The 57,671-nt window shown below is 35.3% G+C and carries 60 protein-coding genes, 1 tRNA gene and 1 riboswitch (2 of these 62 cut by a window edge); of the genes, 41 read left to right on the top strand and 20 right to left on the bottom strand.

Annotation, left to right across the window (positions count from 1 at the left end):
• The 4 genes in view from hisH to hisIE are tightly spaced (at most 22 nt apart) and all read left to right on the top strand, a layout consistent with a single transcriptional unit that may run on beyond the window.
• Positions 1-80, top strand: partial view of an imidazole glycerol phosphate synthase subunit HisH gene (gene hisH, locus BVF91_RS04950; RefSeq protein ID WP_085112361.1) — the 3' portion only. The gene continues 523 nt to the left of window position 1, outside the view; 80 of the gene's 603 nt are visible here — the last part of the coding sequence; its start codon lies beyond the left edge, outside the window; it ends in the stop codon at positions 78-80.
• Positions 81-102: 22 nt separating this feature from the next.
• Positions 103-813: a 1-(5-phosphoribosyl)-5-[(5-phosphoribosylamino)methylideneamino]imidazole-4-carboxamide isomerase gene (gene hisA / locus BVF91_RS04945; protein WP_085112360.1), complete on the top strand. Its 711-nt coding sequence runs from the start codon at positions 103-105 to the stop codon at positions 811-813.
• Entirely contained in the window at positions 810-1,574 is a 765-nt protein-coding gene (hisF, locus tag BVF91_RS04940; RefSeq protein ID WP_085112359.1) for an imidazole glycerol phosphate synthase subunit HisF, read from the top strand. Before hisA ends, hisF begins: the two co-directional genes overlap by 4 nt.
• Complete coding sequence (gene hisIE, locus BVF91_RS04935) at positions 1,574-2,254, top strand: bifunctional phosphoribosyl-AMP cyclohydrolase/phosphoribosyl-ATP diphosphatase HisIE (RefSeq protein WP_240495812.1); 681 nt, start codon at positions 1,574-1,576, stop codon at positions 2,252-2,254. The genes hisF and hisIE overlap by 1 nt, the downstream gene beginning before the upstream one ends.
• Positions 2,255-2,274: 20 nt before the next feature.
• On the opposite strand, the gene BVF91_RS04930 is transcribed toward hisIE, so the two are convergent.
• Positions 2,275-3,699 carry a PIG-L deacetylase family protein gene (locus BVF91_RS04930; RefSeq protein WP_085112358.1) on the bottom strand — a complete coding sequence of 475 codons (1,425 nt, stop codon included), beginning with the start codon at positions 3,697-3,699 and terminating at the stop codon, positions 2,275-2,277.
• Between the two features lie 148 nt (positions 3,700-3,847).
• Between BVF91_RS04930 and BVF91_RS04925 the strand changes: the two genes are divergently transcribed.
• Together BVF91_RS04925 and glyA are read left to right on the top strand one after the other, a co-directional pair.
• Positions 3,848-4,783, top strand: a complete 936-nt coding sequence (locus tag BVF91_RS04925; RefSeq protein WP_085112357.1) for a dipeptidase — start codon at positions 3,848-3,850, stop codon at positions 4,781-4,783.
• A gap of 273 nt (positions 4,784-5,056) precedes the next feature.
• The gene (gene glyA, locus BVF91_RS04920; RefSeq protein WP_085112356.1) at positions 5,057-6,289 is read left to right on the top strand and encodes a serine hydroxymethyltransferase; all 1,233 of its coding nucleotides are present in this window, start codon (positions 5,057-5,059) and stop codon (positions 6,287-6,289) included.
• Between the two features lie 14 nt (positions 6,290-6,303).
• Here glyA and BVF91_RS04915 read toward each other — a convergent pair whose 3' ends face one another.
• Positions 6,304-7,398, bottom strand: a complete 1,095-nt coding sequence (locus BVF91_RS04915) for a GerAB/ArcD/ProY family transporter (RefSeq protein WP_085112355.1) — start codon at positions 7,396-7,398, stop codon at positions 6,304-6,306.
• Positions 7,399-7,459: 61 nt separating this feature from the next.
• Complete coding sequence (locus BVF91_RS04910; protein WP_085112354.1) at positions 7,460-8,392, bottom strand: Na/Pi cotransporter family protein; 933 nt, start codon at positions 8,390-8,392, stop codon at positions 7,460-7,462.
• 129 nt (positions 8,393-8,521) lie between these two features.
• Between BVF91_RS04910 and BVF91_RS04905 the strand changes: the two genes are divergently transcribed.
• From BVF91_RS04905 to BVF91_RS04845, 13 genes are all read left to right on the top strand, one after another.
• Complete coding sequence (locus BVF91_RS04905) at positions 8,522-10,867, top strand: sugar phosphate nucleotidyltransferase (protein ID WP_085112353.1); 2,346 nt, start codon at positions 8,522-8,524, stop codon at positions 10,865-10,867.
• 105 nt (positions 10,868-10,972) lie between these two features.
• On the top strand, positions 10,973-11,242 hold the full coding sequence (locus tag BVF91_RS04900) for a hypothetical protein (RefSeq protein WP_085112352.1): 270 nt from the start codon (positions 10,973-10,975) through the stop codon (positions 11,240-11,242).
• Positions 11,239-11,811 (top strand): CRISPR-associated protein Cas4, encoded by a 573-nt coding sequence (gene cas4, locus BVF91_RS04895; RefSeq protein ID WP_206199024.1) that lies wholly within the window; start codon positions 11,239-11,241, stop codon positions 11,809-11,811. The genes BVF91_RS04900 and cas4 overlap by 4 nt, the downstream gene beginning before the upstream one ends.
• Before the next feature lie 66 nt (positions 11,812-11,877).
• Positions 11,878-12,843 carry a delta-lactam-biosynthetic de-N-acetylase gene (pdaA, locus tag BVF91_RS04890; protein ID WP_085112351.1) on the top strand — a complete coding sequence of 322 codons (966 nt, stop codon included), beginning with the start codon at positions 11,878-11,880 and terminating at the stop codon, positions 12,841-12,843.
• Between the two features lie 15 nt (positions 12,844-12,858).
• Entirely contained in the window at positions 12,859-13,893 is a 1,035-nt protein-coding gene (locus BVF91_RS04885; RefSeq protein ID WP_240495811.1) for a lysylphosphatidylglycerol synthase transmembrane domain-containing protein, read from the top strand.
• A gap of 85 nt (positions 13,894-13,978) precedes the next feature.
• A complete protein-coding gene (locus BVF91_RS04880) occupies positions 13,979-14,263 on the top strand; it encodes an ArsR/SmtB family transcription factor (protein ID WP_085112350.1) in 285 nt (94 codons plus the stop codon).
• Between the two features lie 125 nt (positions 14,264-14,388).
• Positions 14,389-15,486, top strand: a complete 1,098-nt coding sequence (locus tag BVF91_RS04875) for a TDT family transporter (protein ID WP_085112349.1) — start codon at positions 14,389-14,391, stop codon at positions 15,484-15,486.
• Between the two features lie 142 nt (positions 15,487-15,628).
• The gene (locus BVF91_RS04870) at positions 15,629-15,946 is read left to right on the top strand and encodes a NifB/NifX family molybdenum-iron cluster-binding protein (RefSeq protein ID WP_085112348.1); all 318 of its coding nucleotides are present in this window, start codon (positions 15,629-15,631) and stop codon (positions 15,944-15,946) included.
• A 22-nt stretch (positions 15,947-15,968) separates the two neighbouring features.
• Positions 15,969-16,175 carry a 4Fe-4S dicluster domain-containing protein gene (locus BVF91_RS04865; RefSeq protein ID WP_014758088.1) on the top strand — a complete coding sequence of 69 codons (207 nt, stop codon included), beginning with the start codon at positions 15,969-15,971 and terminating at the stop codon, positions 16,173-16,175.
• A gap of 65 nt (positions 16,176-16,240) precedes the next feature.
• Entirely contained in the window at positions 16,241-16,597 is a 357-nt protein-coding gene (locus tag BVF91_RS04860) for a heterodisulfide reductase subunit A-like protein (protein WP_085112347.1), read from the top strand.
• A 148-nt stretch (positions 16,598-16,745) separates the two neighbouring features.
• Positions 16,746-17,660, top strand: a complete 915-nt coding sequence (locus tag BVF91_RS04855) for a cation diffusion facilitator family transporter (RefSeq protein ID WP_085112346.1) — start codon at positions 16,746-16,748, stop codon at positions 17,658-17,660.
• Between the two features lie 42 nt (positions 17,661-17,702).
• Positions 17,703-18,788, top strand: coding sequence for a glycosyltransferase family 2 protein (locus BVF91_RS04850; protein ID WP_085112345.1), 1,086 nt, complete (start codon positions 17,703-17,705; stop codon positions 18,786-18,788).
• An 18-nt stretch (positions 18,789-18,806) separates the two neighbouring features.
• Entirely contained in the window at positions 18,807-19,436 is a 630-nt protein-coding gene (locus BVF91_RS04845) for a glycerol-3-phosphate acyltransferase (protein ID WP_464852089.1), read from the top strand.
• Between the two features lie 53 nt (positions 19,437-19,489).
• Here the strand turns inward: BVF91_RS04845 and BVF91_RS04840 are convergent, their stop codons facing one another.
• From BVF91_RS04840 to BVF91_RS04830, 3 genes are read right to left on the bottom strand one after another with little or no spacing between them, the layout of a single operon-like run.
• Complete coding sequence (locus BVF91_RS04840) at positions 19,490-19,900, bottom strand: arsenate reductase ArsC (RefSeq protein ID WP_085112343.1); 411 nt, start codon at positions 19,898-19,900, stop codon at positions 19,490-19,492.
• 16 nt (positions 19,901-19,916) lie between these two features.
• Positions 19,917-20,993, bottom strand: coding sequence for an ACR3 family arsenite efflux transporter (gene arsB / locus BVF91_RS04835; RefSeq protein WP_085112342.1), 1,077 nt, complete (start codon positions 20,991-20,993; stop codon positions 19,917-19,919).
• A gap of 2 nt (positions 20,994-20,995) precedes the next feature.
• Complete coding sequence (locus tag BVF91_RS04830) at positions 20,996-21,355, bottom strand: ArsR/SmtB family transcription factor (protein WP_085112341.1); 360 nt, start codon at positions 21,353-21,355, stop codon at positions 20,996-20,998.
• Positions 21,356-21,559: 204 nt separating this feature from the next.
• Between BVF91_RS04830 and BVF91_RS04825 the strand changes: the two genes are divergently transcribed.
• The 16 genes from BVF91_RS04825 (at position 21,560) to BVF91_RS04750 (ending at position 40,082) form a co-directional block, all read left to right on the top strand.
• The gene (locus BVF91_RS04825; protein WP_085112340.1) at positions 21,560-22,129 is read left to right on the top strand and encodes a glycerol-3-phosphate responsive antiterminator; all 570 of its coding nucleotides are present in this window, start codon (positions 21,560-21,562) and stop codon (positions 22,127-22,129) included.
• Between the two features lie 74 nt (positions 22,130-22,203).
• Positions 22,204-22,938 carry an MIP/aquaporin family protein gene (locus tag BVF91_RS04820; RefSeq protein WP_085112339.1) on the top strand — a complete coding sequence of 245 codons (735 nt, stop codon included), beginning with the start codon at positions 22,204-22,206 and terminating at the stop codon, positions 22,936-22,938.
• Positions 22,939-22,980: 42 nt separating this feature from the next.
• On the top strand, positions 22,981-24,471 hold the full coding sequence (gene glpK, locus BVF91_RS04815) for a glycerol kinase GlpK (protein WP_085112338.1): 1,491 nt from the start codon (positions 22,981-22,983) through the stop codon (positions 24,469-24,471).
• Between the two features lie 145 nt (positions 24,472-24,616).
• Positions 24,617-26,098 (top strand): NAD(P)/FAD-dependent oxidoreductase, encoded by a 1,482-nt coding sequence (locus tag BVF91_RS04810; protein WP_085112337.1) that lies wholly within the window; start codon positions 24,617-24,619, stop codon positions 26,096-26,098.
• 3 nt (positions 26,099-26,101) lie between these two features.
• Positions 26,102-27,370 (top strand): NAD(P)/FAD-dependent oxidoreductase, encoded by a 1,269-nt coding sequence (locus BVF91_RS04805; protein ID WP_085112380.1) that lies wholly within the window; start codon positions 26,102-26,104, stop codon positions 27,368-27,370.
• Between the two features lies 1 nt (position 27,371).
• Positions 27,372-27,737: a DUF1667 domain-containing protein gene (locus BVF91_RS04800; protein ID WP_085112336.1), complete on the top strand. Its 366-nt coding sequence runs from the start codon at positions 27,372-27,374 to the stop codon at positions 27,735-27,737.
• Positions 27,738-27,790: 53 nt separating this feature from the next.
• Positions 27,791-29,422 (top strand): sigma 54-interacting transcriptional regulator, encoded by a 1,632-nt coding sequence (locus tag BVF91_RS04795; RefSeq protein WP_085112379.1) that lies wholly within the window; start codon positions 27,791-27,793, stop codon positions 29,420-29,422.
• A 162-nt stretch (positions 29,423-29,584) separates the two neighbouring features.
• A complete protein-coding gene (gene dhaK / locus BVF91_RS04790; protein WP_085112335.1) occupies positions 29,585-30,583 on the top strand; it encodes a dihydroxyacetone kinase subunit DhaK in 999 nt (332 codons plus the stop codon).
• Positions 30,584-30,609: 26 nt separating this feature from the next.
• Positions 30,610-31,251, top strand: a complete 642-nt coding sequence (gene dhaL, locus BVF91_RS04785) for a dihydroxyacetone kinase subunit DhaL (protein WP_085112334.1) — start codon at positions 30,610-30,612, stop codon at positions 31,249-31,251.
• Between the two features lie 17 nt (positions 31,252-31,268).
• Positions 31,269-31,661, top strand: coding sequence for a dihydroxyacetone kinase phosphoryl donor subunit DhaM (gene dhaM / locus BVF91_RS04780; protein ID WP_085112333.1), 393 nt, complete (start codon positions 31,269-31,271; stop codon positions 31,659-31,661).
• Positions 31,662-31,741: 80 nt separating this feature from the next.
• Positions 31,742-33,685, top strand: a complete 1,944-nt coding sequence (locus tag BVF91_RS04775; RefSeq protein WP_085112332.1) for an MBL fold metallo-hydrolase — start codon at positions 31,742-31,744, stop codon at positions 33,683-33,685.
• Positions 33,686-33,728: 43 nt separating this feature from the next.
• Positions 33,729-35,348, top strand: a complete 1,620-nt coding sequence (locus tag BVF91_RS04770; protein ID WP_085112331.1) for an Hsp70 family protein — start codon at positions 33,729-33,731, stop codon at positions 35,346-35,348.
• Positions 35,335-36,915, top strand: coding sequence for a HEAT repeat domain-containing protein (locus BVF91_RS04765; protein ID WP_085112330.1), 1,581 nt, complete (start codon positions 35,335-35,337; stop codon positions 36,913-36,915). The genes BVF91_RS04770 and BVF91_RS04765 overlap by 14 nt, the downstream gene beginning before the upstream one ends.
• Positions 36,916-36,929: 14 nt before the next feature.
• Positions 36,930-37,892, top strand: coding sequence for a hypothetical protein (locus BVF91_RS04760; protein WP_240495810.1), 963 nt, complete (start codon positions 36,930-36,932; stop codon positions 37,890-37,892).
• Positions 37,893-37,907: 15 nt separating this feature from the next.
• Positions 37,908-39,398 (top strand): hypothetical protein, encoded by a 1,491-nt coding sequence (locus tag BVF91_RS04755; RefSeq protein WP_085112328.1) that lies wholly within the window; start codon positions 37,908-37,910, stop codon positions 39,396-39,398.
• Between the two features lie 3 nt (positions 39,399-39,401).
• Positions 39,402-40,082 carry a TIGR01906 family membrane protein gene (locus tag BVF91_RS04750; RefSeq protein WP_085112327.1) on the top strand — a complete coding sequence of 227 codons (681 nt, stop codon included), beginning with the start codon at positions 39,402-39,404 and terminating at the stop codon, positions 40,080-40,082.
• Positions 40,083-40,094: 12 nt separating this feature from the next.
• Here BVF91_RS04750 and BVF91_RS04745 read toward each other — a convergent pair whose 3' ends face one another.
• Positions 40,095-41,507 carry an ATP-dependent metallopeptidase FtsH/Yme1/Tma family protein gene (locus tag BVF91_RS04745; protein ID WP_502688652.1) on the bottom strand — a complete coding sequence of 471 codons (1,413 nt, stop codon included), beginning with the start codon at positions 41,505-41,507 and terminating at the stop codon, positions 40,095-40,097.
• A gap of 237 nt (positions 41,508-41,744) precedes the next feature.
• On the opposite strand from BVF91_RS04745, the gene BVF91_RS04740 reads away from it, so the two are divergent.
• A complete protein-coding gene (locus BVF91_RS04740) occupies positions 41,745-42,731 on the top strand; it encodes an acyl-CoA dehydratase activase (RefSeq protein ID WP_085112326.1) in 987 nt (328 codons plus the stop codon).
• 39 nt (positions 42,732-42,770) lie between these two features.
• Here BVF91_RS04740 and BVF91_RS04735 read toward each other — a convergent pair whose 3' ends face one another.
• The 7 genes from BVF91_RS04735 to BVF91_RS04705 form a co-directional block, all read right to left on the bottom strand.
• Complete coding sequence (locus BVF91_RS04735) at positions 42,771-44,525, bottom strand: cell division FtsA domain-containing protein (RefSeq protein WP_085112325.1); 1,755 nt, start codon at positions 44,523-44,525, stop codon at positions 42,771-42,773.
• Between the two features lie 173 nt (positions 44,526-44,698).
• Positions 44,699-45,592 (bottom strand): DUF4340 domain-containing protein, encoded by an 894-nt coding sequence (locus BVF91_RS04730; protein ID WP_085112324.1) that lies wholly within the window; start codon positions 45,590-45,592, stop codon positions 44,699-44,701.
• Positions 45,589-46,971, bottom strand: coding sequence for a GldG family protein (locus BVF91_RS04725; RefSeq protein WP_085112323.1), 1,383 nt, complete (start codon positions 46,969-46,971; stop codon positions 45,589-45,591). The genes BVF91_RS04730 and BVF91_RS04725 overlap by 4 nt, the downstream gene beginning before the upstream one ends.
• A gap of 12 nt (positions 46,972-46,983) precedes the next feature.
• Positions 46,984-47,691: an ABC transporter permease gene (locus tag BVF91_RS04720; RefSeq protein WP_085112322.1), complete on the bottom strand. Its 708-nt coding sequence runs from the start codon at positions 47,689-47,691 to the stop codon at positions 46,984-46,986.
• Positions 47,657-48,640, bottom strand: a complete 984-nt coding sequence (locus BVF91_RS04715) for an ABC transporter ATP-binding protein (protein ID WP_085112321.1) — start codon at positions 48,638-48,640, stop codon at positions 47,657-47,659. The genes BVF91_RS04720 and BVF91_RS04715 overlap by 35 nt, the downstream gene beginning before the upstream one ends.
• A 118-nt stretch (positions 48,641-48,758) precedes the next feature.
• Positions 48,759-49,115, bottom strand: coding sequence for a hypothetical protein (locus tag BVF91_RS04710; protein WP_085112320.1), 357 nt, complete (start codon positions 49,113-49,115; stop codon positions 48,759-48,761).
• Positions 49,116-49,212: 97 nt separating this feature from the next.
• Complete coding sequence (locus tag BVF91_RS04705; protein WP_085112319.1) at positions 49,213-49,602, bottom strand: YmaF family protein; 390 nt, start codon at positions 49,600-49,602, stop codon at positions 49,213-49,215.
• A 198-nt stretch (positions 49,603-49,800) separates the two neighbouring features.
• Between BVF91_RS04705 and BVF91_RS04700 the strand changes: the two genes are divergently transcribed.
• Complete coding sequence (locus BVF91_RS04700) at positions 49,801-49,983, top strand: type II toxin-antitoxin system HicA family toxin (protein WP_085112318.1); 183 nt, start codon at positions 49,801-49,803, stop codon at positions 49,981-49,983.
• A gap of 58 nt (positions 49,984-50,041) precedes the next feature.
• Positions 50,042-50,458 (top strand): type II toxin-antitoxin system HicB family antitoxin, encoded by a 417-nt coding sequence (locus tag BVF91_RS04695; protein ID WP_085112317.1) that lies wholly within the window; start codon positions 50,042-50,044, stop codon positions 50,456-50,458.
• Between the two features lie 143 nt (positions 50,459-50,601).
• Here the strand turns inward: BVF91_RS04695 and BVF91_RS04690 are convergent.
• Positions 50,602-50,677: transfer RNA gene (locus BVF91_RS04690), tRNA-Arg, on the bottom strand.
• 138 nt (positions 50,678-50,815) lie between these two features.
• Between BVF91_RS04690 and BVF91_RS04685 the strand changes: the two genes are divergently transcribed.
• The gene (locus tag BVF91_RS04685) at positions 50,816-51,412 is read left to right on the top strand and encodes a 50S ribosomal protein L25/general stress protein Ctc (RefSeq protein WP_085112316.1); all 597 of its coding nucleotides are present in this window, start codon (positions 50,816-50,818) and stop codon (positions 51,410-51,412) included.
• A 38-nt stretch (positions 51,413-51,450) separates the two neighbouring features.
• On the opposite strand, the gene lysA is transcribed toward BVF91_RS04685, so the two are convergent.
• Positions 51,451-52,773 carry a diaminopimelate decarboxylase gene (lysA, locus tag BVF91_RS04680; protein ID WP_206199025.1) on the bottom strand — a complete coding sequence of 441 codons (1,323 nt, stop codon included), beginning with the start codon at positions 52,771-52,773 and terminating at the stop codon, positions 51,451-51,453.
• A gap of 131 nt (positions 52,774-52,904) precedes the next feature.
• A riboswitch (Lysine riboswitch) is annotated at positions 52,905-53,097 on the bottom strand.
• Positions 53,098-53,221: 124 nt separating this feature from the next.
• Between lysA and BVF91_RS04675 the strand changes: the two genes are divergently transcribed.
• Both BVF91_RS04675 and BVF91_RS04670 read left to right on the top strand, forming a co-directional pair.
• Positions 53,222-53,677, top strand: coding sequence for a CBO0543 family protein (locus BVF91_RS04675; RefSeq protein ID WP_085112314.1), 456 nt, complete (start codon positions 53,222-53,224; stop codon positions 53,675-53,677).
• 227 nt (positions 53,678-53,904) lie between these two features.
• On the top strand, positions 53,905-55,020 hold the full coding sequence (locus BVF91_RS04670; RefSeq protein ID WP_013787311.1) for an ABC transporter ATP-binding protein: 1,116 nt from the start codon (positions 53,905-53,907) through the stop codon (positions 55,018-55,020).
• A gap of 45 nt (positions 55,021-55,065) precedes the next feature.
• Here BVF91_RS04670 and BVF91_RS04665 read toward each other — a convergent pair whose 3' ends face one another.
• The 4 genes from BVF91_RS04665 to BVF91_RS04650 all read right to left on the bottom strand — a co-directional run.
• Complete coding sequence (locus tag BVF91_RS04665) at positions 55,066-55,797, bottom strand: GltB/FmdC/FwdC-like GXGXG domain-containing protein (protein ID WP_045409159.1); 732 nt, start codon at positions 55,795-55,797, stop codon at positions 55,066-55,068.
• 1 nt (position 55,798) lies between these two features.
• A complete protein-coding gene (locus BVF91_RS04660; protein ID WP_085112313.1) occupies positions 55,799-57,064 on the bottom strand; it encodes an NAD(P)/FAD-dependent oxidoreductase in 1,266 nt (421 codons plus the stop codon).
• A complete protein-coding gene (locus tag BVF91_RS04655) occupies positions 57,065-57,505 on the bottom strand; it encodes a 4Fe-4S dicluster domain-containing protein (protein ID WP_085112312.1) in 441 nt (146 codons plus the stop codon).
• A 63-nt stretch (positions 57,506-57,568) separates the two neighbouring features.
• On the bottom strand, positions 57,569-57,671 hold the end of the coding sequence (locus BVF91_RS04650) for a glutamate synthase-related protein (RefSeq protein WP_013787315.1). Its footprint extends 1,403 nt past the window's final position; only the last 103 of its 1,506 coding nucleotides appear in the window; its start codon lies off the right edge, out of view; its stop codon occupies positions 57,569-57,571.

The raw sequence follows: 57,671 nt of genomic DNA, 5'->3' as shown, positions 1-57,671 counted from the left end.
TATTTTCCTGCCAATTTCATCCTGAAAAAAGCGGTGATGTTGGGCTTAAAATATTAAGGAATTTTGCAGAGATGATATGATTTTGGTTTTTGGAGGGATTTGATGCTTATTATACCTGCTATAGATATAATAGATGGTAAATGTGTAAGGCTTACAATGGGCGATTATGAGACAAGCACAGTGTACTATGAAAAACCTGATGATGCGGCGAAGGCTTGGAGAGATCATGGCGCTAAAAGAATTCACATTGTCGATTTAGAAGGAGCAAAAGAAGGACGCCTTGTGAATTTGCGTTCTATTGAAAAAATAAGAAAAGCATTTGACAAAGAGATAGAAGTCGGTGGCGGAATAAGAAACATTGAAACTGTTTCAGAGCTTTTTAATTTAGGTGTTGATTACATTATTTTAGGCAGTGTAGCAGTACACGATAGGCGACTATTATTAGAGATCACTGAAAAATATAAAGATAAAATTATCGTGGGAATTGATGCAAAAGACGGATATGTCGCTACGAAAGGATGGCTTGAAAAAAGCCACATAAAAGATGATGTACTTGCAAAAGAGATTAAAGGTATAGGTCTTAGTACGGTCATATACACAGACATTAAAAAGGATGGAATGATGGAAGGCCCTAATTTTGACGCAATAAAAAATATCGTTAATAGTCAGTTGAATGTCATTGCTTCTGGAGGAATTGCCACATTGGATGACATACGGAGATTAAAAGACATTGGAGCATTTGGAGCTATAATAGGCAAAGCTCTTTACACAGGCAGAATAAGTTTAAAAGACGCATTGGAGGTCGTACAATGATTTCAAAGAGGATTATACCTTGTCTTGATGTAAAAGATGGACGAGTTGTAAAAGGTGTGAATTTTGTAAATTTGAAAGATGCCGGAGATCCTGTAGACATAGCAGAGGAATACAATAAGGCTGGTGCTGATGAGATAGTCTTTTTAGATATTACAGCGTCTTATGAAAAACGGGATATAATGATAGATGTTGTTAGGAGAACGTCAGAGAAAGTATTCATACCCCTTACTGTAGGTGGAGGAATAAGGACTGTAGATGATTTCAGGCGGATACTGAAGGCAGGCGCTGATAAAATATCAATCAATTCCGAAGCAGTTAAGAATCCAGATCTTATAAAAGATGCCGCAAAGAAGTTTGGCAGCCAATGCGTCGTTGTTGCAATAGATGCCAAAAGAAGGAATGATGGAAAAGGCTTTGATGTGTATATAAATGGAGGTCGTGTAAATACAGGATACGATGTATTAGAATGGGCAAAAAAGGTAGAAAACTTAGGCGCTGGTGAGATTTTGCTTACAAGCATGGATGCAGATGGGACGAAAAATGGATATGATATTGAATTGACGCGAATGGTGGCTGAAAATGTAAGAATACCTGTTATAGCATCAGGCGGTGCAGGCTGCAAAGAACACTTTAAAGAGGTTTTTTTGGAGGCAAAAGCAGATGCAGCATTGGCAGCTTCCCTATTTCACTATGGAGAGCTTGAGATAATTAAGCTTAAAAATTATCTTAAAGATAACAATATACCAGTCAGGATGATTTGATGGAAAGGATCATGTTTATGTACATTGATGAATTGAAATTTGATGAAAACGGGTTGATACCTGCTATTGTTCAAGATTACAAGACAAAGGAAGTCCTTATGATGGCTTACATGAACAGAGAAAGCCTTGAGAAAAGTTTAGAAACTAAGGAGACGTATTTTTTCTCAAGAAGCAGGCAGTGCTTATGGCATAAAGGCGAGACATCTGGCAACATTCAACACATTAAATCTATCAAATACGACTGCGATGGTGATACGATCCTTATAGAGGTTGAAGCGGATGGACCTGCTTGTCATACAGGCAATAGAAGCTGCTTTTACAGAAGCATTTTGAATCTTTCGGATGATGAAAGTGAATCGATTTTAGATAATCTCTACAGAAGGATCGAAGGTAGAAAAGAAAATCCTGTAGAAGGGTCTTACACAAATTACCTTTTTTCAAAAGGATTGAATAAAATTTTGAAAAAGATAGGGGAAGAAAACACTGAAATATTGATCGCATCAAAAGAAGGTGACAAGGAAGAAATAATATATGAAATAGCTGATTATATTTATCACTTGTTGGTTTTGATGGTAGAAAAAGAAATAGGTCTTAAAGATGTGTATGATGAACTTTCAAGAAGGTATTACAAAACAAATGAATTTAAAGAACAACACAAAATGAGAAAAGAGACAAAATAAAGATGCATCGCAAACTTCCATTAAGTAGTTTGCGATGCATCTTTATTTTCGATTTTGTAGACGTTCCAAGGAATCTTGTCTATCAATTTGTTTTTGTATATTGAATCAGCTCCCATAAATATATAATTCAAATTTTGCGTATTTGGAATGTCAATCTTAATCCAGACTACATTTTTGTTAAAGACTGGATTTGAAATTGGGACATTGTAGATGGAGTTTTTAGCCTTTCTGTACTCGTAAAGTTTTCCGCCTATCAATCCTATATCTATTCTTTTTATATCACCGTTGTAAAATAGCCTCATTTCCAAATGATAAGCTACTTTTTTTGATATAGGTGCCAATGACTTCATTCCTACGTAAAGCTCATTTCCTTTGTAGCAAAATGATGCCATCTCAGTGAGGTCTGCGCTTCTGTATATCTCTTGATTTAATACGCCTCCTGCAGGAACTTTAAACAATGTGTACGGCATTTTCGGCTGATTTAAGTTTGGCAGCGTGCTGACATCCTTTATATCTATTACAGGTTTCGTGCCAAAAAGCTCGTTTTGCCTTACAAATCCCATTAAAAATGGTTCCATCACAGCGATTTGAGATTTGTATTTCTTAAGTGCAACTTCCTTCTTATGGATTTCGCTCGGCGTCAATTTAAACACCTGCCATTTTGTATTGCTGTCAGCCATATCAACAGGTGGAAGAAGCGGTCTGTTTGGCTCTAAAAGCCATGGGACAGGCCATTGTGGATGATGAATCAAAAACATATGCTCTCGTACATTTAAGTTCATGGCTACGATGGCATATCTTACAAAATTGCTTACAGCCCAATGATCAGGGTGTACGTCATCTGCCATTGGATAATAAATATCTGTAGGATTGAAAGATTTTATGATTTCTTGTATACAATTTTCAAGATTGTTTCCTGTATATGCTATGCCAGGTTTATACACATTTTTATAGGGGGAAAATGCGGATTTTGTTCCGCCACTGATTCTGGGAATGTTATTGTCCCAAAAATCGCTCCATAAAAAACGAGTGCTACCATCAGCAAAACCCAAAAATACTACATCATTTTTTGGAAGGCCAAGTTCTGCCATTGCAGCTATGCTTTCACTCTGTCTTTGAAGGCCAAGCTTATAAAAATCTGATGGCGTAGGATTTACATGACCGGTAAGTACGGCAGCAGCCTTTTTGTAGCTATCTCCATTTGTAACTATGACTACTTTTACCGGAATGTTTTGGCTTATTGCTCGCTGTATGACTCCCGCCATCCCTAAAGATTCATCGTCAGGGTGTGGTACAATAACAAGTATCCGTTGCCCAGGATTTTTAAATTCCGGCTCCGGCTTTTTTTCCGTAAGATTTGCGAAGGTGGTCTTTAAATTCATAACATATGATACCAATAGCAATAATACAATTATAGTAATTATTAAATATTTCTTCACCTTCATCGTCTCACACCTCCAATTATGTCATAATTGTAGCATATATTTATTAATAATTTGTTAAAAAATTGAGATTTTATGTGAAAAATTTTTTGTAATGTATAACCATAAGCGTAAAATATTATTTGAAAGAAAATTTTTAGGAGGCATTGGCATGATAGTCGATTTTCATTGTGATACGCTGTACTTGGCTGAAAAATACGGAAGAGATATGACGATAAAAAATACTGATGGGCATGTTGACTTAGTCAGATTAGAAGAAGGATTGGTACATCTTCAAGTATTTGCCACTTTTGTTGAACCAGAATTTATGAAAAAAGATGCTGCAGCAAAAACGTTAAAGATGATCGATAAACTGTATCAAGCCATAGAAAAAAGCGACAGAATCAAATTGATTTTAAGTGGTGATGATATTGACGAAGCAAAAAATAAAAACAAATTAGGCGCATTATTGTCAATAGAAGGCGGTGAAGCAATAGAAGGCGATTTGTCTCTCTTAAGAATGTTTTATAGACTGGGTGTGAGAGCTATGACGCTTACTTGGAGCCTAAGAAATGACATAGGTGATGGCGTATTAGGATGCAAAGATTGCGGCATTACGCAATTCGGTAAAAGTGTCGTAAAAGAAATGAACAGGTTAGGCATGATTGTGGACGTATCACATCTAAATGAAAGAGGATTTTGGGATGTTGTAGATTTGTGTGATAAGCCATTTATAGCGTCCCATTCTGATTGTAAAGCTCTTTGCAATCATCCGAGAAATCTAAGTGATAACCAGATAAAGGCTATTGCTGATAAAAATGGCGTCATAGGAATTAATTTGTGCCCTGATTTTTTGAAAGAAGATGGCAATGCTACAATAGAAGACGTACTTGATCATGTGGAATATATTGCGGAATTAATAGGTGCAGAGTATGTTGGATTTGGCTCAGACTTTGATGGCATAGAAAAAACACCTGTTGGGCTTCATGATGTATCGTGCTTTCCCAAGGTACTTGAAGGACTCAAAAAAAGAGGCTTTAACGATGACGAAATAGATTTAATATCACACGGCAATTTCGAAAGAATAATAAAAGAAATCTTACATTGATTATTTTTACAATAAAAAATAGCCCCGATGATTTAATTGGGGCTTGCATATGTTAAAGGGGGAGTCATTGTTTTGACCAAGAATACATTATACATATAATTCAAATAAAAATCAAGAGGTTATTAAAAAATTATTTGATAAATAAATTTTCAGAAGATTATATTTTAGTGTCAACTTTTATACTTTTTTGTTGAACAATTTAGCTTCAGTAATTATAATAAAAATATAGCACTTTATTGCTGTATAGTGAAAATAAAAATTGGAGGTAAGACAATGAATATCGATATTATAAGAGAAGTAGATCCTGAAGTGGCTGATGCAATTTCTAATGAGATCAAAAGGCAGAAAAATAAAATTGAACTGATCGCATCGGAGAATTTTGTAAGCCCTGCAGTCATGGAAGCGATGGGTTCACCGCTTACAAACAAGTATGCTGAGGGGTATCCTGGAAAGCGGTATTACGGAGGTTGCGAGTACGTCGATGTAGTTGAGGAGCTGGCAAGAGAGAGGCTTAAAAAGCTTTTTGGAGCAGAGCATGCAAATGTACAGCCTCATTCTGGCGCTCAAGCCAACATGGCAGCTTATTTTGCATTGATAAATCCAGGTGATACAGTATTAGGCATGAATTTGGCACATGGCGGACATTTAACACATGGCAGCAAAGTAAATTTTTCTGGCAAGTTGTACAACATCATACCTTATGGAGTAAGGGAAGACACAGGCTATATAGACTACGATGAGGTAGAAAGGTTAGCAAAAGAGTACAAGCCAAAGCTTATTGTAGCTGGTGCAAGCGCGTATCCCAGGATAATAGATTTCAAGAGATTTAGAGAAATTGCAGATTCAGTTGGAGCATATTTAATGGTAGACATGGCACACATTGCAGGACTTGTAGCGGCGGGACTTCATCCTAATCCTGTAGAGTATTCAGACGTTGTAACATCTACAACACATAAGACTTTAAGAGGTCCAAGAGGCGGCATAATCTTATCCAAAGAGATTCACGCAAAGGCCATCGATAAATCTGTTTTTCCAGGAGTACAGGGTGGTCCACTGATGCACGTAATCGCTGCAAAAGCGGTATGCTTTAATGAAGCATTAAAGCCAGAATTTAAAGAATATCAAAAGAAGATCGTGAGAAATGCAAAAGCCTTGGCAGATAGCCTTATGGACAGAAAAGTGAACTTAGTTTCAGGTGGTACAGACAATCATTTGATGTTATTGGACTTAAGAGGGACTGGCGTCACAGGCAAGGAATTAGAAAAAAGGCTTGACTATGTAGGAATAACGGCAAATAAAAATGCCATACCAAACGATCCATTAGGTCCTAATGTCACTTCTGGTCTAAGGCTTGGCACACCGGCGGTTACTACGAGAGGCATGAATGAAAGTGACATGGATGTGATTGCTGATATAATCTATAATGTTTTAAAAGATGAAAATTACGTTGATGTAGCTAAAAAGAGAGTAAGTGAACTTCTTGACAAATATCCACTTTATGAATAAGCCTGCAGTTAGGCTTATTTATTTTTACGTGTTTTAGGATTTCTTATGAATGATAGTATCAATGCTATAAGCGGTATGATTATTTGCAGCGGCACATGAATATAAAGCGTCGTCAATTTAAGGCCAATCAGAATGTGAAGTGGGTATGAATCAGCTATTAATATAGATAAGGCGTATACGATAGTGCCCACAGGTATTAGCAAAAATTTATACTCTTTTAAGTTGAAGATCGTCTGTATTGTCTTTATGGCTGCATATGTAAAGACAGTTATTTTTATGACACCTCCTATAACAGTTACTATTGCATAAAATGGGTCAAGATTTCTAAAAGTTCCAAATTTCATTATAAGTGCAAGCTCATAAAATGGGAAATTTGCCCTTGTGGCTTCTGCAACTCCAAGGACTGAAAATATTTCCACTGTGTTTAATGCAAGCCAAAGACCTGTTACTATAACCAATGTAAAGCAGTATTTAGTCAATTTATTTGTGTTAAACTTGAATTCTGGGAACACCATCATAAATGTGATAAGTTCCCCGTATGGAAATGTAAGTATATTTGGGAAAGCAGCTTTTACAACAGGCATAAATCCATTTCCTAAAATGGGGAATATTTTTTTTATAGTTACACAATTTACGCTGAATACGCCAATGAATTGAAAAAATGCCATGATGATAAAAGTAGGCAAAAGGGCGTGTGACGATTTTATCATAACGCTTATGTCGAACATAAGGTAGTAGATGACTACAACTAAAATTGCAATTGAAAAGGCCGATACAGGTGCTTGCTTGTATATGGTGCCTATATTAAGCTCGGCAAAATCTCTTGTGACGCGGGCAGCTATGTACAAGAAGTAAAAGGCGTAAATGGCAGAAAGAACTTTGCCAAATGCCTTTCCAAATGCGGCTTCCAAAATTTGAGGAAGATTTCCATCGTGCATTTTATAAAGGGTTACGTATAAGTAGACCAGTGGCAGTGCAGCGACAGTTGCCAGCAATATGGATATCCATGCGTCTTGCTTTGCAGATGCGCCTAATACAAATAATACAGCACTTCCTAATTCAAATACCAGCATTGCAGAAAAAAGTTCCTTGTACGTTATTTTATTCATTAGTTTCACATCCTAATCTGATATTCTTGCTATTATGTTGTGAACAATTTTGTATTTTTACTCACTTAGTACCATTTTCAAACATAATTTCTATAAAATAAAACAGGTATTTTATTATAGGTATTACCAGCAATGTTGAAACAATGTTAAAAAACATATGGCTATTTGAAATTTGCAAAGATACATTGCCTGGAGTAATAAATTTCAAAAATTTATAGTAATAGTGTGTCAAAGGGAGAAACACGATTGTTCCTATTAGATTAAAAAGCACGTTAAAAATAGCTATTTTCTTTCCTTCTTTGTTTGTGGCTATGCTCATCAATAAAGCTTCAGAACACGTACCTATATTAAGTCCATACACGATGTAGATGGCATTGTACACAGGCATTATTTTAACATTTGCAAGAACTTGAAGCATTGCGATGCAAAATGTGCTGGACTGCATGATAAGTGCCATGATAATTCCAGTTATTATGCCATAAAATGGGTTTTCTGTCATGGCGACAAAATTCTTTATGGCAGAAAAATTTCTAAGTGGTGAAACGGCTATATCGATTATTTTTAGCCCTGCAAAGATAATTCCAAAGCCTAAAAGTATATTGCCTATGAACTTAAGGGTCTTTTGTTTTTGAAATCTGAAAATGGAGCCTAAAAATATCAAGTAAGGTACAGCACTATAAAGGTCAAATGCGTAAAGTTGAACGGCAATCGTTGTTCCAATATTTGCCCCCATTATTATGCCTGCTGCGCTGTACAAGTTTAAAAGTCCCGCATCAGCCATACTGACAGATACTATTGTAATCATGCTGCTGCTTTGCATCATTATAGCCAGAATGAATCCAATAAATATTGATACATATATATTCCCTGTGTATTTTTCAATAAGTGTCTTAACTCTGTGCCTTGAAATGATTTTTAACGATGAAGTTAAGAATAAAAGTCCAAGGAGAAAAACTGCGATGCCTAAAGCTATAAGAAAGATCGTGCTTATCATTTTAACCTCCAGCATTTTTTTAATACATATTTACTTTGATTTTGAAATATTACTACTAAATATGACTTTGTATAAAATGAATTTTTTTCTGGATACTAATTAGTAGTAATAATCATAGAAGGTGATGATATGAAAGCGATAATCATGGCTGGTGGTGAGGGTAGCAGGTTAAGGCCATTGACATGTGGAATTCCTAAGCCTATGGTACCTATGGCTGGGAAGCCAGCTATTTGGCATATTATAAACCATGTTCAAAAGCATGGCATAAATGATGTGGGTGTAACCCTTTTTTATTTGCCTCACAAGATAAAAGATTATTTGTATGAACAATACGGTGACTTGATAAAGTACTATATAGAAGATAAACCTCTTGGGACAGCAGGCAGCGTAAAAAATGCTGCTGAATTTCTTGATGATACATTTGTGGTAATAAGCGGCGATGTGATAACAGATATAGATCTAAAAAAAGCTTATGAATTTCACAAAAACAAGGGTTCGAAAGTGACATTGGTGCTTACAAAAGTAGATATTCCATTGGAATATGGCGTTGTAATAACAGATAATGAGGGAAAGATCGTGAAGTTTTTAGAAAAACCATCATGGGGAGAGGTGTTTAGCGATACTGTAAATACAGGTATTTACATCATAGAGCCTGAGATACTAAATTTCATACCTGAAAACAAGCAATTTGACTTTAGCAAGGATTTGTTTCCAATGCTGCTTGAAAAAAATGTTCCTGTGTACGGATACATCAGCAACGATTACTGGTGCGACATAGGGAATGGGGTTCAATACCTTAAAAGCCACCTTGATCTCCTAAGTGGGAATATCGATCTTGGATTTAAAGATAAGATAATCAAAGATGGGATGATTTTTGGTAAAAATGTGTTTGTATCTCAGAGTGCCAAGCTTGTTCCACCTTTAATAATAGGCGACAGTGTTATTATAGATGATGGTGCAGTAATTGGGCCAAATGTAATAATTGGAAGTGGAAGCTATGTAGGACCTATGTCAACATTAAAAAACAGCGTACTTTGGGACAATGTAAAGATTGGCAGAAACAACGAAATCAGAGGAACTGTATTTTGCAGTGGAGCAATTACCGAAAATAACGTCAGGACTTTTGATAATTCAATAATAGGTGAAAAATCTAAGCTTCAATCGTTTTGTGAGATTAAACCAAACACGAAAATATGGCCCAATAGAATTATATCAACAGGGAATATAGTGGAAAGAGATGTTGTGTGGGGAAATAATGATGAAGCATCATTGTTTGGAGATAGAGGGATAAAGGGGAACTTGTATGATAATCTTGTGCCTGACAATTTGGTAAGATTAGGTGAAGTAATAGGCAGCGTATTTGATGGAGATATACTTGTGGGATGTGTGGATGATTCTTATGCAAGATTGGCTTTAAATCTTTTAAAAGATGGGATAATATCAGCGGGAAGAAAGGTGTACAATGCTCATTCTACCATATTGCCTGCCATGAGGTATTCTATCAAAAAAAATGGATATAAAGCAGGCGTATTTGTAAAAAAATTAGATGAAAAAGCGGTAAATATTATTTTAATAGATGAGAATGGGTGTGATGTTGACAGAAATGTAGAAAAAAAGGTATTGAATAAATACAAGATTAACGATTATAGTATAGCCCATGTTATAAATGACGAAGTTATAGTAGATGTAAACAAGGAGTACGCTGAAAGTTTATCTTTAAATGGCGATTCATTTGAAAATTTAAATGTAAATTTTATTGGTCAGGCCACAAAAAGTTTATTAAGTGTGTTGAATCAAAATCGCAGTTATGAAAAAGCTGTGGCAAATTACGATATAGGCATTAAGATTTCAGATGATGGGGAAAATGTTGAAATTTATGATGATGAAGGATATTTGCTTGATGAAGATGAATTGGATTATTTGAGGATACTTGTCGGTAAGGAAAATGGGAAAAGTAAGTTTATAATACCATTCAATAGCTCTCAGTTTTTAAGTGAAATGTCGAAAGAGCTTGGCATCGAGACGAAGTTTAGTAAAATCTCTCAGAGCGAAAAGATGAAAAGAATGTTTGAGATTGAAAGCAATAATAGTGATGAGAATTCTCAGTTTAACCTTAGTTTTGACGGCATAAATTTTACATTGAGATTAGTTGAATATTTAAGCAAAAACAAGCTTAAATTGTCTGATTTAAAGAAGTCTATACCACAGAGGGTGAAACTAAATAAAGTGATAAACTGCGATTGGAAGGACAAGGGCTTGATAATAAGAAAGTTTTACGAAAAAAAGGATGAAAAATCGATGTTTTTAGATGGGATAAGATTTAATTATGGCGATGCTTGGGTTTTGTTAGTTCCAGATTCAGAGCTGCCTGCATGCAGAATATATTCAGAGGCTCCCACAAAGGAAAAAGCAGAGTCACTTTTAAACAAGTATGTGGAATGTGTGAATGAAATAATAAAGTCTAAAGACAGTTAATAAAAAATTAATGTCTAAAACATTGCAGATGAACCTAAAAATTGATATAGTTAATATTGTGGAATGATCTGCAATGTTTTTATTTTTGCTTAGAATGGTGATAATATGTCAAACAAATACATATCTGCTTCTGAGATAAATCAATACTTGTATTGCCCATATCAGTGGTACTATGAGAAAAAGTACGGACATAAATATATAAATGAATTGAGAGAAAAAAACGGCATAAGGTATGAAGATAGCAACTTTAAAAAAGGCATTGAGTATCATGAGAAATACTATAGAGATATTGTAAGGTTAAAATACAAGAAAATAGCCATTGCCATATTGATTCTCTTGGCTTTGGTAGCTATTGTAATAGGGTTTTTGAAATGATAGTGTTAAATTTTGTTTTTACACTTTTAATACTTTACGTCATCTTGAAGGAGATTGCAGAAAAAAGACCTCCTTATAAGGAGATGAAAAGGACAATCGGTTTCAAAAGAGGAAAGCTTATATACATAGATAAGCAGGAAGAGGTAAAAAAGGACGGCGTTATGTACAGCAAGCTTTTAAAATCTCCCAAATATGGCATAAGTGGAAAGCCAGATTATATTTACGATGTTGGGAATGAATTGATACCGTTGGAGCTAAAAAGTTCAAAAGCCGAAGGACATTCCCCGTTTTTGAAAGATGTGATGCAATTGACTGCTTATTTTTTGATAATAGAAGAAGAATTTGGTAAAAAAGTAAGACGGGGTAGAATCGTCTATCAAAATACGATGTTTGAAGTATATAATACTAAAGATCTTAGAAGAGAACTTATTAAAATTATAAAAGAGATGAGACTTTTAGAAGAAGAAAAGTTTTTCCCTGATGTGGAAGGGGATTTTCTAAAGTGCAGATTTTGCCCATGTAGAGGCACTGTGTGCGAGATATATAAAGGAAGCAAAGTAAAAATCTGATAAGAATACAAAACATCTGAATGCAAAAAATACGTAAGAAGATATTTTTGAAATGAGGATGATAAAATGTTAAAAAAGTTAGGTGTTTTATTTTTTGTCATAGTAGTGGCTTTATCGACAGCGTCTTGCAGCTTTTTAAAAACCAAGAATCCAACAAACGTGGAAAAGAAGTCTGTTCAAAAGCCAAGTGTGAATGTGAAGACAAATAGCAGTGTGGCAAGCAATAATGGGAAAGAAAATTCAGTTAAAAATACTTCTAACGATGTTAGTAATGCTAAGACTGCGGAAAACAACACCGTGAATAACGATGTGTACAGTAATTCTTTGATAAATACACAAGGCCTTGATAATACATTGTACGGATGGGGTATGAGGGTGTTACCTGATCACAAGACGCCTGAGATTACATCGAAAGCTATGAGTCTTATAAAAAAATACGATGGAATATTTACAGGAGACACAACAAAAAAATACGTGTACTTGACATTTGACGAAGGATATGAAAACGGATATACACCAAAAATTCTTGATATATTAAAGGCAAATAATGTAAAAGCGGCTTTTTTTGTAACGGGTCCGTATATTAAAGAGCATGGTGATCTTGTAAAGAGAATGGTGGCTGAGGGACATATAGTAGGCAATCATACGGTAAATCACCCCAGTCTTCCTAAGCTTTCAGATGAAAAAGTTAAAACCGAGATAACTGGTCTTGCTGAAATGTTTAAAGAGCTTACGGGAAAAGATATGCATTATTTGAGGCCACCTATGGGTGAGTACAGCGAAAGGACATTGTATATAGCAAAGTCTTTAGGGTATAAGACGGTGTTTTGGAGTCTTGCTCTTGCTGATTGGCAGCCACTGCCAGGAGGTCCTGATGAAAGCTACAATACCGTTATGGCCAGAATTCATCCAGGAGCAGTAATACTGCTTCATGCTGTCTCAAAAGATGATACGATGGCTCTTGATAGGATATTAAAAGATATAAAAGCGCAGGGATATGTATTTAAGACTTTAGATGATATAAGCGAATAAAGCGAGGGGATAATTTTGAATCATATATTAGAGAGGAAGAATTTTTACATGATGGCTGTTGCGTTCATTTTAAGCTTTGGCGCTATAGCCATCATAATGAAATTTTCGGGGTATCAGGGCTTAAAAGATGTTATGAATATAAATCCTATATACATTGGCATCATGCTGCTTTTTATTTTTTTAAGCTTGATGGTTGATACTTATAGGATAAGGGACTTACTTTTGGCGTTAGGAGAAGATCTAAGCGTTGGATATCTATTTAAGTTCAATTTGGCTACTTTTTTCTTCAGTTATATAACTCCATTTGGTTCAGGTGCACTTCCAATAACTATTTACCTTTTAAACAAAAAAAAGATACCACCAAATAAAAGTCTTATGATTTTTACAGCCAAGATTTTGTTTTCAGGTATTTTTTTCGGCACGATACCTCCTATTCTGCTGATTTTCTTTAGAAAGCAGTTGGAGCTTACGCATGCTTTGTCTATATTTGCTATATTGGTTTCATTTATACTTTTGCTTTTATTGATAGCTCTTGTCTATATAATATTGAGGCCAGCTTTTTTGATCTCTGTAGTGAATTTGATTGCTGGCATAAGGTTTTTCTCAGGTGAAAGGTATAAAAAGTTTTTTGAAAATACAAAAACTGAAATTATTGAGTACAATCACAGATTTAATGAACTTTTCATGGTAAGTTCGGGAGGAAAGCTTTTAATATCACAGCTTTTGTACGCTATGCTTTTTTGGACTTTGTTTTACAGCATTGCACCAATTTTGATGATAGCGATGAACATAAAATTCAACATTTTAGCTGTCATATCAAGGCAAATTATATTTTACGATATTCTTGCTTATAATGTGATACCAAGTGGGGCAGGATTTGTTGAAGTTGGCTTTGCCAGCATATTTTCAAATATTGTACCGCACCATTTGTTAGGAGTATTCATAGGCATATGGAGGTTTTTCACATACTATGTATACTTGATTGCGTCAGGAATAGGATTTTTCTTGATGATGAGAAAAGATAAAGACAAGCCGTTAGGCGCTGAATGATTATTTTAAGTCATTGCGCCTTAAAAAATCTTTTTGTTGACTTTATTCGAAAAAACGAATATAATTAGTTGGGAAGGGTGATAACATGGTAACAATTGATTTGTACGATAAGACGGCTGAGTACTTTAAAGCACTGTCACATCCGACAAGAATTAAGATAATAGAGCTTCTAAGCAGAAATGAGATGTGCGTCTGTGAAATGATGGCTGTTTTGAATCTTGACCAATCTCATATTTCAAGACATCTTATGGTGTTAAGAGCAAATGGGATAGTAAAAGATTCAAGAGAAGGGACTAAGATTTATTATACTCTTAAAAACAAGGACATCGTTAAAATTATAGATGAAGTTAAGAAAATAGTTGGGGAGTAAGCATTTGCTTATCTTATATATTCGAATAACCGAATAAAGAAATAAAAATTCAATAAATATATTGACATATGACCAAAACTAAGATATACTATTATTGGTTTAGAAAAGCTTATAGGAGGTCTGAAATGAAAGAAAAGATTAGCTTCAATGATGTTGTAAGGCACTTTTCCCCTGCTTGGTATGCATCGGTCATGGGGACAGGAGGCTTAGCAAATGTTTTGTATATGCTAAGCGGTAAAATGGTGTTTTTAAAGCCGCTTTCTGTAGTAGTTTTTTGGTTAAATATTCTTCTGTTTATACTGTTAATTGGGCCTTGGACAGCGAGATGGTTTTTGCACTTTGACAAATTAAAAGATGACTTAAGGCATCCAGTAATGTCAAACTTTTTTGTCACAATGCCTGTTGGAGGACTCATCTTAGGTACTAATTTCTTTATCATAGGAAAAGATTTCTTCAATATGAGTTTTGTAGTTCTTCTTGGGACTCTACTGTGGGCTTATGGTGTTTTATTAGCTTTAATTTTTGGGGTTTTTGTAACATACAATATGATGTTAATGGATGAAGTAAGTCCAGAACTAACTAATAATTCATGGTATATAACACCTGTGGCAAGTATAGTAATACCGCTTCTTGGAAATCAGCTTGTGAAAGCTTATGTAAAGAAAAGCATTGGTGTAGCACAGATTGTAAATCTTACTGACATTATATTTTTTGGAATAGGTTTATTTCTATTCATAATACTTAGCAGTATAATATTAAACAGGTTTATAAATCATAAGATGCCTCATGCTATGGCGACACCTACATTTTGGATAATTTTAGGACCAATAGGCGTAGGGACGTTAAGCTTAATGGGGATTGCTGATGCGTCGAAATTAGTTGGCCTTATTACAACCACTGATTCTCTAAAAGTGTTATCTCTTATCTTGTGGGGATTTGGAATATGGGCTTTTGTTCTCACAATTGCTATAACTGTCAAATATTTAAGAGAAGGTGGAATTCCTTTTTCACTCTCGTGGTGGGCTTTCATATTCCCGCTTTCAGCATATACGCTTTCTTCATTTAATGTATATATGTATGTGAAGCTTCAAATAGTGTACTGGTATACGCTTTTATTGGCTGCATTATTGATTGTCTTATGGATAAGCACTTTTATAAAGTCTTTAGTTGGGACATTTAATGGAAAGCTTTTGGTTCCTCAGGTGCCTAAAAATAAGAAGTAGGTATTATGTGTAATATGGTTGAAAAGCCATATTACACATCTAAAATATAATTATAGTTAAGAACTATTTTTTAGAGCAAATAGTTATTTTTTTGGCTATTTGATTCGAAAAACCGAATAAAAAGATAAAAGGAGGTGTGATGATGATCATAGCTTTTGCATCAAAAAATCATTTAGGACTTAATAGTGATATTGGAAGTGATATTGTAAATTCTGAATACATCACAGTTGCAGAGATAGAAGATGGCAAATTAAAAAAAGTAAAAAATGTAGAAAACATATTTTACAATGATCAAAAATTAAATGCCAAAGATTTTGTGGACTTTATTTCAAAGACAAATGCAGAGATTTTTGTTGTGATGAATATAAGTGAAGAAATAAAAACAGAACTTTTAAAAAATAACATATCAGTAAAGCTTGTAACATTAGGGAGAATAGCTGATATATTAAAAGGATTTTAAATGTTGAGAGGAGGTGAAAAGCATGGCTAAAAATTGGTATCCAATCATTGACCACGATAAATGCATACAGTGCTATCAGTGTGTTAATTTCTGCAAACACGATGTTTACACAATAGGTGATGATGGTTTTCCGCTTGTAATAAATCCTGACAACTGTGTAGAATTTTGCAGAGGTTGCCAGAAGATATGCGATAACGATGCTATATCTTATTTTGGCGACAATAAATAAGCTTAATTTACAATCTCGCTTAAAGATTTTAAAAAATTATAAATTTAATTGGAGGGAATAATAAAATGAGTAAAAAGGGATTGCTTTTATGTGTATGCCAAGGCACATGTCCTTCATTTCAGGATATGGACACATTCGAAGTTTTAAACACATTGAGAAGAGAAAATATATTTGAATGGGTAGGATTGCACCCACAGCTTTGCGCAGAGGATGGTGACAGGTATTTACGTGAACTTTTGAAAGGTGCAGATATAGATGAGTTATACGTCGCTGCATGTGATCCAGTAATGCAGAGAAAAATGTACAGGGATGCTTTTGACGCAGTAGGATTCGACAGAGAAAAGCATATCGGCATAGAAATAAGAAATATGAACACAGAGCAAGTAATCAATGAGATTAAAAAGACTGTTAAAGAAAAATGAGTTGTAAAAAATAAGTTATATGTAAAAAAGTGCTGCAGGATTTTTAGATGCAGCATTTTATTTTTTAAGATAATGTAAAGTGAAAGTAGTATGCTATAATATAAAACAAAGATTTTAATATAGTTTAAAAAATTGGGAGGTTGTTAAAATGGCTCATCATCATGAACATGAAGTTAAAACTAAGAAAAGCTTAATAACAACGATGTTTTTGAATTTTTCAATAACAGCAGCAGAAATTATTGGAGGGTTATTTTCAGGAAGTTTGTCCCTCATATCAGATGCGCTTCACAATTTTAGCGATGCTATATCTATTATAATTAGTTATTTTGCTATGTTGATATCACAAAGGGAAAATAATGAAAGAATGACGTTTGGATATAAGAGAGCGGAGATTCTTGCAGCTCTTTTCAATTCAGTTGTTTTAGTTGTAATATCTGTATTCTTGTTTAAGGAGGCTTATATAAAGTTTTTCAATCCAGAGCCTATCAATGGAGCTATAATGATTGTAGTCGCACTAATAGGTCTTTTGGCAAATGCACTATCAGTATTTCTGCTTAAAGAAAATGCAGAAGAAAATCTCAACATTCGTTCTGCCTATGTACATCTTCTGTCAGATGCATTGTCTTCTGTAGGAGTGGTCATTGGAGGAATATGTATATATTTTTTTAAAATTTATTGGATAGATCCGCTATTGACGGTTTTAATTGGCATATATATAATTAAAGAAAGCTTTGAAATAATCAACGAATCCGTAAGCATACTTATGCAAGGCACACCTGAAAACATAAATTTAGAAATCGTAAAAAGAGAAATTGAGAAATTACCAAATGTAAAAAATATTCACCATGTTCATGTTTGGCAGACAAATGACGACGATGTACATTTTGAATGCCATGTAAATTTAAAAGATGATGTTAAAGTAAGTCAATCAAAAGAGGTGATGGAACAGATTGAAATTGTTTTAGATGAATTGTTTGACATACACCATGTTACATTGCAGATGGAGTACGAATGTTGTGAAGATGTTGGCTTGATAAAAAAGGTTGATGATACTATTAATTAACACATTTCTGCAATTTAAAGTGGGAGAGGAATGTGATGCGAAATGATAGTCAGTGCTTTTTTGTTTTTAGGCATTATTTCTGGTTTTGTTTTATTTAGAAATTTGAAGGTGCCGTATGACAATCAGCCTCTTGAAAAGCAGTATAAAATTTCTGTCATAATCCCTGCAAGAAATGAAGAGAAAAATCTCCCATATATACTTGAGTCTTTAAAAAATCAGACGTATATGCCTTATGAAGTAATTGTAGTTGATGATTTTTCCTCAGATAGGACTTTTGAGATCGCTGAAAGTTACGGTGTCAAAGTGATGAAAAATACAGAAATGCCAGATGGTTGGACTGGGAAGACGTGGGCTTTGTGGAATGGATATAAAAATTCTACAGGCGATGTATTTGCATTCATCGATGCTGATGTTAGGCTATCTCCCCGTGCTTTGGAGTCATTGGCGAAAGCGAGGGAGAAGGTAAATGGAGCTATATCTGTTGTACCATATCATAGCCCTGAGAAATTTTATGAAAAGCTTTCATTGATACCATATATTTTGGGGATTTTTGCATTTACATCGCCATTTGAAAAATACAATCCACGAAAAGGAATGTATGGCTCTTGTATTGTCGTATCTCGTGAAGATTATGAAAAGGTAAACGGACATCACAGTATAAAGGGAGAGCTTTTGGACGATTTAAATTTAGGAGAGAGATTTACGTCAAATGGTATAAATGTCCAGAATTTCATAGGATACGATCTTATTTCGTTTAGGATGTATCCATACGGTATAAAAAGTGAAGTAGAGGGGTTTGGAAAAGGAGCGATATTAAGCACATCCAAATTAGAAGTTATGACGACAATTTTTATTGCGCTATGGCTTATAGGCTTATTGGCGGTAGAGTTTATTACTCCATTTCTTGCATTTTATAAAAGTGATTTGTTTGGTTTGTTTTTGGTGCTTTACATTATGTACACATTGCAGATAATTTATATAGACAACTGGACAGGGCGTTATGGCATCATAGTTCCTTTATTTCATATATTATCATCGCTATTTTTTATATACATCATGTTTTACTCATTGTACCAAGTTTTCTTTTTAGGATATGTCACATGGAAGGGGAGAAGAATTAAGGTTTAAGGGGGGATTGCGTTGATAATGCTTTTTGTCTTAATAGGATTTCTAAGCGGTTCAATGATGTTTTCGTACTGGTTAGGATTATTGGCTTTAAAAGATATACGTCATTACGGTGATGGAAATCCCGGTGCTTTTAACTTGTGGCATGCGGCTGGATATAAATTTGGTATTTTAGGAGTTGTCCTTGACTTTTTAAAGGGGTACTTTCCATTGTCATTCATGATGGCAAAGGGATACATTAGTGGTACCGAAATAGTTCCTGTGGCTGTCGCTACTATATTAGGTCATGTTTTTTCTCCTTTTCTAAAATGGCGTGGTGGTAAGGGAATAGCTGTTACGTTTGGCGTATGGAGTGCTTTAACATCGTTTAGAGTGTCTATTGCATACGCCGTCATATTGGCGATATTGTATGTCATAGCCGTCATTTTAAACAAGGGAAAAGCTACATCATCTGAACTAGATGGATTGATGGCTGTGGTTGGGATGTTGACTTTGGTATTATTTCTTTATTACAAATCATACCAGATGTATATTTATGATATATGGTTTGCTAATCTTCTCATCATTACATATACAAATAAGGAAAAGCTCTATAAGCTTTATAAAGATTTTTACGAGAAACGTCATGAAAAAAACGCTGTTACGAGATAAGCCAGCAAGAAAACTTGCTGGCTTAAATAGAAAAAGGGTATTGTGGATATGCGTTAATTTAAGTTTATTTCATTATTTTTAATTCTTTTGATGAGTTCTTTAACTTTTGATTCGATTATGTCTCTTGTCTTTCTAAACTCATCTATTGGTTTCCCATCGGGATCATCTAAGCCCCAGTCTTCTTTTAACTTGCAAGGTATATACGGGCATTCTACATTGCATCCCATAGTAATCAAGATGTCCACTTTTGGCGGTATCTCATCTAAAAGTTTTGGATTGTGATTACTTATGTCGATGCCTACTTCTTTCATGACTTCAACCGCATTTGGATTTACCATTTCAGCAAGTTTTGTGCCAGCGCTATAGGCTTCTAATATATCTGACCCTAAATGTTTTGCAAAACCTTCTGCCATTTGACTTCTGCATGAATTTGCTACACAGATGAAAGCTACTTTTACCTTCATACTAAATTCTCCTCTCTTATCTTTCTGTATTTGATTTTTTATTTGTATTCCAGTTGAGCCTTTTCCTAAAATACAATGCTACGTTTACTAACATAAGCATCACAGGAACTTCTATTAATGGGCCAATTACACTTGCAAAAGCCTCATTTGAACTAAGGCCAAAAACTGCGACTGCAACTGCTATTGCCAATTCAAAGTCATTGCTGGCTGCATTTAAACCAACAGTTGTACTTTCTGAATATCCGTATTTTAATTTGTACGACGTGAAAAATCCCAGCAAGAACATTATAATGAAATATAGCGTCAACGGGATGGCTACCATTAAAACTTCCAAAGGCAAAGTTACTATATATTTTCCCTTTAGGGAGAACATAACAATAATCGTGAATAAAAGAGCTATAAGAGTAATAGGACTTATTTTAGGTATAAAATTCTTTTCATACCACGTGTTACCTTTAGCTTTAACAAGTATCAATCTCGATAGAACCCCTGCAACAAATGGGATACCAAGATATATAAGGACAGACGTAGCAATATCTTTTATAGAAATATTTAAATTAATTGCTTTGGTACTAATACCGAAAATCGGAGGAAGTATTTTTATAAATACGTAAGCAAAAATGGAATAAGTGATTACCTGCCATATAGCGTTGAAAGCTACCAAAAGAGCAACAAAATCTCTATCACCATCTGCTAAATCGTTCCAGACCAATACCATTGCAATGCATCTTGCAAGTCCTACCAGTATTACACCTATCATTAGGTGTGGATAATTGTGAAGAAATATAATGGCGAGCAAAAACATCACCAAAGGTCCTATAAACCAGTTGTATAAGATTGCAATTTTAAAAGGTTTTTTTGAAGTTTTGCTTTTTCCTATTTCTTCGTATTTAACTTTTGCAAGTGGTGGATACATCATTAAAATAAGCCCAATTGCAATTGGAATCGACGTTGTTCCTATGCTAAGCTTATTAAGCACATTTGCAAAATTAGGGAAAATGTATCCTATCAAGATACCAATGATCATTGCTAATAAAATCCATACAGTTAAAAACTTGTCTAAAAAAGATAATCTTCTTTTGCTTTCTCTCAATGTCAATTTCCTTTCTTTGTAAATTGTTCGCAAGATATATTGCTTTCCTTATGTTTTTTGTAATTTTCATTGTCTTCTACAAATTTTGGATGATTTCTTAATGTGCTAATAAGGTAATCGTACAATAATTTATTTTCTTTTATAAAATTATCATCAATTTTGTAATAAGCCCACTGGGCTTTTTTTTCATATGCTATGATTCCTTCGCTTTTTAGCTTATTTAGATGGCGGGAAACATTTGATTGAGTCATGTTTAAAATGGCTTCTATATCACATACACATAATGTGTCTTGTGATAAGAGGTTAAATATTCTCAATCTGTTTTCATCACATAATGCCTTAAAGACGCCAACAATATTCAATAGCTACCCTCCTTATGATTATATTTGATTATACTCATATTATAGCTTAACAAATTAAAACTGTCAAATTGATATTGATATTAAATACCATGTAAAAGCATAAAATTGATAATATATATCAACTTATTAATTCCGTATATGCTAAAATAAATGAAGATGTGTTGGCATACAATTTGCATTTATAAAATGATAGGAGGAATTGAAGTGGAGAATTTTATTATCGAAAGGATCAAAAATTTTCCCATTATCGCAGCCATAAGAAACTTAGAGGATTTAAAAGATGTTTACTCATCTAACTGTGAAGTAATATTTTTGTTGACAAGTAATATATTGATATTGAAAGATGCAATTGATGACATTAAATCACATGAGAAAACAGCATTCATTCATTTTGATTTAGTAGAAGGGCTTGGTAAAGATTATAAGGCGGTGGAGTATCTTAAGGAAGTAGTAAAACCAGATGGCATAATTTCTACGCGTACTAATATACTTACATATGCTAAGGAGTTGAATATTCCTTGTATTGAGCGCATTTTTCTACTGGATACGCAAGCGCTAAAAACAGGTTTAAATTCAATTAAGCAGATTGAACCAACTGCAATAGAAGTGATGCCAGGTGTTGCACATGATGTGACGAAAAAGCTTACTACGGAAGTGTATCAACCTATCATTGCAGGCGGTTTAGTTAAAACAAAAGAAGATGTGATAAATGCTCTTTCTTCTGGTGCAGTAGCAGTTTCTACAAGCGAAAAAAGTCTTTGGTTTATCGACTGACAAGGAGGTGGTGGTATTGAGAGTGTAGCTTCAGATTTTAGAAAAAATTTAAAAATTTAAACGGAGGGGTTTTTATGGAAATATCATTGTTTGGCAAGATTTTGTCCGAGTTTTTTGGTACCATGATACTCATTCTCCTTGGTGACGGCGTTGTTGCAAACGTTGTACTAAATAAGACAAAAGGTCAAAATAGTGGCTGGATAGTCATAACAGCAGGATGGGCTTTTGCAGTTGCTGTACCTGTGTATATTACGGGATGGATAGGTGGAGCTCATTTTAATCCAGCAGTGACAATATCATTGGCGGTTTTAGGTAAATTCCCTTGGTCGCAAGTTCCGGGATATATTGTAGCTCAATTTTTAGGAGCATTTGTAGGAGCTTTGCTTGTATATGTGGCATATAGAGATCACTTCCATGCTACAGAAGACAAGAATTCAAAACTTGGTGTTTTTTGCACAATTCCAGCCATCAGAAATCTGTTTTACAATTTCTTGACAGAGGTCATTGGAACTGCAATGCTATTAGTTGGAATACTGGGTATAACAAATGAGCACAATCAAGTTGGGGCATTAGGTGCATTCTTAGTAGGTATTTTAATTTGGGTTATTGGTCTTACACTTGGTGGTCCAACAGGTTATGCTATAAACCCAGCGAGAGATTTAGGACCAAGGCTTGCACATGCTGTATTGCCGATACCAGGCAAGAGAGATTCTGATTGGGGATATGGTCTTATTGTTCCGTTATTTGGACCTATAGTAGGAGGTATTTTAGGAGCTTTGATATATCAGGCATTCATAAATATGTTGTAAAATTTATAAAGGATGAAATATAGAATATAGGGGGAACGTAGCATGTCAAAGTATATAATGGCATTAGATCAAGGCACCACAAGCTCAAGGGCAATAATCTTTGATCACAGTGGAAACATAGTTGCATCACAAAACAAGGAGTTTACGCAGATTTACCCTAATCCGGGATGGGTTGAACACGACCCTATGGAGATTTTGGATTCTCAGATAGAAGTGGCTAAGGCGGTGCTTGAGAAAACTGGGATTAAAGCAGAAGACATTGCAGCAATCGGCATAACAAATCAAAGAGAGACGACTGTGGTTTGGGATAAAAACACAGGTAAGCCAGTGTACAATGCGATAGTCTGGCAGTGTAGGAGGACTGCACCTATCTGCGATGAAATCAAAAATAGTGGGTTTGACAAAGAAATTCTAAAAAAGACAGGTCTTGTAGTTGATGCTTATTTTTCAGGTACGAAGATAAAATGGATACTTGATAATGTAGAAGGCGCAAGGGAGAAAGCAGAAAATGGCGATCTTTACTTTGGAAATATTGATAGCTGGTTAATTTGGAATTTGACTGGTGGAAAGGCACATGTGACAGACTATTCTAATGCTTCTCGTACGATGCTTTTCAACATATACGAATTGAAGTGGGATAAGGACATATTAGAATATCTTGGCATTCCAGAATCGATGCTTCCTGATGTTAAACCGTCCAGCTATGTATACGGATACACGGACAAAAACATATTTGGCGTTGAAATACCTATAGCAGGTGATGCAGGTGATCAACAAGCAGCACTATTTGGTCAGACCTGCTATGACAAAGGAATGGCTAAGAATACTTATGGAACCGGATGCTTTATGCTTATGAATACAGGTGAAAAGGCTGTACCGTCTAAGAATGGGTTGCTTACCACGATAGCATGGGGCATCGATGATAAAGTTGAATATGCCTTAGAAGGAAGCATATTTATAGCTGGTGCTGCCATACAGTGGCTAAGAGATGAGCTTAAGATAATTGACAATTCACCGCAAAGTGAAGAATACGCTCAAAGGGTCAGTGACACAAATGGAGTATACGTAGTGCCGGCATTTGTGGGATTAGGTGCACCATACTGGGATATGTATGCGAGAGGCGCGATTTTGGGATTGACAAGAGGTGTGAAAAGAGAGCACATAATAAGAGCAACGTTAGAATCTTTGGCGTATCAGACGAGAGACGTCTTAGAGGCTATGCAGGATGATTCTGGCATAAAGCTAAGCGCATTAAAGGTTGACGGAGGAGCATCTGCAAATAACTTCTTGATGCAATTCCAGGCAGACATACTTGGCGTGCCTGTAGATAGACCTACTGTTATAGAGACGACTGCATTAGGCGCATCATATCTTGCAGGTATTGCTACGGGATTCTGGAGCGGCAGAGAAGAAGTAGCAAAGAATTGGGGAGTTGACAGGCATTTCGAGCCTAATATGGACGATGAAACAAGAGAAAAACTTTATGCGGGATGGAAAAAAGCCGTAGAAAGGTCTATGAATTGGGCTAATTAAGTGGTATAATTAAATTGATAAACAAAAGATACAATTGAATATTAGGATGGCGGAGAATAGGAGAGCCATATATAACCGGAGAGCCGGCTATATATGGCTTTGTCTTTTTTTAAGATTAATTTTGGTAGCTGAAAGGGATGGTAAAATGTACGATGTCATAATAATTGGCGGCGGTGTAGTAGGTTCATCAATTGCCAGAGAATTATCTAAATACGACATTAAAGTTCTGCTTATAGAAAAAGAAGATGATGTTGCGTCAGGTGGTGCATCAAAAGCCAATAGTGCCATACTTCATGCTGGATACGACCCAGTGCCTGGCACATTGAAAGCCAAGCTAAATGTAAGAGGAAACGAAATGTTTGATGAGCTTTGCAAAGATTTGGATGTTCCAATGAAAAGAGTTGGTTCACTTGTTGCCGCATTTTCACAAGATGAAGTAGATAGCCTTTATAAATTGTATGATAGAGGGCTAAAGAATGGCGTCAAGAATATGTCTATTATATCTTCAGATATGGTTAAGGAAATTGAACCAAACATAAACGACACAATTGTTGCTGCTTTATATGCAAAGACAGCAGGCATTATATGTCCTTACGGTTTTGTAATAGCTTTGGCTGAAAACGCTGCACAGAACGGCGTCGAATTTGTATTTAATCAAGAAGTCGTATCTATAGATAGAGAAGACGATGTTTTTAGGGTAAAAACGCAAGACAGTGAGTATTTTAGCAAATACGTAGTAAATGCGGCGGGGCTTTATGCAGATGTGATAAACAACATGGTAAGCGATAAACATTTCTCGATTCATCCAAGAAAAGGCGAATATTTGATTTTAGATAAAGAAGAAGGTTATTTGGCAAATACAGTTATATTTCAGGTTCCTACAAAGATGGGGAAAGGAATACTGGTGTCGCCAACTGTTGATGGAAATTTGCTTATAGGGCCTACATCTGAGGATATAATCAATAAGGAATTTCGAAAGACTACTTACAAAGGATTGGAGAAGGCCATAAAAGGTGCCAAAAAAAGCGTTGAAAAATTTAACGAAAGGAAGACGATAACACAATTTACTGGCGTAAGAGCTGTGCCAGATGTGGATGGGGAAGATTTTATTATAGGCGAATCAGATGTTAAAGGGTTTATAAATGTAGCAGGCATTGAATCACCTGGTTTCACATCATCACCAGCAATTGCGGAGATGGTAAGAGAAATTCTTAAAGATGCAGGACTTAAAATGGCTGAAAAAGATAATTTTAATCCCAAGAGAAAGCCTGTCATCCGCTTTAATGAATTGACAGATGAGGAAAGAAATGAACTGATAAAGAGAGAGCCTGCTTATGGAAAGATCATTTGCAGATGTGAAACAGTTACTGAAGGTGAGATAATTGATGTCATAAGAAGACCTGTTGGAGCAAAAAGCATTGACGGCGTAAAGAGGCGTGTTAGAGCTGGCATGGGCAGATGTCAAGGTGGATTTTGCAGTCCCAGAGTGTTAGAGATTCTGTCAAGAGAGCTTAATGTAGATCCCCTTAGAGTTACAAAGTTTGGCGGCAATTCAAATATTTTAACAGCCAAAGCGAAAGAATACGTCGCAAATTTGTACAAAGAACTATTAAAAAGCGAGGTGTAGATGATGATGGAATACGATATAGTAATAATTGGTGCAGGTCCTGCAGGACTTGGAGCAGCAGTTGAAGCGTATGAAAAAGGTGTAAGAGACATTTTGATAATCGAAAGAGACAGCTATCCAGGAGGAATACTTCAGCAGTGTATACACAATGGATTTGGACTTATCGAATTCAAAGAAGAATTATCTGGTCCGGAATACGCAGAAAGATTTATAGAAAAGGTAAATAAATATGGAATAAAGATTATGCTTAATACGATGGTATTAAACATATCAAGCGATAAAGTAGTTAAAGCAGTAAATCAAGAAAATGGCGTCATGGAGATTAAAGCTAAGGCGATAATACTTGCGATGGGCTGTAGAGAAAGGCCAAGAGGGGCAATCAGCATACCTGGCACAAGACCTGCAGGGATATTTACGGCTGGGACGGCACAAAGGTATGTAAATATGGAAGGATACATGCCTGGCAAAGAGATTGTAATATTGGGTTCTGGCGATATCGGACTTATAATGGCCAGAAGGTTTACACTTGAAGGTGCTACAGTAAAAGCCGTTGTTGAACTTATGCCTTATTCCAGTGGACTTACCAGAAACATTGTTCAGTGTTTAGATGATTTTGGCATACCGCTTCTTTTAAGTCATACTGTGATAGAAATACGCGGCAAAGAAAGAGTTGAAGGCGTGACGATAGCACAGGTAGATAAAAACAAGAGGCCAATATTAAACACGGCTAAATACTTAAGTTGTGATACTTTAATATTGTCTGTGGGTTTGATTCCTGAGAATGAACTGTCAAAAAGCGCAGGCATAATATTAGATCCCGTTACTGGGGGACCGCTTGTAAATGAAAGCATGGAGACGAATGTGGAAGGGATATTTGCCTGTGGCAATGTGTTGCAAGTGCACGATCTTGTGGACAACGTAACAAAAGAAGCAAGGCTGGCGGCTGATTCTGCAGTAAAGTACATTAATAATATGTTAATAAAAGAAGGCCGATATATCGTCGCGAAAGCTGGTTCAGGCATTAGATATGTGGTGCCGCAAATAGTAAATTATGAGAATATAGATGCAAAAGTTAAATTTCACATGAGGCCTACTGATGTGTATAAAAACGCTTATATCGCTGTGAAATCAGGTGGCAGAGATATAGTCAGGAAAAAAATGCAGAGGCTAACACCAGGAGAGATGATATTAATAGATGTGCCAAAAGAGAAATTTTTAAGAGATGATCTATCTCCAGCAGATGAAATCACATTCGAAGTAGAGGTGGTGTAAAATGATAAAAAAGGAGTTAACATGTATTGTCTGTCCCAATGGTTGTCGCTTGGTTGTGGAAATAGAAGGAAAGGAAATTGTAAATATCACAGGATATGAGTGCAAAAGGGGATTAAAGTATGCTGAAGATGAGATAGTTGCCCCCAAAAGGACTCTGACTACAATAGTAAAGGCTGAAATGGGTCATCTTCCAGTAGTTTCTGTCAGGACTAAAGAGCCAATTCCAAAAGAGCTTATCGGCAAAGCCGTATTGGAGCTATCTAAAATAACTTTAAAGCCACCGATTAATGTAGGAGATGTCGTTGTCAAAAACATCTTAAATACTGGTGTAGATGTTATTGCAACGAGAAATCTTTACAGCAAATAATTGTTTTTGGTTTATCAATTATGACACATTTTAATGAGGAAGGAATGCAAAGTATGGAGAAAATTTGTGAGAGAATAAAGTCTCCAATTAATATACACTCGCAAATATCTGCAATGATAGTCAGGAGAGTAAATGACGTATGCAAAAAGGACAATGTCAAAGTTATGCTTAAAAAAGCTGAAAGCGCAAGGCTTGTGCCTGCCAATAGCATGCTTTCCATGATAACTTTTTTTGCATCAGAAGGCGATGATATCGATATAATCGTAGAAGGAGATAACTGCATTTCTTCAATGGAAGAGATTAAAAAGATTTTTTTAGTGGATTTAAAAAAGGTAAATGACGAGAGTGGAACATATGAGCTTTTAAAGAATACGTCTATTGCGTACGAAGAAATATTTAACTCCATTGCAGTTGGCATAATTGCTACGGACGATAATGGAATCATAACTATATTTAATAAGGCGTCTGAAAAAATAACAGGCTTTAGCCTTGATAAAGCAATTGGCAAAAATATAAGTGAGGTTATGACAGATATAGATGTAAGTCAAGTCTTAAAATATGGAAGTGAGTTTTTAAACAAAAAATACGTCATAGGTGAAAAAACGCTTTTTTTAAACATGACTCCTATTTATGCTGGAGGCAACATTACTGGATCATTGGTGGTATTTCAAGATTTTCCGCAAATCGAGTACCTTGAAGGAGAACTTAAAAGAAGCAGAAAACTTGATAAAGCCTTTGACATAATAGTAGGTAACAGTGGAAAATTGAAAGATGCATTGACGGTGGCATCTAAAGCGGCAGAAACGGATTCTAACGTCATAATACGTGGTGAAAGCGGGACAGGAAAAGAATTAGTTGCTAATGCGATACATTATTCAAGCAAAAGACACGATAAACCTTTTATAAGGGTAAATTGCGCTGCTATACCAAGCACACTTTTAGAAAGTGAGCTTTTTGGTCACGAAAAAGGAGCGTTTACTGGCGCAATAATGCAGAAAATAGGGAAGTTTGAACTTGCTGACGGAGGGACGATCTTCCTGGATGAAATAGGAGATATTCCAATTGAAATTCAAGCAAAACTTTTAAGGGTTCTTCAAGATAAAGAGTTTGAACGAGTTGGCGGGATAAGGACTATAAAAGTAGACGTAAGGATAATTGCGGCAACAAACAAAAATCTTGAAGAAGCCATGAAAAATGGCACATTTAGGGAAGACCTCTATTACCGGTTAAATGTTATACCTGTATTTTTGCCAGCCTTAAGGGATAGAAAAGAAGACATTCCCGTTTTGGTAGAGCATTTTATAAGAAAGATGAACAAAAAACTTGGAAGAAATGTTCAGTTTATTACAAATACAGCCATAAAAGCCTTGATAAAGTACGATTGGCCGGGAAATATAAGAGAGCTGGAAAATCTCATTGAAAGATGTATTACATTAAGCGATAAAGAGTACATTGACTTCGACGATCTTCCATCGTATATAAAAAATGTGAAAGACAGCAAAGACGATGAGGTAATATATTTAGGCGACAATTACGATATTGAAAAGATGGAAAATTATGAGTATAAAATAATCAAAGCCGCATTATCCAGGTATAAAAGTTTTAACAAAGCTGGAAAAGCTTTAGGATTGACACATAAAACTGTAGCTGCAAAGGCAAGGAAATTTCATTTGGTTGAAAATTAATATCAAAATGTATTTATGATTGATACTTTTTACCAAGAAAAACAAAAAATCTTTTCAGTTAAGTGGTCATATGCTGATATTTTCATCTGCATATGACCTTTTTTATTGGCATAGAATTTGCAATAGATATAAAAAAATAAAAAAATATGGGGGGTTAATATCATGAAAAAGCTCATTAACAATCCTGAAGAAGTTGTAAAGGAAATGGCGTCAGGACTTCTTTACGCATATCCAACATACTTGAGAAAGCTTGATAATGTAGATGTAGTAGTAAGGAAGTCATCTCCTGTTGAAGGGAAAGTCGGGCTTGTAAGCGGTGGTGGCAGTGGACATGAGCCTGCACATGCAGGGTATGTGGGGAAAGGTATGTTGGATGCAGCTTGTTTAGGTGCTGTTTTTACGTCGCCAACGCCTGATCAAATCTATGAAGCTATAAAAGCTGTAGATGGAGGAAAAGGTGTTTTGCTCATAATCAAAAACTATACAGGCGATGTAATGAATTTTGAGATGGCAAAAGAGATGGCTGAGATGGATGGCATAAAGGTTTCAGAAGTGATTGTAAATGATGATGTGGCTGTTGAAAACAGCACATATACGCAGGGAAGGAGAGGTATTGCTGGCACTGTTTTCGTTCATAAAATAGCGGGAGCTAAAGCTGAAGAAGGGGCTGAGCTTGAAGAAGTCAAAGAAGTTGCGGAAAAGGTCATAAAGAATTTAAGGTCTATGGGAATGGCATTTACACCATGCATTGTGCCTGCAGCAGGAAAGCCAAGCTTTACGCTTGATGAAGATGAAATTGAGATAGGAATTGGAATACACGGTGAACCTGGTACACATAGGGAGAATATAAAGAATGCGAAAGAGATAGTTGCAGAACTTATGGACAAAATTGTTTCTGATTTGCCGTTTAACGACGGTGATGAAGTGGCATTGATGGTAAATGGCCTTGGTGCTACACCTCTTTCAGAGCTTTTCATAGCAAACAAAGAAGTGAATGAATACCTTATGGGAAAAAATATCAACATTTATAAGACTTTCGTGGGTGAATACATGACATCCCTTGAGATGAGCGGATTTTCAATAACACTTTTAAAACTTGATGATGAGCTTAAAGGGCTTTTAGATGCATCAGCCGATACACCTGCATTTAAGCAATTATAGGATATAAGCTGAAAGGGATGATGATATTGTTGTTGACAAAAAGTGATGTAGTAAACATTTTAGATGACATAGTAAAGATAGTAGAGGACAATAGACAATACCTTACGGAATTGGATGCTGCAATAGGAGATGCTGATCACGGCATAAACCTTGATAGAGGGTTTAAAGCGGTGCGAGATAAGATGCCACAATTTTCAGACAAAGACATAGGCGCAATACTTAAAAATGTTGGCATGGTCTTAGTTTCTACTGTAGGTGGAGCATCTGGACCGCTTTATGGAACATTCTTTATGAGAATGGGCAATGTAGTATCAGGTAAAAACACATTAGATGAAAATGATATTATCGCGATGTTTGAGGCTGGCCTTTCTGGAATAAAAGAAAGAGGAAAAGCGCAAGCTGGAGACAAGACTATGATCGACGCGATGGAACCTGCCTTGAATGAGTTAAAGAGAGCATTAAGTGAAGGACGCGGTTTAAAAGAAGCTATAGAAGCGGCGGCAAATGATGCATACAATGGTGTTCTAATGACTAAAGACATTGCTGCAAAAAAAGGCAGAGCAAGTTATCTTGGCGAAAGAAGCATTGGACACCAGGATCCTGGAGCGACATCGGCTTATTTAATGATAAAAACTGTTGCTGATTATGTAGATAAGTTGCAACAATGAGGAAAGGATTGGATCTAATGGTAGGTATAGTTATTGTGTCTCATTCAAAGAAGGTGGCGGATGGCTTGTACGAATTGGCTGACCAGATGACAGGAGGAAAAATTAGAATAGGTAGATCTGGAGGCACCAAAGATGGGCGATTAGGCACAAATGTAGACGAAATCGTAGAAGAAATAAAAAAGTGCGAAAGCGGTGACGGCGTTTTAATTTTAGTTGATTTAGGAAGTTCTGTCATGAGTGCTCAAATGGCGTTAGAATTTCTTGACGAAGAATACGCGGGAAAAGTTGAGATAGCAGATGCGCCTCTTGTTGAAGGAACGATTGCGGCAAGCGTAGAAGCTTCAATAGGCAGTGACATATTAAAAGTTAAAGAAGTGGCAGAAGCAGCTAAGAATCTTGTTAAGATTTAATTGCCTGGATGAAACCAGGCTTTATTTTTTTGTAGAAATTTTTATAAAAAAATATTAAAATATATAATATACAGAGGGGGGTGAAGCCAATTTACGATCATATAGTTTCTGAATACGATACCAAGCTTAAAGCATACGTAGAAGAAAGGAGGTATATGGATGCGTATAAATACATTTTCAAACAAAAGAATCTTGTCAGCGATCTCGATAGAAGTATTTACTTATACTTAATTTTATGGCAAGTTAAAGTTGAAATTTATCTCGGTATTATTGAAGATGCGAAAGAGCACTTTTTGAACATTTTTGATAATATTATTTTATCTAAGAATAACATACCATTATTTATTGAATGTGTGCTACTGCTTGACATGTTTGAATTGTCGTTAAAAAAAGATGGCATATATGAGCAATTGATAAACTATGATGAAGAAAATAATTGGATAAATTTATATATTTTTATATTAAGTTTTAAAAATAAAAGCAGGAATTATTCAATTGAGGACGAACTACTATATATGGCAGAAAAAAATACTGACAGATTTTTTCGGTCGTTAATACATACTGTATTGGCAGAGGCATATAAAGATGATGATGATGCGAGATGGCGCATTGAATTGAGGAAGGCTTATGAGCTTAATCACGACAATTTGAGAATGATTAGGCTTATGATACAATGGGGCGTCAAAGGAGATGATGAGCTTAGAAAGGTTAAATATTTTAGGTATTTTCCTGAAAATAAATTTATTTTAAAGAAGTATTACCAGCTTTACAGCGAAGTAGATGGTAAAGGTCGTGATTTTAATCTGTTTAAATTTAATTTATTAGAAGGTGGTGGTACAGGTGGCAGTAGTTACTTAATAACGTACGATGGTGTCAATGTATTATTAGATTGTGGCATTAACTTTAAAGATGATAACGTATATTATGATAATTTAAAAAAAATTGGCGTTGATATTAAAGATATTGATTTGCTTGTTATTACCCATTGTCATCTTGATCATTGTGGAGGAATTGTAAACCTTATAAAAAGCGGATTAAGCTGCCCTGTAATTATGTCTTATGAGACAAAGTATATATTGAACGGATTTTTTTCTAAAAACAGCAATATGCAGGATTTGAACCTAAATGATGCTGATTATAAGTTGCTGAATAAAATAAACAGCATGACATTGACCGATTGCCTTTTTGACGAATCTGTGAAAGGCAGAAAAGTCTTAGTGAAACTTATGCCGTCTGGACATATATTGGGAGCTTGCGGGGCTTATGTAGAAATCGACGGTTTTTCGGTGTTTTATACAGGTGATTTTACTGTAAAAGATGTTGAGACAAATAGTGGTCTTACGATTCCAGATGGAATGCACGCTGATGTGCTGATTACTGAAGCTACGTTTGGATATACGTCAAGCTTTAGCGTATACGATAAGGCAATTCAAGATAAGTTGATTCTGGAAGTGATAAGGGAATTAGCCAATCATGGCGTTGGCTTTATACCTGCATTTGCTGTAGGAAAAGCTCAGGATCTATTGATTCTTATGAAGAAAAACTTTGAATACATGCCGTACAATGTGTATGTAGATGGAGCATTGTCACATATAACCATGCTATATGAAAAATTAATGGGCCCCATTTACGGAAATGGCGTGTTAAATGCAAACGACATAAAATTGTATGATAGCAAAAGGGAATTCATACGAAAGGAAATCTCTCTTGGAAATTGTCTGGTAATGACCAGCTCGGACAATCTAACCGAAGGCAGCACTTCTTTTGTGTACGGACGGGAGTTGATGTCATTTGACAATGCGATTTTGCTTAACATAAGCAACAACATAAAGAAACCTATATCTATGTTGCAGGAGAATATTCCTATTATAAATCATGGGATACTGCAGGATATTTTAGAAGTATTTTTGAAATTGACGCCTAAAAAGGTTTATATTGTTCACAGAGGAGCAAAGACAAATAGTACATTTAATATTGAGGAGATTTTGAATTTGTTTGATGATGTAGACGTTGTGGCTCCTTAGTGTGTCTAAATTTATTTTACCATGAGGGAGTAAAGGAGGAAAAATGAAACCATATATTGGCATTGACCTTGGGACTACTAATACAGTTGTAGCGTGTGCTGATTATATAGAAGATGGCAATGTGAAGATTGATATTTTAGATATAGAGCAAATTTCCGATAAGAACGGCAGTATAACAACAAAAAAAACGTTGCCATCCTGCATTTATGTGGATGATAATGGGAATGAATTTATAGGCCAATTGGCTAAGAATATGAAAAACATTGAATATGATCGCGTAATCTACAATAGCAAGAATTACATTGGTAATAGGAATCATGTTTGGCAAATTGACAGCAAAAAATACACTCCAGAAGATGTGGCGGAAAAAATTTTGTCTGTTGCTAAGGCAAGCGTTGAAAGATTTTATGGTGAAAGAGTAGACGGTGCTGTCATAACAGTTCCGGCGTCTTTTAATCATGATCAAATTGAGTCTACTAAAAATGCAGCTAAATCGGCAGGATTTTTAGAGGATCGGCTTATCTTTATATCAGAGCCTACAGCGGCATTATTGGATCTAATTTATGAAGAAAAGTTAAGCGATAAACGATATGCTATCCACGATTTTAGCAAGCCAAAAAAAGTTTTGGTATTTGATTTAGGTGGAGGCACTTGTGACGTATCCATAATGAATGTGGAAATAAATGGTGATGATTATAAAGTTGAAGAATTGGCAATATCTCCACACACACAGCTTGGAGGCGTTGACTTTGATGTATGTGGTGTTTTGTATTTATTGCACAAGTATTCTATTTTAAATGATGTCGATTATAAGCGAATGCTGCCTAATGTTGATGCAAAGCGATATATATTTAGCGTATTGTCGCTGGAGATTGAGAAAGCCAGAATCATGTTTTCATCTATAGGCAGTGGTTTAACAGGTGAAGAATACGGTGATGCAGTGTATAAGAATAGTTTGAAAAATTTCTATAGTGGGCAGTCATTTGAATTTGAAATAAGTAAAAAAGAATATGATGAGTGTATAAAGCCTTTACTTACAAAAGGCGGCAATTTAGGATTCAATATAATAGATCCGATAATTGATACTCTCAATAAAGCTAATTTAGGCAAAGAAGATATTGACGAAGTCTTCTTAGTTGGAGGCATGACGGCTTACAGCACTGTTAGGGAAACGATAGAGAACTTTTTTGGCAAAAAAACTATAAGCTACTTAGATCCTATGTATTCGGTAGCAAAAGGTGCTGCATTGTATAATTATTACAACGAAAACAAAAAGAAAATTGAAAAAGGGAAAATCATCATATATCCCGTGGTAGCAGAGAATATTTACCTTGATGTGAAAAATAATTTGCCAGTTCTATTAGTAGGACAAGGAACGAAAGCACCTTATGAAAAAGTGTATGAAGGCATTGTGAAAGTAGACAATGCTACAGGAATAAAGCTTGACATTTTATCAGGGAAAAGCATTTACGATCCAAAGATGAAAAGGCTTAAATCAGTTCAATTGACGTTTACTGACATTATAAAGCCAGGTACGCCTATTTCTATAAAAGTGACTTTTGACAAAAACAGGATATTGCATTTGGAAGCATGGGTTACTGGAAATTTTAAGCAGAGAATAGATGTCACATTTGATAAAGAGGTGTTGTATGATGGCTGTTAATTGGAGAGCTTTGCTTCAAGAAAACAGAGATTTGTTTTTTAATATACACAATGAAGAAATCAAAGAAGGTAAAGGATACTTAGGAGCTGCTGCAAATGCTGAAAAAGTGGAATCAGTTAAAGAACAGGTTTTTGAATACTATATATCTGATGTAAATGCACGGCTTATCTATGAAAAAACGCTTAAATTAGTTGCAACAAGCGAAAAAGGAGTGAATTTAATAGAAGTTGAAATCATAGATTTATTTAAAAGCATATTAGAGGAAGGGCAGAACCCTATCGAAATGTTTTTATACTGCACTAAAGCACTGAATTTAAATGATAGGAATATTTACCAATCTATATTGAGGATCTTAGTATCTGTGTGCAATTTAAGCAAGGCAGGGAGAGATGCTCTTATAAGCGTATTAAAGAGTTGGTCATGGGATATTCAGATGAAAATAGCAATAGAAGTCATAAGAACTATTAAGGAGAAGTCTGCTTTTGATACGCTTTTGCTTTTGTTTGACAATGAAAGTTTAAAAATCGAAGCTGCGGAATGTCTTTTGGACATTGGTGATGAAAGATGTGTAAGGCCTATTTTAAACATGGTGAATAAATTCAATGGGTTCAGTGTGAATGAAAGAAATGTGGCATTTAGACTCATAGATAGACTTTCGCGATTTGGAGAAGATGCACTGTCTGAAATTTTGAAGTGCTACATGAACAACGAAAATAAAAGCCTCAACACAGTCTATTCAAATGTTATATCTCGTTCAAAGGAGATGGCGATAGAAAGCTTGTCGAAGATGCTTTACAATGATGAGTACAATCAAAAAGCCGCTATAACATTAGGAAAGATGAGGATTGAAAGTGCAACAGATAGGCTTATTGAGGCATTGGAATCTCCTTTGATAGAAGATAAAATAAATATCATCATAGGTTTAGGATATACAAAGGACAAAAAGGCTGTAAAATATTTAATGAACATGCTGGAGAATGAGAATTTCAAAAGTGATGTTAAGGCTTGTATCATAACGTCATTGGCAAATTTGGAAGCTTTTGAGGCAAAGGACATAATCAAAAAGTATATGAATGACAAGGAGCTTAGAATAAATACTATGTCTGCATTAGTGCAGTTAGGTGAGATAAAATACTTAGGAGGCTTATTTGAATATTTGATATCTCCAAATAATTCTTATAGCGATATATCATGTGCAATCAAAGAGCTTAAAAGGCTTAAGGGTTTTAAAGACAGCAAGATAAGCAAGGAAATAACCAATGGCGTCAGATACTTAATAAGAAATAATGACGGCTTTGCATGCCTAAATGCATTAAGGATTTTAGACACCAACATTGATGATAGCATGGCTGAAGAGTTGATATTAAAGCTCAAGACAACAAAGAAAGAGGAGATTCAATACACAATTTACAAAATTTTAGGCAAGAACACAGGTTTATTAAGTAATATCATAAATGAGAGGATTTTTATTGATGCGTCATTTAACGATAGCACCAGAATCAGATATCTTGCACAAAAGATTATTGAGAGGAATTACAAAGGAAAAGATAAACTTATAAAAGCATGAAGGGAAGATGTGCCTTGTTAGACAAAAATGGAATAGATATTGCCAAATGTTTAGATATATTTTTGTATTCTTTACCATACAGCGTATTGATAAAACCTTTTAATAATGACAAAAATCTCCAGAAGAAGCTTGCCGGATTTAGACTAAACGAAAAATCCAGCCCTCCATCAAAAATCGTTCCTATACTAAGGCAAGAAATATTAAAAGGAAATTTTAACTATGATGAGTTAATAGATGCATGGAAGGTTCTAAAAAAAGATCTTTATGAGAAGATAAGCCAGATGGATGCTGACGAAATAGAAGAAAACATCGTTGAGTTATGCCGCAATTATGGACGTGAAAATGTCGTTTCTGCACTTCTTATTGACAATAGGCGGGAACTTGGTGATATAATTAATAAAGCCATGGAGCTAAATGTGAATGTGGCTGATGAAAAATTGGTAGAAGACGATGATAGAATAATGAATCAAAAAGATAGCGTAGACTTACTCAAAAAGGTCAAAAAGCTTGAAAGAGAAGTAGAAAAATTGCAGGACAAATTGATAAAAGAAGAAAAAAAGAATATAATTGAGGTGGACAATTTAAAAAAGGCGTTGGAAAATAAGGACAAGGAAATAGCATCTTTAAACAAAAGATTGGAGGATTTAAGACAGGAAAAAAGGCATTTGGAAATGACTCTGGAGCATATAGGTGTAGAATTCGATAAACACGTAGTAAAACTCATTAATGAAAGCATGGCTAAGGAGAAAAAAAGTGAAAATTTAAAGGTTTCTTTAAATAAAATATTGATGGATTTACAACAAGACAATCAGGAAATAAAGAAAAACTTCTCTGAAATCAAGGAATTGATATTTAACATTGAGAAGAAGATTGCATCTAACTATGAAGGAACCGCTCACTTGCAATCGGCAGTAAGTTTAGAAGACGATGATTACTCTTTGTTGGACGATCTATCAAAAATGCTTAAAAATTCATAATTGCGAGGTGTAACAATGCATCATGATGAGATTCAAAAACTTAAAAAGATACTAATTGAAGATAACAATGATGAAACTAATATTTCGAGGGCTCTTAAAGAAGTATTTAAAAGACAAAAAAGCATAATCATGACAATTTGCGTCTTAGAACTTATATATGAATCTGTATATCTATATGACATCATTTTAAAGAGAAGTGGTGTTTTAAAGTTTATAAAAAGTGTAGATAACCAACTGTACGTTACTGTTGAAAGTTACAGAGATGTTGTCAGTAGGATTAGGCATTATAGGCAGATAGACATGAAGATTAAGGATAACATCATAAAAACGCTTCAAGAGGAAAAGGATAAGTTAGAAGCAGATCTTGAAGTGCTATTTGGGTATTTTGTGGAAGCAAGGTATTGCAGTGATGTGTTTAATGACAAATTAAAGGTTTTTAATCAGAATGAAATTAATATAAGCATTGATGAGTTTTACGATAAAATTAAAGAGTTTGTATTTGAAAATGAAGATGAGAAATTTGAGAGGATTCAGGAAGTCATATCAGCTATACCTTTTGCCCTTTCCAGAAAGAGGTTTTTTGATTACATGAAAAGTGGTTTGATCCATGAATACACTGGCTACGAGAAACTTTTAGAGAGCATTTTTGAGATAGAGGAAAATTTTTATGGAAAATTGGTAGAAGGTTATGGGGATAAATTTGCAGAGATAGCCAACAAGATAGATGAGCTTCAGACATTGGACTTAAAGAATGCTGCAAAAGATGATTTGGAGATGTATTTAAAAGATACAATCTTGCTTTTAAGCAAGATACAGGATGTAAGAGAAATAGTTTATTCGCTCATTAGGATCGTAAATAGACTTTTAATATTTTATAAATCAGACAAAAAGATAGAAGATATTATGCATGAGGAACCTAAAATAAAAATCTTTTTTGACATTTACAGCAGTATATACGAAGAAAGATATACAAAAAAGAAAGTCAAAGACTTTTTAAAGATGTTGAACGAAAATATTTCTAATTGGTATTTTGAGCTTTACAATTACAATAGACTGTTAAGTGATGTGAATTATCTTGAAAATGAGATAGATACATTGATAGATGAAGATATACTGAATGATATAGAAATTTTAGCTGAGTACGAAAATCTGATGAATGATGACAGCGACGAATTTGACGACATCACAGGCGATATAATAGATGGAAGCATTGTTGAAGACGAAATAAATAACCTTGTTTCCATGATAGATGATATAATAAAGTTCATGAATCCTGATTACAGAAAGGTACGAATGAGGCGACTTTTAGGAATTATACCTGTTCCTGGGAATTTTGAAAATGAGTTTTTAAACTATTTAAAAAGCTCTTTGGAGTTTGAGACGACGTCAAATGTTAAGGCTGCCATAATGGAAAGTGTCGACAAAAGGATAAAGTTGTACAAGGACATGAAAAACAGCAAGCTTTTGTATGAAGCTCTTTTAAAAAACGTCAAGGAAGGATTGTAGTGAATGAAAGTTACAAATAAAACTGTATCTATAATTATGACTGTGCTTTTATTTTTGATTGTCTTACTTTCGAATTTGCAGTACTTGGCGTTTAATTTGAATTTCTATATAAATGAATTTGACAAATACGGTGTTAAGTACGTTACAGGTATGGATAAATCGCAATTAAGTAAAGTTGCATTAAGAATTCAAGATTATCTTTATGGGAAATCTGAAAGCCTTCAAATAGACGCTGTAATAGATGGACAAAATCAGAAGGTTTTTAACGATAGGGAATTGGAACATATGAGAGATGTCAGAAAGCTTTTTGAGAATGGCTTTTTGATTAGAAACTTAATGATATTTATTTATATTTTGGCTTTTTTGTTTCTGTATTTTAGAAAAGAGGATGTCTTTTATCATACATACCGAGGTATGCTTTTTGTGATATTGTTTTTACTCGTTACAGGAGCCATAGTTTCATTGGATTTTAACAGATGGTTTATATATTTTCATCACATTTTTTTTGACAATAATTTATGGCAATTAGATGTAACTCGAGATAGGTTAATTCAGATGCTTCCAGAAGGTTTTTTCAGTGATATATCGTATTTGACTTTCAGGAATTCAATCATTACATACATTATAATTGGATTTGTATCTTTTCTATTAAAAGGGAAAAAAGACAGTAAAATAGGCCTATAAGGAAGGCCTATTTTATATGCACATTTGTTTTTCGTCTTTCATCAATTCGTCGATTTCTTCTCTCGTTATCGTCTCGTTAGACAATAATCTATCTGCAATCAAGATTATCTTGTCTTTTTTCTCTAAGAGGATTTTCTTTGCATTAGTGTAGCAGCTATTGATTATTTTATTTACTTCAGCGTCAATTTTATCCGTTGTTTTTGTCATTCTAATGTCATATATTCTGTGACCTAATTCGCTCATGCCGTAATTGCAAACCATTTGATATGAAATATTTGTAGCTTCCTTTAGGTCGTTTTCTGCACCAGTTGATACTTCATTAAACATTATCTCCTCAGCGGCACGGCCACCTAAAAGCATGGTTATCTTATTTTTTAAATCTGTCTTTGTCATCAAGAAGGCATCGTCTTTTGGGAAATTTAAGACGTATCCTAAGGCTTCTCCTCGCGGCACGATGGATATTTTTTCTACTGTGCTGGAGTTTAATATTTTTCCGATTATGGCATGACCTGCTTCATGGTGTGCCGCAATTTTGCGCTCTTTCTCCAATACTTCTGGATTTTTCTTTTGAAGGCCTGCGACGACCCTCTCTATTGCTTCATCAAATTCTTCTCTTCCTATTCTCTGCTTGTGCCTTATTACAGCGAGAATGGCAGCCTCATTGCATATAGACGATAAGTGTGCGCCTGTCATGCCGTGAGTTTTTTTAGCAATTTCATCTAACGATATGTCAGTGTCTAAAGGCTTATTTCTCGTATGTACTTTCAGTATTTCCAATCTGGCTTTTACGTTTGGATTTCCTATGTGAATAGTCCTGTCAAATCTTCCTGGCCTTAAAAGGGCTTCATCCAGCATGTCCAGCCTGTTTGTAGCACCTATTACGATTATCCCGTCATTGCTGTTGAACCCATCCATTTCAACTAATAGCTGATTCAATGTTTGATCTTTTTCAGAATTGTTGTCGTTATTTCGCTTGCTTCCAACTGCATCGATTTCGTCTATGAAGATAATGCTTGGTGTTGATTTTTTAGCTCTTGCAAACAACGCTCTTATGCGGCTGGCTCCAACGCCTACGTATTTTTCAACAAATTCTGAACCTGATGCAGATATGAATGTAGAATTTGTTTCACCTGCTAAAGCAGTTGCCAGCAAGGTTTTGCCTGTGCCTGGCGGACCGTAAAAAAGTATTCCCTTTGGTATTTTAGCACCCATCCTGTCGTACTTTTCAGTGTTGTTTATAAAATCGATGATGATTTTAAGCTCGTCAATAACCTCGTCAAGTCCTGCTACATCTCTGAATGTAATATTGATCTTTTTGCTGGATTCCTTTTCTTTAGGTGGGAATTCATTTTTTAGGTTTACAGGCATCATTTCAGATACTTTGTTTTTGTAAAGCATGTACCCTATAAGCAAAAGGGTCAGCATTGAAATTATTATAAGCGCTGAATTTCCATTTTTGCCATGCAACATGCCTAAAACAATGTTTATTAACAGTGATAGTGTCAATAATATTATATATAAGTTTTTTTTCATAGCCATCGCCCCCAGTGATTTACTAACAATAGTTTTTGCCCACAATTGTAAATTATGCGTAAATAATAATTATAAAGATTGAGGGTAATTTTGGATATATAGTAAATTGTTGCAAAGGAGGTAATTTAAATGGATGTATACATGGGAATTGACGTCGGATCTGTCAGTACAGATGTGGCATTGATTGACGCAAACAATGAGGTTATTGATTATGTTTATATTAGAACACAAGGACAGCCGATTAAAGCAGTTCAAAAGGCTTTGATGGAAATTAGAGACAGGCTTTATGGTGATGTAGATGTAAAGGGAGTCGGTACGACTGGAAGTGGAAGACAGTTGACAGGTCTTATGGTAGGTGCAGATATCATCAAGAATGAGATTACTGCCCATGCAATTGCGTCATCCAGTTTGATACCAGATGTCCATACGATTTTTGAGATAGGTGGTCAAGATTCTAAGATAATTATTTTAAGGGATGGTATTGTAGTCGATTTTGCCATGAATACTGTTTGTGCCGCAGGTACAGGTTCGTTTCTGGACCAACAGGCGTACAGGCTTAATATACCAATAGAAAGATTTGGAGATTTGGCGTTGGAGTCAAAAAATCCTGTAAGGATAGCAGGCAGATGCGGAGTGTTTGCCGAGTCTGACATGATACATAAGCAACAGATGGGATATCCGCTTAATGATATAATAAACGGTTTGTGCGAAGCATTAGTTAGAAATTATTTAAACAATGTAGGGAAAGGGAAGGATATAAAAGAACCGATTGTATTTCAGGGAGGTGTAGCGGCCAACAAAGGCATAAAGGCTGCCTTTGAAAAAGCTTTAGGCATGAAAGTATACGTGCCAAAATATTATGGAGTGATGGGTGCAATAGGTGCTGCGATACTTGCCAAAGAAGCTGTAAAGAAAAAAGGATATACACAGTTTAATGGATTTGAAATTGCCGATTTTGCTTATAAAGCGCAGGGGTTTATATGTTCTGGATGTTCAAACAATTGTGAAGTTGTTGAGTTTATAAAAGACGAAGAAGTCGTATCACGCTGGGGAGACAGGTGTGGCAAATGGTCAAATTCAACAAACAAAAATATCTTTTCACAAAGTGTATCGTGATGCTTATTATAATATAAGGGCCGAATTTGGCCCTTATTATCAAACAAGTATTTCTATTTTATCTCCTTTTTTTAAGATGTCCGTATACGATGCTTTTTTGCCGTTTAAGGTCATCTCAGGAATTTTGTTTTTAGGCATGTCGAAGTCTACAGTGTTAAATATATCCACAAAAATATATTGTTGTTTACCTGTGAGAATTTTTTTATCGCCATTTATGTATACGTAAAAGCAATCTTCTTCATCTATGATTGTTTTAATTGCGTCCCCATCTTTTACCATATAATCGTCATCTACAATTTTATCATTGACAGTGACTTTAGATGCGTTGTACTTTTCTTTTATTTCTCGAATCGAAATAGATGCATCACTGCCATTTATGCCACTTTCGACAACTATTTTGTCTCCGTTTTCAACTTTAGATTTAAGATTTGCGACTTTGCCATTTTTTAAGATTTTAGCTGGTATTCCTATTTGACCTTTTATGATTATATTTTCACCGTTAAGGGAAAATGACAAATTTTTACCTGGCTTTGCGATTAATCTTTTTGAATCAAAGTTGGTTTTTAAAAGTACGTCCATTATTGTCATTTCTTTCAGGTTTAATAATTCTAATTTTTCGTCATTGAAATAAATTGTTATGAAATCTTTTTTTCTGTCCATCATGGTGGAGTATGCTATGCCTATAGGTGTTATGTACTCTGGACCTTTTAATTTTTTGCATTTGTAATCTACGATGGCAATAGTGCTGGCATCTCTTACTGAAACTCTCTCTATCGGTATAGATAGATTTTTTGCTATTTCCTCTGCTATGTTGGGAAGATTGCTGCTGCCTCCAACTAAAAATACAGCAGATGGACTTTTTCCATTGTACTTTACGATTTCATCGCAGATCTTCTTTGCGAGATTTTTGACAACAGGCGATATTAAATCTAAAACATCTAAGCGGGAAATTTGGTGCTGTAGCCCTATGACGTCTTTGAATTTTATATCTTTTTTAGATGTGGTTTTGATTTTTTCTGCTGTATTAAAGTCAGTAAGGTAATGTTGCTGTATGGTTTCAGTTACTTCATCGCCTGCAAATGGAACCATTGAGTATGATATGATATTCCCGTCTTTTGAAATGGCTATGTCAGATGTACCTGCTCCAATATCTACAAGCGCTATGTTAAGCATTCTAATTTGTGGCATTATTGCAACGCCGATTGCGGCAATCGGCTCCAATGTAAGATACGATACTTCTAATCCTGCTTTTTTTGCCACTGAGTATAAGCTTTCTACTACATCGTACGGCAAGAATGTGGCTATTATCTCTACAGAGATTTCCTTGCCTGTGTGGTCTTTTAGGTTTGTTATAGGCAGGCCATCTAAGTAAAAGCTTTTTATGGAGTATCCTACCATGTGGTACTTTAAAGTGTGGTTTTCTCGAGATATTTCTTCTTTTGCTGTGTTCAATGCAGACAGTACCAGGTTATCTATGTCGCTGTCTTTCACTATGTAGTTTTCTTCAATGTTTTTTTCGACTCTTACTATTTTAGTTTTCAGCGATCTTCCTGCCGCAGCAAGGCTAACGCTTTTAAGTGTTATTCCAAGCTTTTTTTCCAGTTTTTCCTTTATCTTGATTGCGACAGATGCCACCTTGTCGATGTCGTGAACTTGGCCGTCAAACATAACTCTATCTGTATGCTCCATTTGTTCGACAGCTAAGACTTTCAGCTTATCATTTTCTGGCATACCTACTATACCTACAACAATTCTTGTACCTATGTCAAGTGAAAAAATCAAATTATCGTTCATCAAAATTCCCCCGACAAATATATCGTAAAACAAAAATATATTTTAAATAATCATATTATACATTATACAATTTTTTTATTTACCTTAAAAGTAAATTTTATGGAGAAACAGATAAGATACGATTAAAGAAGATGTCATTGAAGTGGCAAAGAAATAAGGAGTACAACGACTCCTTATTTTATCACTTTTTTTATATCGCTTAATAAACTGCTTAATTGGTCTTTTGATATATACAATCCAATCTGAGTTGAATTCTTTTGCAAATAGTACGTGGCATTGTCATCAGTCAAAAATTTAACTTCTTCACTTTTATTTCCATCTGATATTGTCAGTGTAAAACTTGAATTGTTTCCAACAATTTTTTTGTTTGGATCGATGCCTGTCGGATTCAACAAAACAATGTCATTAAGGAGAGCTTCTGAATTATCGCTGCTTATTTCTTTGCCATTGTACATCCATTTTCCACTTTTGTTTTTTTCTATATCGTAAGTCCCGGTAGAATCTGTGTATGTTATCTTTGAAATCCTGTCTTTTGATATTGTGTACACGTCTTTGTCCAAGTAATTAAACAAAGTGTCGTTGCTGGTTATTTGCAAATTTTCTATTGAGCTGGCATCTACAACGTATATATAATTAGAATTTTTAAGCTTTGCATAGTACGAATTTCCCACAGGCGATTTGTTTCCTACAATCAAATCTTCCTTTTTTCCATCATTAGATGATACAGATATTATAAAATCAGATTTATCTAAACCGTATTTTTTTACATCAGTATCTGTAAATTTTCTGCTGTATTTAAGGCCTGAAATCGAATTAAACAGGTCGTCTGTGCTGGTGCTATCTGCCTTATAACTGACAGGCTTTGTGACATTATAAGTGCTGCCATTTTTTTTAATAGCCAATTCATTGCCTGCATCTTTTATGTCTACAAAAGATATTTTGCTTTTGCTTATGTTGATTATATTTGTAGACGGCGCAGGCTTTTTTGTAGATTTTGCGTAGTAATAGTATCCTGCAAGTACGCCGAGAATTAAAAGCATTATTATAGTGTTTCTAAAAGTCTTCATAAAGCTCTCCTCCTGAAGAAGACGTAGCCGCCTATGATCCAGATAACCAAAGGTATAACTATAACTGTGACTATGAACATGTAATCAGCTTGTTTTCCGGTCATAAACACTGTTGCGTAGTCGAGAGATTTAGGACTTATGGAAATCTGCACTGTCTTATTTGTAAGCCAGTTTGCGCTGTTCATAAGGAGATCTCTATTGCCTTCTAAACCTATAACTCTATCTGTAGCCATAAGGTCGTTTCCCAGCACTACTATCTTCATACCTGTTTTGCTGTCAGAGATGGTAACGCCTAATGTCAAAGGTCCTTTTATGTCGTTTTTGTCGTAAGATGCCTGCTTGCTGTTGAAATTCGTTTCTCCCCACGCTTTATCGCTGGTGGTCAAGAATGATTGAATCGAGATATTGCTGCTACTTGACGCTTTGTAAGTAATACTTCTGGAGCTTGGAGCAACAGTTGCTAAATTAGCTGATTCCAGTTTGTCAGTGATGTCATGGTATCCATATTCTGGTACAGGCGATAAAGCGTCCATAAAATAGTTTCTTGAAGGATCCACAACTATGTCATTGTCAATTTTTACATTCCAATTTGACAAAATATCATTGATCGATTTTTCAGTAAGAGGGCCATTTTCAGCTCCCATCATGATGAAGGCTTTTCCGCCCTTTTTCAGATAATCCATTATAGCATTCATTTCTTGCTGAGTGTAATCTGATTTTGGATTGGCAATGATTATAAGCCCTGCATCTTTTGGTATGCCACCAGCTTGACCAATATTAAGGTCATTTACGCTGTAGCCTTCACCTTGCAATGCCGATTTAAAGGTCGTAAGGGAATCTGTGCTGTTTACCTCATTATGGCCTTGGATGATGTAAGCATTTATTTTGTTGACTTCGGTGACATTGATTATTGCTTGAGTAAATTGTTGCTCACCGCTGAAAATATTCTGACCGGTTTCTTGAGATTGTGTGAAAATGTCGTATGAATTTACGATCTGTCTCTTGCTGTCATCTTTGCTGTTTAAAAACAATGTTGTATCGTAATCTGTAATTCCGTATTTTTGTGCGAGGGATGGATTTTTGTCAGGATCGATGAATTGCACTTTTATCCTTTTTGACAATGCTGTGTACTCATCTAAAAGATTTTGAACTTGTGTCTTTGCACTGTCGTTTTGGAAAAATGCGTAGACTGTCACATCTGTCTTTAGATTTTTTAATACTTGCTTCGTCTTATCAGAAAGGGTATACTGTTTTGACTTAGTGAGATCCCATTTAACAGGCTTTTGAGCCAATACTAAATTGCCAAAGATCAATATGCCAAGTAAAATAACGATAGATAAAACCATGTTGCTTCCGTATTTTAATCTAAGTTTGTTCAATAGAATTACCTCCTAACTCCAGCGTCTTTTGTCGACTACCATTATAGTGACAAATACAAAGAATATTATCACACTCAAGTAGAAGACAACGTCGTTTAAGCTTAAAACACCGTTTTGAAAGTTAGTGAATCTTTGCAGAAGTGAAATGTTGTCTACAATGTTTTTTGCTGTTCCCTGAAAAACATCTCCCAGCCAGCTAACGATCCAAAAGAGCAGTAATATTGAAAAACCTATGACGCCTGCAATTAGCTGGTTTTCGGTTAAAGATGAAGCAAAAATGCCTATTGCGATAAATGCTGCACCCATCAAAAATGTCCCAATGTATCCTGTCAAAATTGGGCCAAAGTCAGGTGTGCTGTATATTTTAAGGTACAAAGGATATATTAAAGAAATCACCAAAGATAATGTATAAACAGTCAATGCAGCAAAGTATTTTCCTAAAACCATGTCGGTTATCCTAAGAGGTGATGTCATAAGCAGTTGATCTGTGCCATTTTTCATTTCTTCCGATATTAGCCTCATGGTCAAAATAGGGCTTACAAACATGAATACAAACACCATATTTCCAAAAACTGGTGACATCAAGGCGTATTGCGTTGAAAGGACAAATGTTGCAAAGAAATATCCAGATATAAGCAGCAAAAAGCCTACCAGTACATACGCAAGAGGCGAAAGAAAGTAGGACTTAAGCTCCCTTTTGTATATTGTCAGCATTTTCATTATCATTTACCTCCTCATCTGTTGTAAGCTGTAGGAAGACTTCTTCTAAGCTGTAGTTTACAGGCCTAAATTCAATGATAGGCAAACTTTGATTTGCAAAGGAAAAGAAAATCTCTTTTCTTAGGTCATGGTCTACATCTGTTTCAACATCTACGTCGATGCAATTTTCTTTAGAATCTACTTTTGATTTAAAGTTTTTAATTCCATTTATTCCTCTTAAAGTAGTCGATATCTTTTCTACAGAACCTATTACTTTTAGGAAATATCTTTTTGATTTTCCTATGGTGTCTGTCAAATTTTCAGTTGAATCTACCGCTACAATCTTGCCTTTGTTTATGATTATAACTCTATCGCATATCATGCTTACTTCTGGCAAAATATGCGTACTTAGAATTATTGTATGTTTTTTTCCTAATTCTTTTATGATATCTCTTATTTCTTTGATTTGTTTTGGATCTAAACCTACCGTTGGCTCATCCAGTACCAATACATCTGGATCTCCTACGATTGCTTGTGCAAGACCTACTCTTTGCTTATAACCTTTTGAAAGGTTTTTAATGATCCTTTTTCTTACGTCTGACAAACCAACTTCACCTATGACTTTATCTACTGTAGCTTTTTTCTTGTCATTTGGGACTTCTTTTAATTCGCAGACAAAGGCCAGATATGCTTCAACAGTCATATCTAGGTACAATGGTGGAACTTCTGGAAGATAACCAATATGTTTTTTGGCCTTTATAGAATCTTCTATAATATCGTATCCAGCAATCTTTATTGTGCCTGATGTTGGCGGCATAAAACCAGTTATCATTTTCATCGTTGAGCTTTTTCCAGCTCCATTTGGGCCTAAGAACCCTACGATTTCTCCGCTATCAACAGAAAAGCTTATGTTGTCAACGGCTTTGCGGTTTCCGTAAACTTTGGTAACGTTGTTTACTTCAATCATCATACGCGGCTAAACCTCCTTTTTGTATATACTACTTAATTATAACCAACTTTTATTAACAAATTGTTAATAAAATGTAAGAGAATTTTAAAATAAAAAAATCATAGAGCTTTAAAAAGCCCTATGTTAAGCCGCCAAAAGAACTGATAACTTTTACTACATCGTTTATCTTATCATCACTGACTTCTACATTAAGCTGTATATTTGCATCGGCAGTTTCATCGTAATAGCCCATTCCGCTTATCATGGGATCTGACATCAACATAGGACTTTTTCTTATGTCGAAAGTGTGTCCTGATTTTAAGACAAGAGATGCCAGTGTAGGTCCTGTTTCTGTGCCAGCTATATTTTGCTTGTCATTATAAGTATCTGCATATTTGTCGATAATGTCGATGTACGCCTTATATCCCATGCTTTTTAAATAGGCAGAAGCTTTATTGGCCTTTTCTAAACTGTAAAAATATCCATTTATTTTCATAAAATCACCCAAATATATTTTGGGCTTAATTAAGATAAATATGTATTATGAAAAAATACCCGGTTTTACCGGGTACATTAAAATCTCGATTCAAAACTTAACAATGTTTATGCTTTGAAATCGGATCTTCTATCAAAGTTACAAAGACGAATTTATGATAGTGGTCGTCATCCACAGTAGTCTTGCCTTCTACAAAATGAACATGCTTACCGTCACCGACGTCAATAGCTGGCCCTGTTATTACACCAATTTCGTGATGATGATCTTCATAAAAATCCGTGCTTACTAAGATTGCATGGACGTGACTATCACCATCTTTTATCACTTGGCTTGTGACACCAGCAAATCTGTGATTGTGTTCTTCTTCTTCGTGTTCACCTGCTAACATGGTACTTCCTAAAAATTCGTGGTTATGAGTTTGACCTTCATCTTTTTTATTGTTATAAAGATCAAAATAGTTTTTAATTTCTTCAATTGATAATTCCATAAATTCAACCTCCAAAAATTATTGAGTAATGACAATGATATAATATGCAAATGTAATATAATATGTGCTTAAAAAGTCATTTTAGAAGGTTTAATATTTATAAAAAAATATATTATGTTAAGATTTTTACAATTTTTACAAAGTATATTGACACGTGTGATATGCACGTGCTATAATATATTGTCAGGAATGAGGGAAATGAAACCCAAGGAATTAATAAAAATGCTTCAGAAAGAAGGATGGATAATAAAAAATCAGAGAGGCTCTCATGTACATATGATACATTCTTCAAAACCAGGCAAAATTCAAATTCCATATCACAACAAAGACTTAAAGCCTAAAACATTGAATTCAATCCTAAAGCAAGCAGGGTTAAAATAAAAAATTCTGTTTGCATAAAAGGCTAACATAAAATAAAAATATAAAAGGAGGTTTTGTTATGGATAGATATATTTTCCCAGCTGTATTTGAGTCTGATGGAAACGGCGGTTATACTGTAACTTTTCCAGATTTGCCAGGGTGCATAACTGAAGGTGATACACTTGATGAAGCATTATACATGGCTAAGGATGCTTTAGAGCTTTATATATACAATTTGGAAGAGGATAACGAAACAATTCCAATACCAACAGCTCCAGAAAAGATAAAAGTTCCTGAAGGTGCTTTTGTAAATCTTATCGAGGTTTACATGCCTCCTGTTCGTGATGAAATGGCCAATAAAAGTGTAAATAAAACAGTAACAATCCCACGATGGTTAAATGAGGCAGCAGAAAATGCAAACATAAACTTTTCACAAGTACTTCAATATGCACTAAAAGAACAATTAAAAATAACAGATAGAAATAAAGCACTCTAAAATGGGTGCTTTATTTCATGACAATCCAAGACAATCTTTTTATGTTTCTAATCTAAATTTTTATTTTTAGTGTGGGAAAAGTGTGGGAATAAAAGAAAAATGAAAATCATATATTGCTTAAAATCCAGTATTTTCAAGCATTCTGGTGCGCCTGACAGGAATCGAACCTGCGACCTCCCGGTTCGGAGCCGAACGCTCTATCCACTGAGCTACAGGCGCACGAAACTTCATACTACATTATATCCTTTTTAAAAGACATAAGTCAACCGTATTTGCTGACAGAAATTTGATATTTTTGTTATGTAGTGCTATAATTAATTAAAAATTAAACAAAATAATTACGAAGGAGGAGAGACAATGCAAAATGTCGAACTTGAAGCTGTATTGAGAACACCGGGTAAGAATGCGGCCCGCAAGCTGAAGGAAAAAGGCTACATTCCTGCCATACTGTACGGAAAAGGCATGGAGAGCATTCCGCTAGCTGTCGAAACCGGTAAGCTTCGCACAATAGTACAAAAACACGGCAGGAATGTCCTCCTCAATTTGATAGTTAACGGTGCTACGCATCAAGCAATACTGAAAGATGAACAAAAGGATGAATTGACTGGAAAGCTGATACATATAGATTTTCAGCGAGTGTCTATGAATGAGAAAGTTGAAGCAGCAGTACCGCTTAAATTTGAAGGTGTAGGCGTTATTGAAAGCAAAGGCCTTTTAGTACAGCATCAGAAGTGGGAGCTTAATGTTGAGGCTCTGCCTACAGACATACCAGAAGAGATTGTAGTAGATGTATCTAATTTAGATATAGGAGATACGATACTTGTAAAAGATGTAGTTGTTCCTGAAAATGTTGAGAAGGTAGATGATTCTGACGAGGTTATATTGACAATAGTAGCTCCAAAGGATGCTGATGTAGCAGAGGAGTCTACTGAAGCTGCTTCAGAGGGTGAATAAGAATATTTGAGAAAATTAAAAGGAGCATTTTGCTCCTTTTAATAATTTATAATCTTTTTCTTTTCACTTAAAAGTCTCTCTGGTATTATATCATTTTTGATTAAGTCATCATAAGTTTCTCTGGCTACTATTAAATCTGATTCACCGTTATTTAGAAGTACAGCAGCAGGTCGAGGGAGGCGGTTGTAATTGCTTGCCATTGAGTAATTGTAAGCGCCTGTACACGTTACGGCTATTATATCGCCACTTTCAAGCTGTGGTAAATCTATGTCCCATATAAGCATGTCACCAGATTCACAACATTTTCCTGCAATAGAAACTTTCTCAAGGTTTATTTTGCGAGCTTTGTTGGCCACAATTGCATTGTATTTTGCACCGTACAAAGCTGTACGTATATTGTCAGCCATTCCGCCGTCAACTGAGACGTACTTTCTTACGCCAGGGATGTTTTTTATTGCTCCAACAGTGTAAAGCGTAGTGCCTGCATTGCCAATTATAGAACGGCCTGGCTCTACGATTATGTTGGGCCTTTTTATATTTAATTCCTTTGAAAATTCTTCAACTGTCTTCATTATCTCCCTTGCTATTAATTCTATAGGTTGTGGGTCATCTTCCTCGACGTAAGCTATTCCAAATCCGCCGCCTAAATCCAAATTTTCGACTTCCCAACCTGTAGTGTCTTTTACTTTTTTAAGGAAATTCATCATTATATCTATTTCTGCCTTATACGAATCGTAGCTGAAAATCTGTGAACCTATATGGCAGTGTAAACCAGTTAGATTTACATTATCCAGCGTCAAGGCGTACTTTATTGCATCGAGGGCATCTCCGTTAAAAAGAGGGAATCCAAACTTAGAGTCTATTTGACCAGTTTTAATGTATTCGTGGGTATGGGCTTCTACCCCAGGTGAAATTCTTAAGTATATATTGGGTTTTTTGCCCATCTTTAAAGCCAGTTCATTTAGCATATTGAGTTCAAACCAATTGTCAACTATGATGCAGCCTATGTTGTATTCCAATGCCATCGTTAGCTCGTCAATTGATTTGTTGTTGCCATGGAAGTATATATTTTGAACAGGAAAATCGGCTTTTAGCGCTGTATAGAGTTCGCCTCCGGATACTACGTCTAACCCTAAATTTTCTTCTTCTATGATTTTACATATGGCTGTTGTCATAAATGCCTTGCTGGCATAAATCACTTCATTTTCTGGATAATTTTTCTTAAAACCGTTGTAGAAGGAACGGCAATTTTCTCTTAATAGCTCTTCATCTATAACGTAAAGGGGAGTACCGTATTGCTTTGCTATCTTTACAGTATCGCACCCAGCAATTTCTAAATGACCCTTTGAATTTATGCGCATGTTCTTTTGAAACACAAAATCATCTCCATCACTTTATTAATTTAAAATATCAAAATCAATGTATAAATAAAAACAGCTAAGGTATTTTCTTTAGCTGTGCTTTAATAGACATAGAAATACCTCCTTTCCCTTAGCGAGATAGCTCATCACAAATAGTCCGGGTCAACTACTTGTGACAGTCCTATACATCTTATGCATAGGCCCAGCTATGTAGATATTAAGGTATCTACACGCTTCGGCGGATTTATCCCTTTCACATGCAATCATCGACTCCTTAAAGCCTAATGCATGTTACTCTTGATGCCCCGCTCCTCTACCTCACCTTCAAGGAAGATGAGGTACATAGTATTTATTTTTTTTAATATGATACCATTAAAAATTTAATGTGTCAACATATTTATAAATCTTTAGGGAATAATCAATAATGAGACTTTCAAGGGGTGATGTTATGCAGTGGTTGATGACTTTTATAGCATCTTGGGTAATTTTCATCTTGCTTATTGATTTAAAACAGATAAAGTATACGATATGGGCAGGACTGTTAGCTGCTATCTGTCAGTTAATAATCGATAATATGGCGTTTCACTTAAAATTGTACGATTTTAGGTACGACATTTTAAAGATTTTCAATTCATCATTCTTTTTTACATTTGGCGCACCATTTACGATAGGCATATTATACGCCCAGACTTATCCGGAGAATAGAATGTTGAGGCTTATAAATGTCTTTGTATCTACTGCTTTGTTTTTTGGGCTAGAGTTCGCATTAAAGCTGTCTGGAGCACTTAAATATATACATTGGCATTATTTTTACAGCATTACGATAGACGTTTTGGCATTGATGTCTTTAGGCAATTTGATTACGATATTTAAGTTGGCGCCGTGGATGAGAAGTGAAAGATAATTAAACGGGGGATAAATATGCTTAAATTTATCTTAATTGTATCTATAGATTCAATATTTGTTTATATGTGGTTTAGATATTTAGACAGATTAAGAAAAAGTGGATGATGATTAATAATGTACAAAAAAAGGATGTAAATATCATAGGTATTGTATATTTGAAATACTGAAAAATAATATTATAATATAAGTATCAAACGTTTACCATTTTAAGGGGGATATCGAAAGATGGCTGATGTTATTCTTAAGCATGTATACAAAACATATCAGGGTGGAGTGACGGCTGTTAAAGATTTCAACTTGGAGATTAAAGACAAAGAATTTATAGTCTTAGTCGGACCATCTGGATGCGGTAAATCTACTACATTGAGGATGGTTGCTGGTCTTGAGGAGATAAGTCAAGGAGAGTTATATATTGACGGAAAATTAGTAAATGATGTTCCGCCAAAGGACAGAGATATAGCGATGGTGTTCCAGAATTATGCTCTGTACCCACACATGACAGTCTATGACAACATGGCTTTCGGCTTAAAGCTTAGAAAAGTGCCAAGGGCAGAAATAGATCAAAAAGTAAAGGAAGCAGCCAGGATACTTGGCATAGAAGATTATTTAAAGAGAAAGCCAAAGGCATTGTCAGGTGGACAAAGGCAGAGGGTTGCTTTAGGACGTGCTATAGTTCGTAATCCTAAGGTGTTCCTCATGGATGAGCCTCTTTCAAACTTGGATGCAAAGCTTAGGGTTCAGATGAGAACAGAGATTGCAAAGCTTCACGACAGATTGCAGACGACATTTATATACGTAACACACGATCAGACAGAGGCTATGACGATGGGATCAAGAATAGTCGTCATGAAAGATGGCGTCATACAGCAGGTAGATAAGCCACAAGTAATATATGAGCATCCTGATAATTTGTTTGTTGCAGGTTTTATCGGGAGCCCACAGATGAATTTCATAGATGCAAGGCTTGAAAGTGAAAATGGAAAAGTTTATGCATCTTTCAAAGGCTTTAAAGTTGTGGTTCCAGATGGAATCGTAAAGAGGTTAAAAGATGAAAGCTATATAGGCAAAGAAGTTGTATTGGGTATAAGGCCAGAAGATCTGCATGACGAGGAAGTTTTCCTTGAAGCATATCCAGATAGCGTGATTGAGACTAAAGTAGATGTTACAGAGCTTATGGGTTCTGAAACATATCTCTACCTCGATTTACAAGGACAGCCGCTTACAGCGAGAGTTGATCCAAGATCGACAGCAAAAGCTGGCGATATAATCAAAATCGGTCTTGATACGAATAAACTCCATCTGTTTGACAAGCAGACAGAGCAGACGATATTAAATAGATAAAACAATAAAACCCATAGGGAAGATTATTCTTCCTATGGGTTTTATTTATGCATACAGCTTTCCGTAAGGCCTATGACCTGCAGGATGAAGCTTTATAAACTTGTGATTCATTATTTTATCGTAGTCGTACTTGAAATACGATGAAAAGTTTTTGATGTATTTGCTTATTTCCTTTAAATCATCTTCTGTTGCTTCTTCTTTTATGACTTCTTTTCCAAGTTTGTAATCTTCTACGTCATTGCACCTTAAATATATGACACCGCCGTGCATTCCAGTTCCGCAATATTCACCGACGATATCTTTCTTGTTGCTTAAATTTAACACTATCATGCATCCACCTGCCATGTATTCACCGAAGAAGTCTCCAGGCGTTCCACCTATTACAACTACTGGAACTTTGTCGTTGTACTGTTTCATGTGGATACCTACTCTGTATCCGGCATCGCTTTTTATATACATGGAGCCGCCTCTCATACCGTATCCAACAACATCTCCAACATGACCGTGGACTATTATGCTTCCATCGTTCATGGTGTTTCCAATGGCGTCTTGACCATTGCCAAACACTTCAATAGTCAATCCGTCCATAAATGCAGCTAAGTCATTTCCTGGCGTACCTTCTATATTTATTTTGGTATTGCCATTCAAGTTATCTCCTATATACCTTTGTCCGTTCACATTTTTTAAATTTATCACATCTTCTCCTGAATTGACTAATTCTTTTATCATTTCGTTTAAATCTTTATAATGCATGTCTTTTGCATCGATTGTCTTCACATTAATGCACCTCCAGATCCAACATTTTGGATTTACGTAAGTCTTTAGGGAAATACACGTATCCGAAATCATCTTTCATAAGATGATCTTTAAATGGGGAAACATCTATTCTGTCTCTTATTAGTCCTGTATATATTCCTGCTCTATCAACATCGTTTATCAGTATGAAGCCTACAATATTGTTACCTTTAAGCACAATTTTTTTATAAGAGTTTTTGTCATAATCAGCTTTTGTTATCACATCATAAGAGCTATCTGGAGGATTTATGATTCCGGCTGTAATGATGTAAGTATCTTTGTAGCCTATGGAATTCATTGGGAATGTACCTTTTGTGGTACTTTCAATGCCTACCATGTTTAAACCAGCAATCTCTCCTTGCATGTAGGCACTGGGCCATATAGGCACGACTCTGTTTGAATCGATAAGCATATCGTATCCTTCAGCCACATCTCCAGCAGCGTATACATCGTCAAGGTTAGTCTTCATATGTTTATCTACCAATATACCGCGATTGACTTTTATGGATGTTCCTTTTGCAACATCTGTATTTGGAGTTACGCCTATTGCAAATATTAGATGGTCGGCAGGCAATGTTTCACCATTTTTCAAATGTACTTCTTTTACATAGTCGTCACCTATAATTTCATCTACTGTTGTATTTAACTTAATCTTTATACCGTCGTTTGTAAGCCTTTTTGTTACTATAGATGCGGATTCATTATCAAGGATAGTGCTTAAAATCCTGTCGGCAAGCTCAACGATGGTGACATCTGCTCCTAATTCATGAAGTCCTTCTGCGGCTTTGAACCCTATAAGTCCGCCTCCGACGATGACTACTTTTGAGTTTGGCCTGATATTTGATTTTAAGCTTTTTGCTTCGTCAAGTTTTATAAATGTCTGGATGTTTTTCTTTTCAAGGCCGTTTATCGGAGGGACGAATGGCTTGCCACCTGTTGCTATAAGCAGTTTATCGTACGATACAGAATCGCCATTTTCAAGCATGACATTTTTCTTGTTTTCATCAATAGATACTGCTTTTACACCAAAAATGGCTTTCACATTGTTTTTTTGGTAAAAGTCCTTGTCTCTGTATGTCATTTTTTCTTCTGTAACTGTCCCTGCAAGGTAGTACGATATTAAAGGTCTGGAATACACGTGGTATTTTTCATCAGATATGACGGTTATATTTGACGTTTTGTCGTACTTTCTGATGGCTTCCACTGCTCCAACCATTGCAGCGGAGTTTCCGATTATTACTATATTCATCTATATACCTCCTTCATAGACGAGAGCTTCGTTAGGACAGTTTTTTACACAGGCAGGCTCACCAGCTTCTGCACACAGATCGCACTTTGAAGCAATTTTATTGTTTGTGTCTCTTACGATTGCTCCAAATCCACAAACGAGGACACATGTCCAGCATCCTACACACTTATCGGTATCGCAAGTTACAGCACCTGTTACAGGATCTTTTTGCATTGCACCTGTTATACAAGCCTTTACACATGGAGCATCATCACAGTGTCTGCATTGCAGCGAGAAGGATAATGGACGATTTTCTTCTACAACGATTCTTGGAGCTGGACGGTTGCTGTCGAGTTTGTATGCCTTCAAAACATCTTTATACTTGGAGTGGGATGTTATACAGTATACCTCGCAAAGTTTGCATCCAACGCAAACTTCTTCCTTGGCATAAACCTTCTTCATATATTTCAATCCTTTCATTCAATATGGTAGATTAATAGTTGATAAATGTAATATTAAAAGATTTTATTCTCCGGCTGCCAGTATGCCTAATACATCCAGTTCTTTCTGTGTCATGCCTATTCCTCTTAGCATAAGCCTGTTGCCTTTTAGGCTTTCAATGTCGTTT

The sequence above is a fragment of the Thermoanaerobacterium sp. PSU-2 genome (genome assembly GCF_002102475.1).
Taxonomy (GTDB): domain Bacteria; phylum Bacillota; class Thermoanaerobacteria; order Thermoanaerobacterales; family Thermoanaerobacteraceae; genus Thermoanaerobacterium.
The sequence above is the reverse complement of the archived record's forward strand: the minus strand, read 5'-3'. Positions and strand labels throughout refer to the sequence as shown.

What these genes read in the sequence shown, in the direction of transcription:
- hisA (WP_085112360.1), top strand. Translation starts at nt 103, where the DNA reads ATGCTTATTATACCTGCTATAGATATAATAGATGGTAAATGTGTAAGG.
- hisF (WP_085112359.1), top strand. Translation starts at nt 810, where the DNA reads ATGATTTCAAAGAGGATTATACCTTGTCTTGATGTAAAAGATGGACGA.
- hisIE (WP_240495812.1), top strand. Translation starts at nt 1,574, where the DNA reads ATGGAAAGGATCATGTTTATGTACATTGATGAATTGAAATTTGATGAA.
- BVF91_RS04930 (WP_085112358.1), bottom strand. Translation starts at nt 3,699, where the DNA reads ATGAAGGTGAAGAAATATTTAATAATTACTATAATTGTATTATTGCTA.
- BVF91_RS04925 (WP_085112357.1), top strand. Translation starts at nt 3,848, where the DNA reads ATGATAGTCGATTTTCATTGTGATACGCTGTACTTGGCTGAAAAATAC.
- glyA (WP_085112356.1), top strand. Translation starts at nt 5,057, where the DNA reads ATGAATATCGATATTATAAGAGAAGTAGATCCTGAAGTGGCTGATGCA.
- BVF91_RS04915 (WP_085112355.1), bottom strand. Translation starts at nt 7,398, where the DNA reads ATGAATAAAATAACGTACAAGGAACTTTTTTCTGCAATGCTGGTATTT.
- BVF91_RS04910 (WP_085112354.1), bottom strand. Translation starts at nt 8,392, where the DNA reads ATGATAAGCACGATCTTTCTTATAGCTTTAGGCATCGCAGTTTTTCTC.
- BVF91_RS04905 (WP_085112353.1), top strand. Translation starts at nt 8,522, where the DNA reads ATGAAAGCGATAATCATGGCTGGTGGTGAGGGTAGCAGGTTAAGGCCA.
- BVF91_RS04900 (WP_085112352.1), top strand. Translation starts at nt 10,973, where the DNA reads ATGTCAAACAAATACATATCTGCTTCTGAGATAAATCAATACTTGTAT.
- cas4 (WP_206199024.1), top strand. Translation starts at nt 11,239, where the DNA reads ATGATAGTGTTAAATTTTGTTTTTACACTTTTAATACTTTACGTCATC.
- pdaA (WP_085112351.1), top strand. Translation starts at nt 11,878, where the DNA reads ATGTTAAAAAAGTTAGGTGTTTTATTTTTTGTCATAGTAGTGGCTTTA.
- BVF91_RS04880 (WP_085112350.1), top strand. Translation starts at nt 13,979, where the DNA reads ATGGTAACAATTGATTTGTACGATAAGACGGCTGAGTACTTTAAAGCA.
- BVF91_RS04875 (WP_085112349.1), top strand. Translation starts at nt 14,389, where the DNA reads ATGAAAGAAAAGATTAGCTTCAATGATGTTGTAAGGCACTTTTCCCCT.
- BVF91_RS04870 (WP_085112348.1), top strand. Translation starts at nt 15,629, where the DNA reads ATGATCATAGCTTTTGCATCAAAAAATCATTTAGGACTTAATAGTGAT.
- BVF91_RS04865 (WP_014758088.1), top strand. Translation starts at nt 15,969, where the DNA reads ATGGCTAAAAATTGGTATCCAATCATTGACCACGATAAATGCATACAG.
- BVF91_RS04860 (WP_085112347.1), top strand. Translation starts at nt 16,241, where the DNA reads ATGAGTAAAAAGGGATTGCTTTTATGTGTATGCCAAGGCACATGTCCT.
- BVF91_RS04855 (WP_085112346.1), top strand. Translation starts at nt 16,746, where the DNA reads ATGGCTCATCATCATGAACATGAAGTTAAAACTAAGAAAAGCTTAATA.
- BVF91_RS04850 (WP_085112345.1), top strand. Translation starts at nt 17,703, where the DNA reads ATGATAGTCAGTGCTTTTTTGTTTTTAGGCATTATTTCTGGTTTTGTT.
- BVF91_RS04845 (WP_464852089.1), top strand. Translation starts at nt 18,807, where the DNA reads ATGCTTTTTGTCTTAATAGGATTTCTAAGCGGTTCAATGATGTTTTCG.
- BVF91_RS04840 (WP_085112343.1), bottom strand. Translation starts at nt 19,900, where the DNA reads ATGAAGGTAAAAGTAGCTTTCATCTGTGTAGCAAATTCATGCAGAAGT.
- BVF91_RS04820 (WP_085112339.1), top strand. Translation starts at nt 22,204, where the DNA reads ATGGAAATATCATTGTTTGGCAAGATTTTGTCCGAGTTTTTTGGTACC.
- glpK (WP_085112338.1), top strand. Translation starts at nt 22,981, where the DNA reads ATGTCAAAGTATATAATGGCATTAGATCAAGGCACCACAAGCTCAAGG.
- BVF91_RS04810 (WP_085112337.1), top strand. Translation starts at nt 24,617, where the DNA reads ATGTACGATGTCATAATAATTGGCGGCGGTGTAGTAGGTTCATCAATT.
- BVF91_RS04805 (WP_085112380.1), top strand. Translation starts at nt 26,102, where the DNA reads ATGATGGAATACGATATAGTAATAATTGGTGCAGGTCCTGCAGGACTT.
- BVF91_RS04800 (WP_085112336.1), top strand. Translation starts at nt 27,372, where the DNA reads ATGATAAAAAAGGAGTTAACATGTATTGTCTGTCCCAATGGTTGTCGC.
- BVF91_RS04795 (WP_085112379.1), top strand. Translation starts at nt 27,791, where the DNA reads ATGGAGAAAATTTGTGAGAGAATAAAGTCTCCAATTAATATACACTCG.
- dhaK (WP_085112335.1), top strand. Translation starts at nt 29,585, where the DNA reads ATGAAAAAGCTCATTAACAATCCTGAAGAAGTTGTAAAGGAAATGGCG.
- dhaM (WP_085112333.1), top strand. Translation starts at nt 31,269, where the DNA reads ATGGTAGGTATAGTTATTGTGTCTCATTCAAAGAAGGTGGCGGATGGC.
- BVF91_RS04770 (WP_085112331.1), top strand. Translation starts at nt 33,729, where the DNA reads ATGAAACCATATATTGGCATTGACCTTGGGACTACTAATACAGTTGTA.
- BVF91_RS04765 (WP_085112330.1), top strand. Translation starts at nt 35,335, where the DNA reads ATGATGGCTGTTAATTGGAGAGCTTTGCTTCAAGAAAACAGAGATTTG.
- BVF91_RS04755 (WP_085112328.1), top strand. Translation starts at nt 37,908, where the DNA reads ATGCATCATGATGAGATTCAAAAACTTAAAAAGATACTAATTGAAGAT.
- BVF91_RS04750 (WP_085112327.1), top strand. Translation starts at nt 39,402, where the DNA reads ATGAAAGTTACAAATAAAACTGTATCTATAATTATGACTGTGCTTTTA.
- BVF91_RS04745 (WP_502688652.1), bottom strand. Translation starts at nt 41,507, where the DNA reads ATGCTGACCCTTTTGCTTATAGGGTACATGCTTTACAAAAACAAAGTA.
- BVF91_RS04740 (WP_085112326.1), top strand. Translation starts at nt 41,745, where the DNA reads ATGGATGTATACATGGGAATTGACGTCGGATCTGTCAGTACAGATGTG.
- BVF91_RS04735 (WP_085112325.1), bottom strand. Translation starts at nt 44,525, where the DNA reads ATGAACGATAATTTGATTTTTTCACTTGACATAGGTACAAGAATTGTT.
- BVF91_RS04730 (WP_085112324.1), bottom strand. Translation starts at nt 45,592, where the DNA reads ATGAAGACTTTTAGAAACACTATAATAATGCTTTTAATTCTCGGCGTA.
- BVF91_RS04720 (WP_085112322.1), bottom strand. Translation starts at nt 47,691, where the DNA reads ATGAAAATGCTGACAATATACAAAAGGGAGCTTAAGTCCTACTTTCTT.
- BVF91_RS04715 (WP_085112321.1), bottom strand. Translation starts at nt 48,640, where the DNA reads ATGATGATTGAAGTAAACAACGTTACCAAAGTTTACGGAAACCGCAAA.
- BVF91_RS04710 (WP_085112320.1), bottom strand. Translation starts at nt 49,115, where the DNA reads ATGAAAATAAATGGATATTTTTACAGTTTAGAAAAGGCCAATAAAGCT.
- BVF91_RS04705 (WP_085112319.1), bottom strand. Translation starts at nt 49,602, where the DNA reads ATGGAATTATCAATTGAAGAAATTAAAAACTATTTTGATCTTTATAAC.
- BVF91_RS04700 (WP_085112318.1), top strand. Translation starts at nt 49,801, where the DNA reads ATGAAACCCAAGGAATTAATAAAAATGCTTCAGAAAGAAGGATGGATA.
- BVF91_RS04695 (WP_085112317.1), top strand. Translation starts at nt 50,042, where the DNA reads ATGGATAGATATATTTTCCCAGCTGTATTTGAGTCTGATGGAAACGGC.
- BVF91_RS04685 (WP_085112316.1), top strand. Translation starts at nt 50,816, where the DNA reads ATGCAAAATGTCGAACTTGAAGCTGTATTGAGAACACCGGGTAAGAAT.
- lysA (WP_206199025.1), bottom strand. Translation starts at nt 52,773, where the DNA reads ATGCGCATAAATTCAAAGGGTCATTTAGAAATTGCTGGGTGCGATACT.
- BVF91_RS04675 (WP_085112314.1), top strand. Translation starts at nt 53,222, where the DNA reads ATGCAGTGGTTGATGACTTTTATAGCATCTTGGGTAATTTTCATCTTG.
- BVF91_RS04670 (WP_013787311.1), top strand. Translation starts at nt 53,905, where the DNA reads ATGGCTGATGTTATTCTTAAGCATGTATACAAAACATATCAGGGTGGA.
- BVF91_RS04660 (WP_085112313.1), bottom strand. Translation starts at nt 57,064, where the DNA reads ATGAATATAGTAATAATCGGAAACTCCGCTGCAATGGTTGGAGCAGTG.
- BVF91_RS04655 (WP_085112312.1), bottom strand. Translation starts at nt 57,505, where the DNA reads ATGAAGAAGGTTTATGCCAAGGAAGAAGTTTGCGTTGGATGCAAACTT.